Source organism: Pseudomonas sp. BNK-45, from assembly GCF_047456255.1.
GTDB lineage: Bacteria > Pseudomonadota > Gammaproteobacteria > Pseudomonadales > Pseudomonadaceae > Aquipseudomonas.
This window is the reverse complement of sequence record NZ_CP179909.1, coordinates 6,677,011-6,733,580: the sequence shown is the minus strand read 5'-3', so window position 1 is coordinate 6,733,580 and position 56,570 is coordinate 6,677,011. Positions and strand designations below refer to the sequence as shown.

51 protein-coding genes, 2 tRNA genes, 1 other RNA gene and 1 pseudogene (2 of these 55 only partly in view) are annotated in these 56,570 nt (G+C 60.7%); 39 read left to right on the top strand and 16 right to left on the bottom strand.

Translation table 11 applies throughout. The annotated features are described in order from the left end of the window. Both ACMGG8_RS30620 and ACMGG8_RS30615 read right to left on the bottom strand, forming a co-directional pair. Window positions 1–869: the 5' end (the start) of a glycosyltransferase gene (locus tag ACMGG8_RS30620; protein WP_414158943.1), read on the bottom strand. The gene continues 883 nt to the left of window position 1, outside the view; the window shows 869 of its 1,752 coding nt (coding positions 1–869); its start codon is at window positions 867–869; its stop codon lies off the left edge, out of view. Then, window positions 866–2,164, bottom strand: coding sequence for a hypothetical protein (locus tag ACMGG8_RS30615; protein ID WP_414158942.1), 1,299 nt, complete (start codon window positions 2,162–2,164; stop codon window positions 866–868). The genes ACMGG8_RS30620 and ACMGG8_RS30615 overlap by 4 nt, the downstream gene beginning before the upstream one ends. A 104-nt stretch (window positions 2,165–2,268) precedes the next feature. Here ACMGG8_RS30615 and ACMGG8_RS30610 point away from each other — a divergent pair, with 104 nt between their 5' ends. After that, window positions 2,269–3,429, top strand: coding sequence for a nucleotidyltransferase family protein (locus ACMGG8_RS30610; RefSeq protein ID WP_414158941.1), 1,161 nt, complete (start codon window positions 2,269–2,271; stop codon window positions 3,427–3,429). After that, on the top strand, window positions 3,426–4,730 hold the full coding sequence (locus ACMGG8_RS30605; protein WP_414158940.1) for a sugar transferase: 1,305 nt from the start codon (window positions 3,426–3,428) through the stop codon (window positions 4,728–4,730). The genes ACMGG8_RS30610 and ACMGG8_RS30605 overlap by 4 nt, the downstream gene beginning before the upstream one ends. On the opposite strand, the gene ACMGG8_RS30600 is transcribed toward ACMGG8_RS30605, so the two are convergent. Next, a complete protein-coding gene (locus ACMGG8_RS30600; RefSeq protein WP_082729814.1) occupies window positions 4,660–5,592 on the bottom strand; it encodes a class I SAM-dependent methyltransferase in 933 nt (310 codons plus the stop codon). The two genes, ACMGG8_RS30605 and ACMGG8_RS30600, sit on opposite strands and share 71 nt — an antisense overlap. 356 nt (window positions 5,593–5,948) lie before the next feature. On the opposite strand from ACMGG8_RS30600, the gene ACMGG8_RS30595 reads away from it, so the two are divergent. The 9 genes from ACMGG8_RS30595 (at window position 5,949) to ACMGG8_RS30555 (ending at window position 15,705) form a co-directional block, all read left to right on the top strand. Next, the gene (locus ACMGG8_RS30595; protein ID WP_129405366.1) at window positions 5,949–7,034 is read left to right on the top strand and encodes a hypothetical protein; all 1,086 of its coding nucleotides are present in this window, start codon (window positions 5,949–5,951) and stop codon (window positions 7,032–7,034) included. Then, entirely contained in the window at window positions 7,034–7,960 is a 927-nt protein-coding gene (locus ACMGG8_RS30590) for an NAD-dependent epimerase/dehydratase family protein (RefSeq protein WP_414159996.1), read from the top strand. The genes ACMGG8_RS30595 and ACMGG8_RS30590 overlap by 1 nt, the downstream gene beginning before the upstream one ends. 98 nt (window positions 7,961–8,058) lie before the next feature. Beyond that, a complete protein-coding gene (locus tag ACMGG8_RS30585; RefSeq protein WP_414158939.1) occupies window positions 8,059–9,357 on the top strand; it encodes a hypothetical protein in 1,299 nt (432 codons plus the stop codon). A 15-nt stretch (window positions 9,358–9,372) separates the two neighbouring features. Further along, window positions 9,373–11,214 (top strand): asparagine synthase (glutamine-hydrolyzing), encoded by a 1,842-nt coding sequence (gene asnB / locus ACMGG8_RS30580; protein WP_414158938.1) that lies wholly within the window; start codon window positions 9,373–9,375, stop codon window positions 11,212–11,214. After that, complete coding sequence (locus tag ACMGG8_RS30575) at window positions 11,207–12,208, top strand: class I SAM-dependent methyltransferase (protein WP_414158937.1); 1,002 nt, start codon at window positions 11,207–11,209, stop codon at window positions 12,206–12,208. The genes asnB and ACMGG8_RS30575 overlap by 8 nt, the downstream gene beginning before the upstream one ends. Further along, window positions 12,205–13,497, top strand: coding sequence for a hypothetical protein (locus tag ACMGG8_RS30570; RefSeq protein ID WP_414158936.1), 1,293 nt, complete (start codon window positions 12,205–12,207; stop codon window positions 13,495–13,497). The genes ACMGG8_RS30575 and ACMGG8_RS30570 overlap by 4 nt, the downstream gene beginning before the upstream one ends. Continuing rightward, a complete protein-coding gene (locus tag ACMGG8_RS30565) occupies window positions 13,478–14,260 on the top strand; it encodes a WecB/TagA/CpsF family glycosyltransferase (protein WP_082729171.1) in 783 nt (260 codons plus the stop codon). The genes ACMGG8_RS30570 and ACMGG8_RS30565 overlap by 20 nt, the downstream gene beginning before the upstream one ends. A 14-nt stretch (window positions 14,261–14,274) precedes the next feature. Continuing rightward, complete coding sequence (locus tag ACMGG8_RS30560) at window positions 14,275–15,492, top strand: O-antigen ligase family protein (protein WP_414158935.1); 1,218 nt, start codon at window positions 14,275–14,277, stop codon at window positions 15,490–15,492. A 30-nt stretch (window positions 15,493–15,522) separates the two neighbouring features. Further along, window positions 15,523–15,705: a hypothetical protein gene (locus tag ACMGG8_RS30555; RefSeq protein WP_414158934.1), complete on the top strand. Its 183-nt coding sequence runs from the start codon at window positions 15,523–15,525 to the stop codon at window positions 15,703–15,705. A gap of 59 nt (window positions 15,706–15,764) precedes the next feature. On the opposite strand, the gene ACMGG8_RS30550 is transcribed toward ACMGG8_RS30555, so the two are convergent. From ACMGG8_RS30550 to ACMGG8_RS30510, 9 genes and pseudogenes are all read right to left on the bottom strand, one after another. Continuing rightward, window positions 15,765–16,142 carry a DUF6124 family protein gene (locus tag ACMGG8_RS30550; protein ID WP_414158933.1) on the bottom strand — a complete coding sequence of 126 codons (378 nt, stop codon included), beginning with the start codon at window positions 16,140–16,142 and terminating at the stop codon, window positions 15,765–15,767. Window positions 16,143–16,539: 397 nt separating this feature from the next. Beyond that, window positions 16,540–16,692: pseudogene (locus ACMGG8_RS30545) on the bottom strand (M48 family metallopeptidase); the annotation flags it as partial. Between the two features lie 145 nt (window positions 16,693–16,837). Next, window positions 16,838–17,231: a transfer-messenger RNA gene (ssrA, locus tag ACMGG8_RS30540) on the bottom strand. 87 nt (window positions 17,232–17,318) lie between these two features. Then, window positions 17,319–17,606, bottom strand: coding sequence for a hypothetical protein (locus ACMGG8_RS30535; protein WP_016967212.1), 288 nt, complete (start codon window positions 17,604–17,606; stop codon window positions 17,319–17,321). A gap of 211 nt (window positions 17,607–17,817) precedes the next feature. Further along, window positions 17,818–20,628 (bottom strand): FAD-binding and (Fe-S)-binding domain-containing protein, encoded by a 2,811-nt coding sequence (locus tag ACMGG8_RS30530; protein ID WP_414158932.1) that lies wholly within the window; start codon window positions 20,626–20,628, stop codon window positions 17,818–17,820. Beyond that, the gene (locus ACMGG8_RS30525) at window positions 20,625–21,296 is read right to left on the bottom strand and encodes a LutC/YkgG family protein (protein ID WP_414158931.1); all 672 of its coding nucleotides are present in this window, start codon (window positions 21,294–21,296) and stop codon (window positions 20,625–20,627) included. The genes ACMGG8_RS30530 and ACMGG8_RS30525 overlap by 4 nt, the downstream gene beginning before the upstream one ends. Next, on the bottom strand, window positions 21,296–22,750 hold the full coding sequence (locus tag ACMGG8_RS30520; RefSeq protein WP_414158930.1) for a LutB/LldF family L-lactate oxidation iron-sulfur protein: 1,455 nt from the start codon (window positions 22,748–22,750) through the stop codon (window positions 21,296–21,298). Before ACMGG8_RS30520 ends, ACMGG8_RS30525 begins: the two co-directional genes overlap by 1 nt. Further along, a complete protein-coding gene (locus ACMGG8_RS30515) occupies window positions 22,747–23,571 on the bottom strand; it encodes a (Fe-S)-binding protein (protein WP_060837473.1) in 825 nt (274 codons plus the stop codon). The genes ACMGG8_RS30520 and ACMGG8_RS30515 overlap by 4 nt, the downstream gene beginning before the upstream one ends. Before the next feature lie 141 nt (window positions 23,572–23,712). Then, entirely contained in the window at window positions 23,713–25,407 is a 1,695-nt protein-coding gene (locus ACMGG8_RS30510) for a lactate permease LctP family transporter (protein WP_414158929.1), read from the bottom strand. 261 nt (window positions 25,408–25,668) lie between these two features. Here ACMGG8_RS30510 and ACMGG8_RS30505 point away from each other — a divergent pair, with 261 nt between their 5' ends. After that, the gene (locus ACMGG8_RS30505) at window positions 25,669–26,436 is read left to right on the top strand and encodes an FCD domain-containing protein (RefSeq protein ID WP_060837475.1); all 768 of its coding nucleotides are present in this window, start codon (window positions 25,669–25,671) and stop codon (window positions 26,434–26,436) included. A gap of 81 nt (window positions 26,437–26,517) precedes the next feature. Here the strand turns inward: ACMGG8_RS30505 and smpB are convergent, their stop codons facing one another. Beyond that, window positions 26,518–27,000 carry an SsrA-binding protein SmpB gene (gene smpB, locus ACMGG8_RS30500; RefSeq protein WP_022642145.1) on the bottom strand — a complete coding sequence of 161 codons (483 nt, stop codon included), beginning with the start codon at window positions 26,998–27,000 and terminating at the stop codon, window positions 26,518–26,520. Between the two features lie 117 nt (window positions 27,001–27,117). Between smpB and ACMGG8_RS30495 the strand changes: the two genes are divergently transcribed. The 3 genes from ACMGG8_RS30495 to ACMGG8_RS30485 are packed head-to-tail and all read left to right on the top strand — an operon-like array spanning window position 27,118 to window position 29,270. Further along, window positions 27,118–28,521: a sodium-dependent transporter gene (locus ACMGG8_RS30495; RefSeq protein ID WP_414159995.1), complete on the top strand. Its 1,404-nt coding sequence runs from the start codon at window positions 27,118–27,120 to the stop codon at window positions 28,519–28,521. A 7-nt stretch (window positions 28,522–28,528) separates the two neighbouring features. Next, the gene (locus ACMGG8_RS30490) at window positions 28,529–28,963 is read left to right on the top strand and encodes a type II toxin-antitoxin system RatA family toxin (protein WP_016967218.1); all 435 of its coding nucleotides are present in this window, start codon (window positions 28,529–28,531) and stop codon (window positions 28,961–28,963) included. After that, window positions 28,956–29,270: an RnfH family protein gene (locus ACMGG8_RS30485; protein WP_060837476.1), complete on the top strand. Its 315-nt coding sequence runs from the start codon at window positions 28,956–28,958 to the stop codon at window positions 29,268–29,270. Before ACMGG8_RS30490 ends, ACMGG8_RS30485 begins: the two co-directional genes overlap by 8 nt. Before the next feature lie 59 nt (window positions 29,271–29,329). Here the strand turns inward: ACMGG8_RS30485 and ACMGG8_RS30480 are convergent, their stop codons facing one another. Beyond that, the gene (locus tag ACMGG8_RS30480) at window positions 29,330–29,857 is read right to left on the bottom strand and encodes an outer membrane protein assembly factor BamE (RefSeq protein ID WP_060837477.1); all 528 of its coding nucleotides are present in this window, start codon (window positions 29,855–29,857) and stop codon (window positions 29,330–29,332) included. Window positions 29,858–29,955: 98 nt separating this feature from the next. Between ACMGG8_RS30480 and fur the strand changes: the two genes are divergently transcribed. Then, window positions 29,956–30,360 carry a ferric iron uptake transcriptional regulator gene (gene fur / locus ACMGG8_RS30475; RefSeq protein WP_011059185.1) on the top strand — a complete coding sequence of 135 codons (405 nt, stop codon included), beginning with the start codon at window positions 29,956–29,958 and terminating at the stop codon, window positions 30,358–30,360. Between the two features lie 94 nt (window positions 30,361–30,454). Here fur and recN read toward each other — a convergent pair whose 3' ends face one another. Continuing rightward, window positions 30,455–32,128 carry a DNA repair protein RecN gene (gene recN / locus ACMGG8_RS30470; RefSeq protein WP_060837478.1) on the bottom strand — a complete coding sequence of 558 codons (1,674 nt, stop codon included), beginning with the start codon at window positions 32,126–32,128 and terminating at the stop codon, window positions 30,455–30,457. A 250-nt stretch (window positions 32,129–32,378) separates the two neighbouring features. Between recN and grpE the strand changes: the two genes are divergently transcribed. From grpE to ACMGG8_RS30430, 8 genes are all read left to right on the top strand, one after another. Further along, window positions 32,379–32,945 (top strand): nucleotide exchange factor GrpE, encoded by a 567-nt coding sequence (grpE, locus tag ACMGG8_RS30465; RefSeq protein WP_047301678.1) that lies wholly within the window; start codon window positions 32,379–32,381, stop codon window positions 32,943–32,945. Between the two features lie 102 nt (window positions 32,946–33,047). Next, complete coding sequence (gene dnaK, locus ACMGG8_RS30460; protein ID WP_016967223.1) at window positions 33,048–34,964, top strand: molecular chaperone DnaK; 1,917 nt, start codon at window positions 33,048–33,050, stop codon at window positions 34,962–34,964. Between the two features lie 322 nt (window positions 34,965–35,286). After that, window positions 35,287–36,411 (top strand): molecular chaperone DnaJ, encoded by a 1,125-nt coding sequence (gene dnaJ, locus ACMGG8_RS30455; protein ID WP_016967224.1) that lies wholly within the window; start codon window positions 35,287–35,289, stop codon window positions 36,409–36,411. Between the two features lie 10 nt (window positions 36,412–36,421). Further along, window positions 36,422–37,228: a 4-hydroxy-tetrahydrodipicolinate reductase gene (dapB, locus tag ACMGG8_RS30450; RefSeq protein ID WP_414158928.1), complete on the top strand. Its 807-nt coding sequence runs from the start codon at window positions 36,422–36,424 to the stop codon at window positions 37,226–37,228. A gap of 256 nt (window positions 37,229–37,484) precedes the next feature. Continuing rightward, window positions 37,485–38,621 carry a glutamine-hydrolyzing carbamoyl-phosphate synthase small subunit gene (carA, locus tag ACMGG8_RS30445; RefSeq protein WP_235759000.1) on the top strand — a complete coding sequence of 379 codons (1,137 nt, stop codon included), beginning with the start codon at window positions 37,485–37,487 and terminating at the stop codon, window positions 38,619–38,621. Window positions 38,622–38,751: 130 nt separating this feature from the next. Further along, window positions 38,752–41,973 carry a carbamoyl-phosphate synthase large subunit gene (carB, locus tag ACMGG8_RS30440; RefSeq protein WP_060842455.1) on the top strand — a complete coding sequence of 1,074 codons (3,222 nt, stop codon included), beginning with the start codon at window positions 38,752–38,754 and terminating at the stop codon, window positions 41,971–41,973. Continuing rightward, window positions 41,970–42,446, top strand: coding sequence for a transcription elongation factor GreA (greA, locus tag ACMGG8_RS30435; RefSeq protein ID WP_060837484.1), 477 nt, complete (start codon window positions 41,970–41,972; stop codon window positions 42,444–42,446). The genes carB and greA overlap by 4 nt, the downstream gene beginning before the upstream one ends. 28 nt (window positions 42,447–42,474) lie before the next feature. Then, entirely contained in the window at window positions 42,475–42,879 is a 405-nt protein-coding gene (locus ACMGG8_RS30430) for a hypothetical protein (protein WP_060837485.1), read from the top strand. Between the two features lie 12 nt (window positions 42,880–42,891). Here the strand turns inward: ACMGG8_RS30430 and ACMGG8_RS30425 are convergent, their stop codons facing one another. Continuing rightward, window positions 42,892–43,200 (bottom strand): YhbY family RNA-binding protein, encoded by a 309-nt coding sequence (locus ACMGG8_RS30425; protein WP_007920867.1) that lies wholly within the window; start codon window positions 43,198–43,200, stop codon window positions 42,892–42,894. A gap of 105 nt (window positions 43,201–43,305) precedes the next feature. On the opposite strand from ACMGG8_RS30425, the gene rlmE reads away from it, so the two are divergent. From rlmE to pnp, 15 genes are all read left to right on the top strand, one after another. Continuing rightward, window positions 43,306–43,935, top strand: a complete 630-nt coding sequence (rlmE, locus tag ACMGG8_RS30420; protein ID WP_016967229.1) for a 23S rRNA (uridine(2552)-2'-O)-methyltransferase RlmE — start codon at window positions 43,306–43,308, stop codon at window positions 43,933–43,935. Between the two features lie 201 nt (window positions 43,936–44,136). Continuing rightward, complete coding sequence (gene ftsH, locus ACMGG8_RS30415; protein ID WP_060837486.1) at window positions 44,137–46,041, top strand: ATP-dependent zinc metalloprotease FtsH; 1,905 nt, start codon at window positions 44,137–44,139, stop codon at window positions 46,039–46,041. 8 nt (window positions 46,042–46,049) lie between these two features. Next, complete coding sequence (folP, locus tag ACMGG8_RS30410; protein WP_414158927.1) at window positions 46,050–46,901, top strand: dihydropteroate synthase; 852 nt, start codon at window positions 46,050–46,052, stop codon at window positions 46,899–46,901. A gap of 16 nt (window positions 46,902–46,917) precedes the next feature. Then, window positions 46,918–48,255, top strand: coding sequence for a phosphoglucosamine mutase (gene glmM, locus ACMGG8_RS30405; protein WP_016967235.1), 1,338 nt, complete (start codon window positions 46,918–46,920; stop codon window positions 48,253–48,255). Between the two features lie 66 nt (window positions 48,256–48,321). Further along, on the top strand, window positions 48,322–49,077 hold the full coding sequence (gene tpiA, locus ACMGG8_RS30400; protein WP_011059200.1) for a triose-phosphate isomerase: 756 nt from the start codon (window positions 48,322–48,324) through the stop codon (window positions 49,075–49,077). Window positions 49,078–49,081: 4 nt separating this feature from the next. Then, window positions 49,082–49,465: a preprotein translocase subunit SecG gene (gene secG / locus ACMGG8_RS30395; RefSeq protein ID WP_414158926.1), complete on the top strand. Its 384-nt coding sequence runs from the start codon at window positions 49,082–49,084 to the stop codon at window positions 49,463–49,465. A 29-nt stretch (window positions 49,466–49,494) separates the two neighbouring features. Further along, window positions 49,495–49,580 (top strand) — tRNA-Leu (locus ACMGG8_RS30390). Window positions 49,581–49,676: 96 nt separating this feature from the next. Continuing rightward, a tRNA-Met gene (locus tag ACMGG8_RS30385) sits at window positions 49,677–49,753 on the top strand. A gap of 130 nt (window positions 49,754–49,883) precedes the next feature. Continuing rightward, entirely contained in the window at window positions 49,884–50,342 is a 459-nt protein-coding gene (gene rimP / locus ACMGG8_RS30380) for a ribosome maturation factor RimP (RefSeq protein ID WP_041120545.1), read from the top strand. A gap of 47 nt (window positions 50,343–50,389) precedes the next feature. Continuing rightward, window positions 50,390–51,871, top strand: a complete 1,482-nt coding sequence (gene nusA, locus ACMGG8_RS30375; RefSeq protein WP_011059201.1) for a transcription termination factor NusA — start codon at window positions 50,390–50,392, stop codon at window positions 51,869–51,871. A 27-nt stretch (window positions 51,872–51,898) separates the two neighbouring features. Continuing rightward, window positions 51,899–54,415 carry a translation initiation factor IF-2 gene (gene infB / locus ACMGG8_RS30370; protein ID WP_060837489.1) on the top strand — a complete coding sequence of 839 codons (2,517 nt, stop codon included), beginning with the start codon at window positions 51,899–51,901 and terminating at the stop codon, window positions 54,413–54,415. Between the two features lie 159 nt (window positions 54,416–54,574). Next, window positions 54,575–54,976: a 30S ribosome-binding factor RbfA gene (gene rbfA, locus ACMGG8_RS30365; protein WP_016967778.1), complete on the top strand. Its 402-nt coding sequence runs from the start codon at window positions 54,575–54,577 to the stop codon at window positions 54,974–54,976. A 3-nt stretch (window positions 54,977–54,979) separates the two neighbouring features. After that, on the top strand, window positions 54,980–55,897 hold the full coding sequence (gene truB / locus ACMGG8_RS30360; protein ID WP_060837490.1) for a tRNA pseudouridine(55) synthase TruB: 918 nt from the start codon (window positions 54,980–54,982) through the stop codon (window positions 55,895–55,897). A gap of 115 nt (window positions 55,898–56,012) precedes the next feature. Continuing rightward, complete coding sequence (rpsO, locus tag ACMGG8_RS30355) at window positions 56,013–56,282, top strand: 30S ribosomal protein S15 (protein WP_060837491.1); 270 nt, start codon at window positions 56,013–56,015, stop codon at window positions 56,280–56,282. 197 nt (window positions 56,283–56,479) lie between these two features. Continuing rightward, window positions 56,480–56,570, top strand: partial view of a polyribonucleotide nucleotidyltransferase gene (gene pnp, locus ACMGG8_RS30350; protein WP_016967781.1) — the 5' portion only. The gene runs 2,015 nt beyond the window's last position; the window shows 91 of its 2,106 coding nt (coding positions 1–91); it begins with the start codon at window positions 56,480–56,482; its stop codon lies off the right edge, out of view.

The following is a 56,570-nucleotide window of genomic DNA, read 5'->3' as shown; positions in this document are numbered from 1 at the left end:
ATGGCGCGGCACCCCTCGATATCCGAGCAGACGATGGGCACACCGGCCAGCAACGCCTCGAGGATGACCGTCGGCATGCCTTCGCGTTCGGAAGCCAGCACCATTGTCTTGCAGCCGGCCATCATCTGTTGGGTAACGGCATCGTCCTGCCAGCCATGAAAGCGCACCCGCGAGGACAGACCCCACTGTGCCGTCAGGGCTTCCAGGCGTGGGCGGTCACTGCCTTGACCGACGATGTGCAGAATGGCCTGGGCCAGGGGGGGCGTCTTCAGCGCAGCAATCACATCGTCGAGGCGTTTGACCGGATCTAGACGCCCGATGGACAGCAAGGCGGGCGCCCCCTCCAGCGGCACCGAACTGGCGACGGCAGGTTGACGATGATCATCAATACAGTTGGGAATGATCAGGGTCCGCGTGGGCTGCAAGCCGCGCCGGTCAAGGTCGCCCTCCCAGCCCTTGTGCAGCAGCACCACGGCGCTGGCGGCGCGCACCATCAGGCGCTCGACGGTGCAGTCCCACAGGCGCTTGAGCAGTTGTCGCCACCTGGAGCCCGTGTCGTAGTAACAGTGCGGGGTGTACACCAGGGGCCGGCCACGGACGACGGCCAGCAGTGCGGCGAATGCGGCAATTGGGGTCCGGGCGCCATGCACATGCACGAGGTCATGCTCGGCCAGGGCGGACCAGAGGCTTCGATGCCCCCCCTGGCGTACGTCGAGCCCGTCGCCGGCCACATTGACCTGCGGGGCAAGGATGGTGATGCGGGTGCTGTCATCGGCCTGTATGGCCGTGGCCAGCCCCTGGATATGACGGGCCACGCCACTGGACAGGGGTTCGAACTCCTTGCTGACATGCAGTACCCGTATCTTCATGCCACGGACTCCAGCGTTGCCGGCTGCTGGAGCTGTTGCAGCAAGCCGGCGAGCCCGCTGGTTTGCCTGGCAAAGTGGCTGCGCAACCATTGGGCCTGGGCCTGTCCGGTGGCCTGGCGAAAGGCCGGGTCATCGCGCAGACGCTGATAGAGGCCGGCCACTTGCTTGGCTGTCGCGGCCTGTAAAGGCGCCGCCATTGCCTGGCGTACCGCCCGGTTTCCAGGCAAGGCCAACTGCAACGCCACCACCCAATGCCCGGCCAGCGCCGCCTCTAGCATGGCGGTGGAGCAGTAGCCCACCACCAGCTGCGGTATGGCGGCCCGGGGTTGCAGCTCCGGGTGCGGTGGACGGCGAGTGGCGCATGCGGCCGCACCGCTGTAGGGCTGGTCTTCCTGAGGGTGCAGCAGAATGCGGGTATCCGGGGCGATTTGCAGCAGCGCGTAGGCAAAGGTCGCCAGGGTTTCGCCAATGCCCTCGCCCAGTATCCGGGCATGGGTCTGCGAGAGCAGGGCAATGCCCTCAGGGGCACGCGCAGCCTGCTCCGGCTGCTGACCCCGGCCCAATGCGTCCTCTACCAGTTGCGTGCTCGGGGTGCCATTGGCCTCGAACACCTGACGGCTGGCGTTTCCCCATACCAAGTAGCAGTCGGCCCGGGTCGGGAAGAACTCATCCGTGGCAATGCCGTGTTGCACGCAGATGCTGGGCAGCCCCTGGCCAATCGCGGCGCGGCTCATCAGATCGAAATCGTTGTGCAACAGCACGACGCCTCGGCTGCCTGTCAGGGTCCGCCGCAGGCTGGCGGTCCAGAGTGCGCGGCGGGCCAGGCAACTGGCGAGCAGCAGCGGCTGCTGTTGCCTCAGCGTGGCGATGAACACGTGCAAGGCCGAGCGCCACGCCTGCAGGCCTGGTCGCGCGGGGCGGATGCAGGTCAGACCTGGGGAGATGTCATCGATGGCCAGGCGCGGGTGCAACAGCACCAGCGGCGCATAGCCCGCCGCTGCCAGGGCGGGCAGTGCCCGCTCCAGGGTGCTCCAGCCACTCACGCCAGGCAGGGTGGTCAACAGGATGGCTTGCTTGTGCCCTTGCACGTTGAGGCCAGGGTTCTTGTGCCTGAGCAATAGCCAGGAATCACGCAACAGGGCCCCCAGGGCGCGGACTCCGGCCGCGACCTGGCTTCTTCCTGCGTGCAGATAGAACAGCTCATGGCGAACATCTGCCGCATCCGGGCCGAACTGCTGGCGTATGTATTCGACGTGCTCCGAGAAAGATTCTCGTAGCCAGGCGGATGACTTCATGGGGTAAGATCCGATTTCTCTTATGCCAGCCACGCTACAGCTAGGCAGTTGAGTTGCCAACCACCATCAGCCGCTTGTCTAGTGCATAGGATGCACGCCCCGTTATGGCCATATCCCATTCTCAATGTACCGCCAGCGCTTCCGGGCAGAACGCCGATGACCTCCATGGAGATCATGTCCAACTGCTGCAGGCAACCTTGTGGTTGATGGGTTTTGAGCAGCCGTTCAGCGCTCCCGCCGTGCCCGCCCTTTGCCAGTTCATCCGCCACCATGGGGTGGCGGGCTTGATGCAGCCCAACAGGGTAAAAAGCCAGGCCCCCGTTTGCTTGGCAGCGCTGAATGCCGAACGCCAGCGCATTGCCATTCGGGCCCTGGCACTGGGGGCCGGGCTCAAGCGCCTGGTCACGGGATTTGCCGCGCGAGGTCTGCAGCCGCTGGCGCTCAAAGGGCCGGCGCTGGCCGTGCAGGCCTACGGCAATCTCGGCGCACGGGGTGGTGTGGACCTGGATGTACTGCTGCCGACGGAACAGTGGCCCGAGGCCCTGGCCATATTGCAGGACATGGGCTATCACGTGGCTCCTGGCCAACAGTGGCCCCTGCCCGATGCCACCCATGAACTGGTGCTCGCTCACGGGCAGTTGCCGCGGATCGAGCTGCACCGCCGCCTTCTGCGTCACCAGCATTTGCTCCACGCCCCGCAGCGAATGACCCAGGTGCTCGACCTGCAAGGTACCGAGGTGACCTGCCTGGCGCCGGCCTATGCGCTGCCGTATTTGATTGCCCACGCCAACCAGCACTGCTTCCGCCGCTTGATCTGGCTGATGGATATACACGCGCTGTTGCAGTGCCCCGACCTGGACCTTGAGCTGCTCGCCAGCCAGGTAAAGCGCAGCGGCACCTGCGCGATGCTGGATACCTGCCTCAGCCTGCTGACCCTGCTGTTCGGCCTGAAGGTTCCGGCGCCTCTGCAGCAGGTGCGCCGACCTTGCCGGGCAAGTCGGGAGATGGTCGAGCTGGCACTGGATGCGCTGCGCAGGTCTCTTAGCGATGACCAGGTGGCGATGGGCCAAGGTCTGTTCAAACGCGTGAGCCTGGACATTGCCTTGCAGGACACGCTGGCGGCCCGTTGGCAGGCGCTGGTGGGCTGGCTGAGCCCCACGGCAAAGGACCTCCAGTGGCTGGCACTGCCGCGCGGGCTGAGCTTTCTCTATCCGTTCGTGCGTCTTTTGCGGCTGGCGCTGCGCCAGCGGGGGCACGAAGTTTGACTCTTGCCATTCCGCTCTCTCGTTTATTGGTTCGTGGCCTGGGCGTTGCCGCCAGTGCCTTGTCGGCAGGTTGGGTCGTCGAGTCCGGGGTTCCCTGGCCTGGCACCTGGGGCCTGGCATTGGCGGCCGCGCTGCAGTTCATGGGGCTGGACTGGGCACTGATACGTCCCCGCCATCGCCTGGCCGAACGCCTGGCTACCGGGATCGGGCAACTGCTTCTGGGATTGGGCGTGCTGGCCTGTCTGGCGGGGCTGTTCGGCTATTCGTTATCGGTGTCGTGGTCGCTGGGCTGGCTGCTGTTGGCCAGTGTCACGCTTGCCCTGCTCGAGGTGGGCAATGATCGGGTCGCAGCCTGGCGTCCCGGCGTGCCCAGGGTCGTGCTGGCGGGCGCTTGCCCACATGTCAGTCAGTTCACGGAACAGCATGGGCAGTCCGCCGTTCGCTTGTCGCATGAAGAGGCCCTGGGCCTGCTGACGCAGCAGCCAAGCCGGCAGCTGTCAGAACAGGTGGTGATTTTCGATACCTGCCTGCACGCAACGCCGCCCCAGCATCTGGAAGGCGGGTGCCCCACGCTGCCCATACAGGATGTGCATGCTTTTTCGCCAGGAGCTGCGGCGGCCAAGCGCTTGTTCGATCTACTCGTCGCGGCCGTACTGCTCTGCGGCTGTGCGCCGCTGCTGGTGGTCATCGGACTGATCGTTCGCCTGCAGGACGGCGGGCCGGCGCTGTTTCGTCAGCAGCGCCTGGGTTTGCAGGGCTCGATCATTACCGTGCTGAAGTTTCGCAGCATGCGGGTGGCCGCTGGTAGTGACCTGCTGGCGCCCCAGGCGCGCCTCGATGACCCGCGTGTCACGCCGCTCGGCAAGTGGATGCGTTACTGGGGCATTGATGAGCTACCACAGCTGATCAACGTGTTGCGCGGTGATATGTCCCTGGTCGGCCCACGGCCCCATGCGGTCGCTCATGACCTGCATTATGGCGCCAAGGTTTGTGGTTACACCGCGCGGCAAGCCGCCAGGCCCGGTATCACCGGGCTTGCCCAGATCCGTGGTCGGCGTGGGGAAACCCGGGCCGTATCCGATATGGCCTCACGGGTGCGCGATGACCTCGAATACATTGCGCGCCAGTCGCTGTGGCTGGACCTGTTTATTCTGCTGGCCACACCGATGGCGCTGTTGCGCAGCGGCCATGGGCGCTGTGAGCCTGAGCGTGTAGCGGTCTCGGCCCCCTCTAGAGACGAGCAAGCCGCCACGCCATCCGCGGATAGCCGTTACGCAGACTCAGAGGCCGAATCTGTTTGAGGATGTGAGCTCGGATGTCGTTCGCCTGCGGTGGTAGTGGCGCGACGGTAGGTGTCGCCGGTGCGTTGAGCCGCGCATACACGCGCAGATTGCCTTCGTAGATTCCGTGGGCTTCCCGGCGCCAGTGCTGGGCATGAAACCCATTGGCGCTCAACAATGCCTCAAGGGTTTGCGCCGAGAAATAGCTGCGGTGCGAAACATGCACCTGCAACAGGCCAAGCTCGGGCCAGTCAGCCTCGATATCCGGGACCTCGATCACCAGCCAGCCCTGCGGATCCATCAGCTTGGCTATCCGAGCCAGTGCTTTGCCCGGCTCCTGAAGATGCTCCAAGACATGGAACAATGTCACCAGCCGAGGTGCGAAAGGCAGTTGCGTGTGTTCGTCGAGCTCTTCAGGGCGAACGTGTTCGCCCAAGCCCAGCACCTGTACCGCATGATCGCGCTGAGGGCCGCCTGGCTCCAGGCCCATATAGTGTTCATAGTTTTGGGCGCGACAGGCATCCAGGAAAAACCCCAGGCCGGCACCGATATCCAGCACCGATTGGCATTGACCTACAACGGCGCTGATCTCGCTAAAGCGATAGCCTGCGAGCAGCCGATAGTTCCACATCGCTTTGCTGGCTGGTGGTTGTCGCATGAGGCGGGGGTATAGCTGGCTGTAGAAGCGTGCCTGGGTGTCGCCCTTCAGGCCACGCGCCAGATAAACCAGGCTGCAATGGCGGCAGGTCGACAGATTGACTCGCAGAAAATAACGGTCATATCGCCAGATAAGCTGTGGATCGTTTTGCCCGCAGCCAGGGCAGGGAAGCTCGACCAGATGTCGATTGATCTGGCGAAGCTGATTGAGCAGAGAAAATGCCATCTATGCCTGTTCCCGCATTGAATCGAAGGAGTCCGTAAAAGAGGCAGCACTCTAGCAGTCCGCAAGACGATGGTAACGACCTGTCTCTATTCATTGGCCGTTCCAAACACGGTCAGCGCATTGCAGCAGCCTGGTCGCTGTGTCAAATTCTCGCACTTTGCCCCGTGACTAGCAGACCACCTTCACGTTTGTGCAGGCAGGCCCATCAGGTTGGAATGATGCATACAACGCCTACAGCAAGACCTATTGGGCCTTACGATGAAATTTCGCTGGCGGAGCTGGCGCTGCGAGCCCTGCAGTTCTATCAGCGGTTTGGCCGCTTGCTGCTGCTCTTGGCGCTGCTGGCGGCGTGTACTGTGGCTGCCTGGGTAGCCAGTCGCCCGCTGTATAGCGTGTCCGCGCTGCTCGAAGTGCCGAAGGTAACGCTTGAAGAATGGCGGCAGGCGCAGTCGTTTCTCTGGGACAAACGCTGGGTCGATCACGCCTTCGGCGACGACCGGCAAGAAGTCGGCCCTGGACACCTGCAGTTGCGCAACCGCGCGCTCAATCCCCAGTACTGGATCCAGAGCGTGCGCTATCGCTCCTCCCTCAATCGGGACGACGCCCGGGATATTCCTGTCGCGCAAATCCAGAGCAGCACGGGGCTTGGCTTGGAGTTCGCCCTGCGGGTGTCCGACGAGGAACAGGCCAACCTGACCATCAATACCCTTGCCCGGCAAGTACGCGAAGCCTTTCTGGCCAATAGCCTGATCGACTTGGTGAGGACCAGCCAGGCGGCCCTCGATCATCGTCCGCAACTCAAGCTGGATGTGCTCAAGGCCGAGTTCGAGATTGAACAGAACCGCCAGCGCATCGCCGATATGCGCCAGTTGCTGGAGCGCTACCCTGATCTGCGCCATCTGGAAACCAGCACCCTGTTTTCGGTCAGCGATGGTGGTGGCAAATACCTGTCGCCCTTGCCGCAGATCGTGGCTCTGGAAAGCACGGTTTCCGAACTGCAGGCCAAGGCGCGAGCGGCTCAGCGTGAACTGGACAAGCTCGACTGGACCGAGCGCCTGCTGGCTGGCATGGACGAAACGATCCGCAACGCAACCTCGGGACAGGTCATTCTCGACAAGCTCAAGAGCAACCGCGAAAAGCTGCTTGCCAACGCGGCACAACTGGACGCCAGCGCTCGGGAAGCAGCCGAGGACATCAACCTCAAACTCACCCAGGCCGAGTCCCGGCAGCAAGCCATCGGTATCAAGACACGCTCGGCGATTTCCACGGCGCCGGTACCGCTGCGCAACCCGTTGATAATGGGCGTCGCGGCCTTCGTGCTGGTGTTCGTGGCGTTGTCCATTGTGCTTGCGCTGTACGTGGCGCTGCATAAAGGGCGCGATGTGCTGCTGTGGCTGCCACGCCCGATCCGCAGCAGGCTGATTGTGGAGCCAAGGCCGTGATGCGCCTGTTGGTGACCGGCGGCGCCGGTATGTTGGGGCGCCGTGTCGTTCGGCAGTGGCGTGCTGCCGGCGGTGAAGTGGCGGTGCTGGATAATCTCTCCAGTGGCCTTGCGATGCCGCCCGAGGCCAGTTGGACGGTCCAGGGTGATCTTCGCGATGCCCAGGGACTGGCCGAGTTGCTGGCATCCTGGCGCCCCGATGCCATCCTGCATCTGGCGGCGGTGCACCACATTCCCACCTGCGAGAATCAGCGCGCCCATTGCCTGGACGTCAACGTGGTGGGTACCGAAAGGCTGCTGGCTGCGGCTGAGGCGGCGCAGGTAGACCGCGTTGTGATTGCCTCGAGCGGCGCGGTCTACGCTTGGCAGGAAGGGCCGCTGTCGGAGCTGTCCAGCCCCTTGGCAGCCTGTGACAACTATGCATTGTCCAAGCACTGCAACGAGCAGCAATTGCAGTTCTGGAGCGGACGCGGCGGGCGAATCGGTCGGGTGGCGCGGATTTTCAACGCGGTGGGCCATGATGACCCTAACGCCCATCTGATCCCCGATGTGCTCAAGCAATTGCGCCAATCGAGCGATGGCTGCATACGCCTGGGCAACCTGACGCCCCGGCGCGACTACCTGCATGCCGATGACATCGCCCGCGGCCTGATCGCCCTGCTGCACGACCCGCGTACAGACGTGCCATTCGACGTGTTCAATCTGTGTTCCGGGGTGGAGCACTCCGTGGAACAACTGGTGCAGCAACTCGGAGACATCGTCGGCGTGCAGGTCAAGGTAGAAGTTGACCCGGCCCGGCAACGGCGGGTCGACCGCCCCAGTCAGTTGGGCGATCCCCGCCGTACCCTGCAGTTACTGGGCTGGCAGCCCCGCCTGGCGTTTGCCGAGGCCCTGAGCCTGGTCGTGTTTCCGGACCAGGTGCGGTAAGCGTGGGTCCGACGCGACCACGCTCGTCCGTTTCTCCAGAGCGACAGGGGCTCGCAGCTAACGGCGGGTCCCTCAGCCAATCGTTTGTGCTGGCGGCCGTGACCTTCGCCATCGGTCAACTGGCCAACCTGACGTTCCAGATCGTTCTCTTGAAGTCGCTGGGGGCGACCACCTACGCAGTGGTCGGCCTGGCGCACCTGCTGTTGCTGACCCTGATCTTCCTGGCCGACCTGGGCTACGCCTCGTTGTTCCTGCGAGAAGACCGCCATGCCAGCCACTGGCTGGTGACCTGGCGTTGCGCGCTCGGGCAGCGGTTGCTCGCGACCCTGGTGCTGATCAGCCTTGCCTTGACTGGCTGGGTGTTCTACAGCGATGACCAGGCCGGGCGGCAGTACCTGTTCAGCGCCGCCCCCGCCAGCCTGTTTGCGCTGTTCAATTTTTCCGCCCCGCTGATCGCGGCCGGCCAGCGTCTGCGCGGGCTGATGGCGGCGCAGATCGCCTGGCCGGCCGGGTTGCTGCTGTGGTGGCCGGTCAGCGTCAGCCTGCCCCTGTCAGCGGCTGCCAGCGCAGGGCTGGCGGTAAGCCTGGGGTATCTCACCCAGGCCGCCGTCAATTTCGCCATGAGCGGTCAGCGGCTGTTGTGGTTGCCGTTATTGGGCAAAGGCCAGTTGAGGGCGGCGCTGCACCTGTGTGCATTAAGCGTGTCCGGCACCTTGCATGACCGGCTCACGCCGTTTCTGCTGGCGCCCCTGGTACCAGGGTTCATGCCGGTCTTTCTGCTGCTGAACCATGTCTTGAGTGGCCTTTCTGGCGTACAGGGCCAGTTATCCCGCCTGTTGCTGGGCCAGGCCAGCAGCGCGGGTGGTCGCCAGCGGATCGTGGCGGTGGCTTCGTTGCTGGCTTGGGCGACCGCCAACATGCTGTTGCTGGGCACACTGGCGCAAAGCCTGGAACTGCCGGTCGAGTCGCGTCAGTGGCTGGCGTTGGCAGGGCTGGTGGTGTTGGCCTGGGGCCTGTCCGCCTCCAGCGGTTTTCTCGTGCTGCTGCTTATTGGCGAGCGTCGCGAAGGGCAGTTTGTGCGGCCGTTCCTTCTGGGGCTAGGTGCCAGTGCGGTGCTGCAGCTCATGGCCGCCTGGAGCGACGCGCCAGCGTCCGTGTTGTGGGCCAGGGTCGTGGGGATGTTGTTGGTGATGAGCGTATTGCTGGTCATGCTCAGGCTGCGACCTGGGCGTTGGGGCATGCTCGCCTTGGCGGGGGCGTTGGCAACCTGCGCGGCGGCGCAAACGAGCTGGGCCACCGGCCTGGCCATCATGCTGGCAGTCCCGGCCATGATCGGTTTGCTGGGCCGGCGTCCTTGCTATATCGAACCACGTTGCACAGGGGGGATGGATGAATAGGCAGGAGTACCGGTCATGTGCGGGCTGATCGCCGTACGCGCCCTGAGCGCGGTAGCCGACCTGCAGCAACGGGCCAGCCGGGCATTGGCCAGCCTGGCCCGTCGTGGCCCCGATGCCGAGGGCCTGCTGATGGTCGAGACGGCGCCACCGACACTGCTCGGGCACCGCCGCCTGGCTATCCTCGATACCAGCCGCGCCGCCGAGCAGCCCATGCGATGCCCTATCACTGGCACGGCGCTGGTGTTCAACGGTGCCATCTACAACTTTGTCGAGCTGCGTAATGAGCTGCGTACGCTTGGCTGTGTCTTCGTGACCGATGGTGATACCGAGGTGCTGCTGCACGGCTGGCGTGTCTGGGGCGAGGGGCTTTTCTCCCGCTGCAACGGCATGTGGGCCGTGGTGATCTGGGATGCGCCCAGTGGCGACCTGGTGTATAGCCGTGACCGGCTGGGGGTAAAACCCCTGTATCTGCATCACGACGGTCAGCAGATGGTGCTGGCCAGTGAAATCGGCGCCATTGCCCAGATGCTTGGCGGTTATCCGGCCCCGAATCCTGAAAAGTTGTTCGACTTCCTGATCACGGGCTTTTCCGAACAGGGTTCGGCCACCTTTTTTCAGGGGGTGCGGGCCGTCCCACCTGGCGTGGTCGGGCGCATGAGCCGGACCGGCCGATTCAGTCAGGCTCCTTATCACCAATGGCCCGCACCCGGCAGTGCCGAGCCGCTGTCCAGCCTGGAACTGCGGGGACTGGTGGAGGACGCGGTGCACCTGCGTCTGCAGGCGGATGTGCCGGTGGCCAGCCTGCTGTCCGGCGGTCTGGACAGCTCCATCATCACCCGGGTGGCGCTCAACGCCAGCCAGCAGCCCCGGCAGCGGCTCGACGCGGCGTTCACCTACGGCTACCGCGATGCCCAACAGCGCGGGTTCGATGAGTCGGCACGGGCCGCGCTGTTCATGGCCGAAAGTGGCCATGACGACCGGCACCACGTGCTGCGCTTTACCCCCATCCCATCGGCGGACGAGCTGATGAACCTGATCTCGGTACAGGGCGAGCCCTTCAGTACGCCCTCGGTGCTGGCCAGTTTCAGGACTTACCGGGCCATCGCCGAACAGGGATTCAAGGTGGTGCTCTCCGGCGAAGGGGCCGATGAGCTGTTCGGCGGCTATTCGGCCCGTTATCACTCGGTGGCGGCCCGAGATGCGCTCTGGTCCGGGCACCTGATGCAGGTGGTCCAGCGCCTGAGGCTGCGTACCTTTCCTGTCAGCTTGCTGTTCAACCGCCTGGTCTGGGACCTGCCTCCAGCGCTGATAGGGCCGCTATTGCGTCGTCATCGTCCGAGTGTCGGGGTGATGAGCGCCGGGTTGTGGGAGTCTCAGCAGCAGCGCCTGGCGCTGATACGCCAGCGGATGTCCAGTCCCCTGGAGCAGCGCATGCGCGAGGACCAACTGGATAATCTGTTGCCCATGGCACTGCGTATGGCCGATCGCAACAGCATGAGTGCTGGCATCGAACTGCGTAGCCCATTCATGGACCATCGCCTGGTCGAGCGGGCGTTCCGTACGCCGGCCCTGGAGCGGATAGGGGCCGGTCTCTCCAAGGCCCTGCTGCGCGATGCGTTCAAGGGGGTGCTGCCGGATCGGCTGGTGACCACGCCGAAAAGTACCGGATTCGGCCATGCCGAACAGTTCCTGGTGGCGCAGTTGCCGTGGCGTGAGCTGCTGGAGGATCTGCCTGCGCAACTGAATGACTTTGTCGACCTGAACGCACTGCGCCGGCACCTGGCCAGGCCGCAAGGTCACAGCACCCTGTGGCTGGCACTGTCAGTCGCGCTCTGGTACCGGAGCATCTATGCCTGAACGGTTCCACGACTGGGGCCTGGCGGCGGATGCCGGTCAGTGCCGTGTGTGTGGCAGCAGCGCCGCACAGCGCTACTTCTGGCCGGAGGTCTATGCCCACTCCGGGCAGGCCCTCATGCGTTGTGGCTATTGCGCCACGGTGTACCTGGCCCCCGGTTTCAGTGCAGCCGGGCTGCAGCGTTTTTATAGCGGCCCGTATCGCCGCCTGTTTCCTGCCGAAATACCTTGGCGCAGCACGGAGCGTTTTTTTGCCTGGCGTGGCGATGCCGACGTGGCGCGCAAACGGTTTGCCCTGATTGACGCGAACCTGCCGCCGCAAGGGCAACTGTTCGAAATGGGCGCAGGTTTCGGTGCCTTTCTCGGGCAGGCCGCGCAGCAACGGCCCGATCTGCAACTGAGCGCCAGCGAGCCGGACACCGCGCAACGCCAGGCCTTGCTCGGGCAGGCATCGGTGCGCTTTGTCGAGAGCCTGGCAACCCTGCCGGAACAGAGCCTGGATGCAGTGGTGGCCTTCCATGTACTCGAACACCTGATCGACCCACGCGGTTTTCTTGAGCAGGCCGCGCAAAGACTGCGGGACGGGGGCCGCCTGTGGCTGGAGGTGCCAGACTTGATGAGCGACTGGCAGACCCGGCTGTTCGTCCATCCGGCACATTTGAGTTACTTCTGTGCCGACAGCCTGCGGCGCCTTGCCGAAGCGGCCGGCCTGCATGTGCTGTACTGCGGCGCCCATCCCGTTTCCGCGCTGGCGGGGACGCTGTGGCTGGAGGCGCTGCGCCCGACGACGCCGATCCGCCAGCCTGTGGCGTCGGCAGCGCAACAGCAGGTGGACGCTGTCGATCAGTGGATCTCACGGGTCGGCTGGGGGTACCGGGACCGGATCAAGGCGCTGCTCAAAGCCATGGCCATGCGTGTGCTGGGGGCGGGCTTGCTAGGCGAGTGGCAGCGCTGGCGCCAGCATCGCCGTCACTGTGCAGAGCAGGCGCGGCGATGAGGTTCAGGATCGTGTTGCTGATCATCCTCTGGGTGCACCTGGGGGATCTGGGCAGCGCCTGGCTGTATGGCGACGGTGCCTGGCCAGGCGTGGGGTTGCTGCGCAACCTGCGTGACGTTTTGGTGGTGGTGCTCGCCGCGTGCTGTCTACTCAGCACCCGTCTGCCAAGCCGCCTGTTGCTGCCGCTGGTGGCCTACAGCGCCCTGGCGCTGTGCTACCTGCTGGTCAACAGGGCAAGCATGACGCCGAGCATCTTGCTGGGCTCCTACGGCACGCTGATGATACCCGTGCTGTTTTTTCTGCTGGGTTTCTACTGCGTGCGCCGCCCTGAACAGTTGCGCAGCTGCGTCGCCTTGCTGGTGCTGCTGGGCATTGCCAGCACAGTGTTTGGCGCCTGGGAGCAGCAGCACACGACGTTTTGGACCGAGACCATTGGTTATCCGCGTTATATGCGCGATATCAAGGGCATGGTGTTGGGCGCCGATTGGGAAAGCGGCTTGCCATGGAACTTCTACGGCGGCGTCGACCTGCAACGGCGGGCGGCGGGCCTGCTGGCGTCCCCCCTGGCGCAGGGCATGTTCCTGGCAGTCGTGGCTGTGGCTGCCATCGCCTGGTCGGAGCGACGTGCTGGCTATCTCAGCCTGCTGCTCAGTGGTTTGCTGTTCGTGGGAATCTGGATGTCGGGAACGCGCGGCGCCATGCTCGCCGGCAGCCTGGCCCTGATCGGTTACCTGGCCACGGGGACCTCGCTGTTCCGTTACCGCGCCATACGCTGGTTGGTGGCCGCTGGCGTCTGCGGGGGGATTGCGATGTTCTCCTATGGCATCGTGCAGATGAGCATCAATTTTCTGGATGGCTCAACCATCGGCCACTGGCAGGCGTTGCAGAAAAACCTGCTGGATCTGCCCAAGGTGCTGTTGCTGGGTGCCGGCCTCGGCGCCCAGGGCGCGCAGGCGGCCCAGCAGCAACAGACGCTGATCGGCGGTGGCGAAGGGGCAATCTTCAGCATTGCGTTCCAGCTCGGCCTGCCTGCCGCCCTGCTGTTTCTCTGGTTCTACCTGAACATGGCCCTGGCCTTGTTGAACCGTTATCGTAGGCACCCTGAGCCGATGCTGCTGGCGATGTTCTGGTTGACGCTGGGCCTGTCCACCACCTTGATCAGCTCCGAGCACCTGCTCACCGTCTCCGGCACGGGCGCCTTCTGGCTGCTTTGCGGAGCCACGCTACGCAGCACCTCGTCCACTCGCTACCAAACTGAGCCCATCATCGATGAACAGCACTCCGGATAGCCGCCGCATTGAGTTTCTGGGTTGTCCTCTGGACCTGCTCAGCCCGCAGGAGATGATCGAACAGGCCCGGCACGCTCTCACGGATGGCTGTCGACTGCGCCTGGAAGGGCTCAATGTCGCCAAGCTGGTCGACGCGCGCGCTACCCCGTTCCTGATGCAGGCGCTGCATGAGGCGGAGCGTGTCCATATCGATGGTGCGGGTATTTCTCTGGGACTCAAGGCGCTGGGAATCAAGACGCCACCGCGCTGCGCGGGTATCGACCTGATGGGCCTGCTGTGTGAAATGGCGGCCGCGACCGGTGCTTCGGTGTACCTGCTCGGAGCCCGCCAGGAGGTGGTTGAGTTGACGGCAGAGCGTTTGCAGGCCCGTTATCCCGGCCTGCGCATTGCCGGCCTGCGCAACGGTTACTTCACGGCCGGCGAAGAGGCGAAAGTAATTCAAGATGTCCGCGCCAGCGGTGCGGATATCCTGTTTGTCGGCATCAGCTCACCCAAAAAGGAATTGCTGCTGCACACCCACTGGCCGAACTTGGGCGTCCGGGTAGGCATGGGGGTCGGCGGCTCGTTCGACGTGCTCTCCGGCCAGTTACCTCGAGCGCCGCGCTGGGTTCAGAGGATTGCCATGGAGTGGTTGTTTCGCTTGTTGCTCGAACCTCGTCGCCTGCTCTGGCGCTACGTGCGTAGTAACAGCCTCTACTTACTGTTGCTGGTCGTTACCCGTATAAGGCTTGCGACGCGAGCCAAGGTCAGAGCCCAGTGCTGAAAGCAGGAGCAGTCATGTCTTATGAACCCTTGCGGACTTTGCTGTCCCGACCCGGCCAGGCTTTGTTGGCCCTGGGCCTGTTCGTGCAACTGAGCGGGTTTCTGTTCAATAACGACGGCAGTCGCCAGGCCACACAGGTTTACCTGTTGCTGTTCGTACCGGCGCTGATTCTGCTTATTGCCGAACGTTTTGCGCTCTCCTGGTGGCGCCAACCCAGCGCGCTGATACTGCTGGCCCTGCTGGGCTGGGTGGTGCTACGGAGCTGCTTTGACGATTCCTGGAAGGCGCCGGGCTACTTGCTGAAGGTGGCTCTGCTGATCTTGCTCTATGTGTTCGTGGTCGGCCAGCTGGTGCGCAAAGGCGTGATCGAAATTCCCCTGGCTCTCGCGGTGCTGCTCGCCTGCTGTTTTGCCTGGCTGACACTGATCGTTCAGTTCGTTGTTCTGGATAAGCCGCTGGCCTACGAGGTACTCAGAAGCACCGGTCGGCTGCAAGAGTTGGGCTGGCATGGTTTCGCGGATTTCTCATACCCCATCCCGGCGGGCCTTTACTACGGGATCTTCGCCGTTCTGCTGCTCAGCGTCCTGGTGGAGCGTGAACTCAAGGCCTGGGCCTGGCTGCCTGTGCTTGTCGGTCTGGCAGGCTTGTTGGTGTATGTGCTGTTGACCTTCTCGCGTGGTGCCTGGTTCTCAACCCTGGCGGGCAGCTTGACCCTGTTGGTGCTCAGCCCGCAACGGCGTGCTCGTGTCCTGCTGCTGATCGGTGCACTGTTGATACTGCTGATGATGACGGTGTTCTGGTCGCGGGTTGAGCACGAATGGTTTTTGGGCACCAGTCAGCGCGGTCCTATCTGGCTGAACTGGCTGGCCCGTCTGCCCGAGTTCTGGGCCCTAGGAAAGGGGGCTGGAGTCAATTTGGTCTACCGCTATCCCTGGGGCGATGTGGTGTATCACGCCCACAGTCTGTATTTGCAACTGTGGTTCGAGTACGGGATCGTCGGCTTTGTCTTGTTCGTGCTGTTGCTCGGCACCACGCTCCTCAAGGCGTGGCGCTTGCGTGCCGATCCTGCTGCGCGTGTGGCTCTGGCGACTTTGGTGTTCGCCCTGGTGGCGATGGTCTCGGATATCTCGAGCGTGTTCACTCGGCCAAATCCTTATTGGGTTGTGCTGTGGTTGCCGATTGGGTTGATCGTGGGGCTGCGGCCACTGGTCGAGCCGTCCACGACCCAGTAGCGATCAAAACCGAGGTTGCCGGTCACGCGCATGGGCGTGACCCTGCTATCGGAACTGCTGAGCCGCTCCACAGCGGGCGACCCACTGAACTTCCTGCGCCTGGAAGGCCAGCGCATCGTGCGCTCGGTGAGCGTGACCACCGATCCGCGAGAGACCTTGAACCGTGCGTCTTACACCTTTTTGAAGGCGCTCAGGGCGGGGCGGTTTGTTTGAGGAGACAGCGCGGCAGGTCGTGCTGCCGCGCTGTGCTTTTGCGAGTCCTGCTACTTCAGCTAGGGCCTGTGGCGACTGCCATCGAGCAGGGCATCCACCACGGCCCGGGCCATCTCCACCGAGTGCACCAGGGACCAGATCAGACCACGCTCGATACCGCTGCCGCGCTCGGTGATTTCATCGGAGACTTCTTCGGCGCTTTTCAGCAGCAGGGAGACGTGGAGCAGGGCTTCTTCGGCGTTGATGCCGCCGCGTACCGAGAACAGAGAGTCGCGACTTACTGGGGTGCTGATGGTTTTTTTCAGTGACTGGATCAGAGCTACATCGGCAGGCTGAAGTGACAGCTTCTGCCGGATCTGCTGATTGGCCAGATCGTGTTCAGGGTTTCTGCCGCGATGGGCAGCAGTGAGAGGCGGATCGGGCACGAGCTTTTTCATGGTGCAACTCCTAATCGATGGTAGGAACCTTCACCGTCGCTGCTAAACGATAGGGTGGCGGCCGTTCGCAGGTTAGCAGTACCGGTCGATTAGGAACCCGGCGCACCCGAAGGTGCCCTGCGCACGGCCGCCATAAAACGGAGCCTAAAAAACGCCACGTAGATGGCGGCGCTGTGCGCCTAATCGATTCCGGGCTGCTAAACCCGGTCACTGAATGTGCAGTGACGGATCGAGGCTAGCCAGGGTGAGGGGGTAGGCGCAAGCGGCTAGGAGTTTCTAGGAAAGTTCGCACAATAGAAAGAGACTTAACGCTGCTTTGGGGGAACGAAGGCGCGGTCCAAGTTGGCTGGCGTTTCGGTTTTTTAGCCTCAAGCATCTCCCTGTCAGAGGAAGAGCTTCACACCCCTTCAACTTCGATCCCATGTTCCGCCAACCAGGTCTTTCGCTGTGCGTAGTCTGGCATGATGCGCTCGAGGCGTAGCCAGAACTCAGGTGTGTGGTGCGGCTCGTGCAGGTGCACAACCACATACTTGGCAATGTGCTTGGGTACGAAGGCTCACTCGAGTATCCGCACAGCTGTTGAGCTGTGCTCAGCAGGCTGTCATTAAGCTGGCATAGGTGAGCAAAACCAGCCAGTCAGGCACAAAAAAGGCACTTGCGATAATCGCCAAGTGCCTTTTTTGTACTGCTTCATTTGGTGGAGCCGGGGGGATTTGAACCCCCGTCCGCCAGTACTCCGCTGTCGGTCCTACATGCTTAGCCGTGTCTATTGAGTTAACCCTCAGCGACCCGACGGGCAGGGTGCTTTGGGCGAGTTGTGTAAGTTTTAGCCGCTTCGTCCACAACGTACTGCACGGCGATTCTGTTCTATATGACAATCATTTTGGGTTTACAGACATCCCCTGATGATTGCTGGACCCGAAGGTACCAGGGGGGAAGGGCTAAGGCTGCTTACGCAGCGAGAGCGTAATCCCCGTAGGTTTCGTCATTGGCAACTATAGGAAGTTGCAACAGTGGATTTACGAGTTCTGTTACCAACTCGGCATGCACCTAAAGTTTCGCAACCGGCGTCGAATCCTAAACGGCCCCGAACCTGTTGTGCATTACCAACAGGTGGACGGATTCTACGCTAAGCGAGCGCAGAAGGCCAACCCGAAGGTTGGCCAATGCATCGGCCTACTGATCGCCCTTGGTGTTGTTCTGCAAGCGCTGGAGCGCTTGGGTGGTCAGGGAGATGCAGTTCTTGGTGCCTTGCTCGGTGCCTTTGGCGTGCTCGGCGGTGGCTTGCTGCACCGTGGCGTCGATGTCGCTGCTCAGGTCCGAGCTCATGGCCTCGGTGCTGACCTTGGCGTCTCTGATCTTTTGCAGGTTGATCTGGCACAGGTCCTCTTGCCCGGCGGCAAACACCGGGGAGGCCAGCATCGCGGCGGTAATGAACAGTCCAGCCAGTGCGGAACGCTTCATGGTGATCTCCTTGATTGCAGGGGCTCGGTGCTGCCGGTCAACAGGACAGGCGGCCGAGTGGGGCGAAGCCCTTTGTGTGCGGGCCTAGAAAGTGGACCTTGGCCGGGTGCCGGGGTTCGGTTTTTTTTTGCGATGAAACGCTGCCGCCGTTATCGCGTTCGAGCAGGCACAAAAAAGGGGCGAAGCCGCCCCTTGTTGTCCTGCCCTGAAGTCAGACCGCCTTGGCCCGGGTGACCCGGTCCACCAGGTAGACCAGCCCGTGATAGTCGATCCCGCCATGCTGGCTGAGGCCGATCTCACAGGTGCGGCTGGTGGAAATGCCTTCGCTGCAATACTGCACCGCGTCCTTGAGGCTGCGCAGGGAGTGGGCATTGAGTTCCGGGGTGGTGAAGCCCTTGTCGCCGGCGAAACCACAGCAGTGGATGCCTTCGGGGATCACCACATTCTTGCTGCAACGCCGGGCCAGTTCGATCAGGGCCTGGCTCTCGCCCAGGTGCTGGGTGCTGCAGGTGACGTGCACGGCGATCGGTGCTTCCTGCGGGGTGAACTCCAGGCGTTCCAGCAGGTGGGTGCGGATGAAGCGCACCGGGTCGTAGAGGTCCAGGCGCACGTCCCCCAGGTCCTGCACCAGGCGCAGGGTGCAGGGGCTGGTGTCGCAGTAGATCGGGTCGAGGCCGCCTCGGCTGGCGTGGAGCAGGGCGCCGATCAGTTCCTGGCGCTTGTCCTCGGCCTGGGTGGCGTAGCCCTTTGAGGCGAAGGGCTGGCCGCAGCAGAGGTTGTCCAGGTTGTCCGGCAGCACCACTTGATAGCCGGCCTTTTCCAGCAGACTGCGGGTTTTTTCGTAGAGCGACGATTGTTCCTTGTCGCCTGCTGCTGGCCCCATCACTCGGGACACGCAGGCCGCCAGGTACACCACTCGCGGGCGCGCGTCGCTGACGCTCGGGCTGAAGCGAATGGCCTTTTCCGGCTGGGGCATGGCGTTGTTCCACTGCGGCACCCGGCCTTTGGACAGGCGCGTCAGGCTCGCCGACAGCTTGCTCAGCCGCGGCGCCCCCAGAAGCATGCGCGCGCCGTTGGCCACGTGCAGGGTGAAGCGCGCGCCCTGCAAGGTGCTGGCGAAATGCGAGCCGAGCCAATCGGCGGTGCCGCTGTGGGTGGCGTGTTCGCTGCGCAGTTTTTTAACCAACTCGCCGGTGTTGATGCCCACCGGGCAGCGCTGGGCGCACAGGCCGGTGGCGGCGCAGGTGTCGATGCCCTGGTACTGATAGGCCGCCTCCAGCTCGGAGGTGTCGATGCCGGCGCGTTTGCGTGCCTGGATGTCGCGCCAGATGACGATGCGCTGGCGTGGGCTCAGGGTCAGGCCCTTGGATGGGCACACCGGCTCGCAGAAGCCGCACTCGATGCACTTATCCACAATCTCGTCGGCCGCCGGCAGCGGCTTGAGATGCTTGAGGTGGATCTGCGGGTCTTCGCTGAGCACCACGTCCGGGTTGAGGATGGCGTTGGGGTCCAGCAGGCGCTTGAGCTGCCACATAAGCTGGTAGGCATCGCTGCCCCATTCCAGCTCTACGAAGGGCGCCATATTGCGCCCGGTACCGTGTTCGGCCTTCAGCGATCCGCCGAATTCCACCGCCACCAGTTGCGCCACATCGTCCATGAACGCCTGGTAGCGGTTCACTTCCTCGCTGCTGTTGAAGCCCTGGGTGAAGACGAAGTGCAGGTTGCCCTCCAGGGCGTGGCCGAACAGGATCGCTTCGTCGTAGTGGTGCTTGTCGAACAGCTCGATCAGGCGGTTGACGCCGATGGCCAGCTGCTCCACGGGGAAGGTCACGTCCTCGATGATCACCGTGGTGCCGGTCTTGCGCACCGCGCCCACCGCCGGGAAGGTGTCCTTGCGGATCGCCCAGAGCTTGGCGTTTTCCTGCGGGTCTTCGGTGAAGTCCACCTGTTTTTCCACCGGGAAGGCGGCCAGGGAATTCATGATCTGCGCCAGTTGCTCGTGCAGTAGTGACGAGGACGCGGCGCGGGACTCGATCAGCAGCGCGCAGGCGTTGGCCGAGAGTTGCTGGACGAACGCCGGCATGCCGGGCTTGTCCTGCACCGAGCGCAGGCTGCGGCGGTCCAGCAGCTCCACCGCCGACACCGGCTGGCTCTTGAGCACGGTCACCGCATTGCAGCAGGTGTCCACATCGGGAAACACGATCAGCGCCGAGGCCTTGTTCGGGTGGTCGATCACCGTGTCGTAGGTCACCGCGCTGATAAAGCCCAGAGTGCCCTCGGAACCCACCAGCAGGTGGCTAAGGATGTCCAGCGGTTCGTCGAAATCCACCAGGGCATTGAGGGACAGGCCGGTGGTGTTTTTCAGCCGGTACTTGTGGCGGATCTTCGCTGCCAGCTCGCTGTTGGCGCGGGTGCTGCGGCCCAGTTCGGCCAGGCGCTCCAGCAACGGACCATGGCTGGCGCGGAAGGCGCTGACGCTGGCCTCATCCTCGGTGTCCAGGCGCGTGCCATCGGCCAGCACCAGGCGGATGCCGGCCAGGGTGTGGTAGGTGTTCTGCGCGGTGCCGCAGCACATGCCGCTGGCATTGTTGGCGACGATGCCGCCGATCTTGCAGGCGTTGATCGAGGCCGGGTCGGGGCCGATCTTGCGCCCGAACGGCGCCAGCCAGGCGTTGGCCTGGGCGCCGATCACCCCGGGCTGCAGACGAATCTGCGTACCCTGATGGCGAATCTCCTTGCCGTTCCAGTTATCCCCCAGAACGATCAGCACCGAGTCGCTGATGGCCTGCCCGGACAGGCTGGTACCGGCGGCGCGGAAGGTCACCGGCACCCGGTCGCGCTGGGCCAGCTGGAGCAGGGTGACCACTTCGTCCTCGGATTCGACGCGGATCACCAGCTTGGGGATCAGTCGGTAGAAGCTGGCATCGGTGCCGAAGGCCAGGGTCGAGAGCGGGTCGTCGAAACGCCGCTCCTGGGGAATCAGTTGCTGGGCGTCACGCAGAAAAGCGGCCGGTAGGCTCATTGGTCCTCCAGGATCAGCACCACCAGGTCTTTCGGGCCGTGGGCGCCGTAAGCCAGGACTTGTTCGATATCAGCGGTCTTCGACGGGCCGGACACCAGCAGCGCGTTGGTCGGCATGCCGGCGGCCCAGTTCATCTGTTGCTGCACCTGATAGAAGTTGTCGCGGATTTCGCTGGCCTTGAGCAGGGCGAAATGCACCGGCGGCACCAGGCTCATCAGCCGCGGTTCTTCCCGGGTCGGCCAGAGGATCAGGCTGCCGGTGGCGGCGATGGCACCCAGGGTGCCGGTGAGGCTGGCCGGGGTGTCGTTGAACAGCTCGGCTTTCCATTCTTCCACCGGGCGGTCGTAGGCCTTGAGCGCCGGCAGGTGCGGGTGCTCGGCCCAGTGCTGGGTGACCCGCTGGCCATGGGGCGTGCTCGGGGCGATCAGCAGACTGGGCAACTGGCGCTCCTGCAGCAGCTTTGCCAGCAGATCCGGCCAGCCGTCGGCGGTGCTCAGGTGGATCTCGGTGTGCACCGCTTCCATCTGTTTGCGCAGATGTGGAATGCGTTGCTCCGCCGTGTAGCTGTAAGGCTCGGTGACCAGCGCCTCGTCGAAGTTATCCACAATCGGCGTGGTGCCGGTCAGGCTGTTGCGCAATTTGGCGAGGATGTTGTGTTTCGCGCTCATCAGCGATCTCCCTGCTTGTCCAGGTGCTCACGGGCCAGGTCATGCAGCGACCGGGCGGCGGGTTTGGGCGCGCTGTGGTTCTGCGTCCAGGGGCCGACGTTGCTCGGGGTGAGGGCGCGCAGCCGGGTGGCGGCCAGGGTGAACAGGCGATACAGGGGCGGCGAGCTGTTGAGGCGGGCCCAGGCGTTCCAGATGAAACGTTCCTTGCGCGAGTACTTGCTGCCCTGGCCGCGCATCACTTGATGTGGGCTGTCCGGGGCCTTGACGTTCTCTTCCCGCAGGCGCCGCAGCAACGCCGGGATCGGGATCTTCACCGGGCACACTTCGCCACAGGCACCGCACAGCGACGAGGCGCTGGGGTGATCCGGCACCTTGGCCAGGCCCACCATGTGCGGGGTGATGATCTTGCCGATCGGCCCCGGGTAGACCTCGCCGTAGGTGTGGCCGCCGACCCGGGTGTAGACCGGGCAGTGGTTCATGCAGGCGCCGCAGCGGATGCAGTTCAGGGTCTGACGCAGTTCGCTGTCGGCAAAGGCCTGGCTGCGGCCGTTGTCCAGCAGCACCAGGTGCACTTCCTGGGGGCCGTCCAGCTCATGCTCCTTGCGCGGGCCGGAGATCATGTTGACGTAGGTGGTGATGGGCTGGCCGAGGGCCGAGCGGGTCAGCAGTGAAAGCAGCGGCACCACATCGCGCAGGTTCTCGACGACTTTCTCGATCCCGGTGACGGCGATGTGCACCGGCGGCACGGTGGTGGACATGCGCCCGTTGCCTTCGTTTTCCACCAGCAGCAGGGTGCCGGTCTCGGCCACGGCGAAGTTGACGCCGGAGACGCCGATATCGGCTTCGAAGAATTTCTGCCGCAGGACCTTGCGACCGATCTGAATGAGTTGGTCAACGTCCTTGGTGTACTCCACGCCGAGTTTGTCGTGGAACAAGGACGCGACCTGACCGGCATTCTTGTGGATCGCCGGCATAATGATGTGTGAAGGCTTCTCGTGGTCGAGCTGGACGATGAACTCGCCCATGTCCGACTCAAGGCATTCAATGCCTTGTTCAGCGAGGACATGGTTCATTTCCATCTCTTCGCTGACCATCGATTTGCCCTTGATCACTTGCCGCGCCTCGTGAGCGCGGATGATCGAGAGGACGATGCCATTGGCTTCGTCCACCGTTTCCGCCCAGTGCACTGTCACACCGTTGCGGGTCAGGTTCTGTTCCAGGCGCTCGAGCAGGTCGGGCAGCTTGGATAACGCCCGGGCGCGAATCGCATTGCCCAGGGCGCGCAGGTGTTCTCTTTCGTGGGCATCGCTGAACGAGGCCGCACGCTTGGCCATGAGTGAATCCATGGCGCTGCGAAAGTTGTTTCGCAGTTGTTTATCACCCAGGGCTTGGTGGGCCCGGGTGCGAAAATCGTCCGCCACGGTGGTGGTCGGAATCAGCTCGGGGGTGCTCATTGCGCACCTCCGGTACGTTGCCAGAGGAAGCTCGCCAGGTGCTGGCCGCGCAAGGCTTCTTGCTGTTTTTCCAGCGCGCCGTTGATGTTCATCAGGCACCCGCAATCGGCACTCAGTACCTGATGCGCGCCGGATTCCTTCAGCGCGCGGGTCTTGTCCGCGACCATGGCGCCGGAGATGTCCGGCATTCGGACGCTGAAAGTCCCGCCAAAGCCACAGCATTCGCTTTCGTGGCTGTGTTCTACCCGTTCCACATTGCTCAGCTGTGACAGCAGCTCACGGCCGTGCAGGTGGGTGTTCATTTCCCGACGGGCCGAGCAGGAGGTGTGCAGGGCCACCTTGACCGGCGCGCCGCTGTCCTTGAGCTGCACCTTGCACACGTGCAGCAGGAACTCGGCCAGCTCATAGGTGCGGGCAGCCAGGGCCTGCACCTGTTTCAGGGTTTCGGGCTCGTCCTTGAACAAGTCCGCGTAATGCTCGCGCAGCATGCCTGCGCAGGAACCCGAGGGCACCACCACCGGATAGTCACCGGCAAACAGCGCCAGTTGCGAGCGGGCCACGGTGCGCGCCTGCTCGGTGTAACCCGAGGTGTAGGCCGGTTGTCCGCAGCAGCTTTGCCCTTGCGGGTAGTCCACGCGAATGCCTTCGCGTTCCAGCAGGTGAATCGCATCCATCCCGGCTTCGGGATAGAACAGGTCGACCACGCAGGTGCCGAACAGGTAGACCCGCGCAGGTTTCGCGCTGGGGTACTGCCGGGGTTCGGCCAGCGGCGGTGCGACGCGGGTCGCATTGGGCACGGCGTTGTAGAAAAGCTCGCTCATCAGGCGTGTCTCCGGGTGGTCCCGGTTATTCGTCCGTTGCGGCGGCTGAAAGATAAACCAGCAAGCTTTCAGCAGCCTTGCAGACCGGGTGGTGAATGCGGACGCCGCGGGTGAAGGCGGCGTCGGTTCTTTAGGTGTTGCTTAGTGCACCAGCATGCCGGTGAACCAGTAGGCCTGGGCCAGGGTGATCAGGCCGACAATAGTGGCAAAGAACAAGCTGTGCTTGAGGGTGAAGCGGAACAGGTCCGACTCCTTGCCTACCAGGCCGGTGGCGGCGCAGGCCACGGCGATCGATTGCGGCGAGATCATCTTGCCGGTCACGCCGCCGCTGGTATTGGCCGCCACCAGCAGGGTGTCATTGACTCCGATCTGGTGCGCGGTGGTGGCCTGCAGCGAGCTGAACAGGGCATTGGACGAGGTATCGGAACCGGTGAGGAACACCCCGAGCCAGCCGAGGAACGGCGAGAAGAACGGGAACGCCGCGCCGGTGGCCGCCAGGACCAGGGCCATGGTCGAGGACATGCCCGAATAGTTGGTGACGAAGGCGAACGCCAGCACCATGCCGATGGACAGGATCGGCCAGCGCAGCTCGTAGAAGGTCTCTTTTAAAGTGGTCAGACCAGTTTTGACGTTGATCTTCAGCACCAGCATGGAGATCAGCGCCGAGAAGAAGATCGCCGTGCCGGTGGCGGAGATCGGGTCGAGCTTGAACACTGCCGGGATAGCGGTCGGCGTGGTTACGATCGGCGTCATCTTGATCACCATCTGATCCAGATGCGGGATGGCGAAGTTGAACACCCAGCTGTACATCGAGCCGCCGGCGGCGAACATCGCCTTGAAGGGCTTGAGGGTCCAGATGGTCACCAGCACGGTGAGGATCAGGAACGGCGACCAGGCCTTGAAGATCTGCCCCAGGCTGTAGGGCGAAGCGACGGTGCTGCGTGGCTGGCCGAAGCCGCCGGCGCTGGCGGTCACGGCCGCGCTGGAGGTGGCACCGGCGATCTGTGCGCCGGCGGTGCGCTTGGGCTGCCAGATCTTCAGGAACAGGGTCAGGGAGATCAGGCTGGCCAGGGCCGAGGTGATGTCCGGCAGTTCCGGGCCGATGAAGTTCGAGGTGAAGTACTGGGTCACGGCAAAGCTCAGGCCGGCCACCAGCGCGGCAGGCCAGGTTTCCTTGACGCCGCGCAGGCCGTCCATCATGAACACCAGCCAGAACGGTACGAACAGCGACAGCAGTGGCAGTTGGCGGCCGGTCATGGCGCCGATCTTGAAGGCGTCGATGCCGGTCACCTGGCCGGCGACGATGATCGGAATCCCCAGGGCGCCGAAGGCCACGGGCGCGGTGTTGGCGATCAGGCACAGGCCGGCGGCGTACAGCGGGTTGAAGCCCAGGCCTACCAGCAGGGCGGCGGTGATCGCCACCGGTGCGCCAAAACCTGCCGCACCTTCGAGGAAGGCGCCGAAGCAGAAACCGATCAGCAGCACCTGCAGGCGCTGGTCGTCGGTGATCGACAATACCGAGCTGCGGATGATTTCAAACTGGCCGCTCTTCACGGTCAGCTTGTAGAGGAACACGGCGGCGACGATGATCCAGGCGATGGGCCACAGACCGTAGGCAAATCCATAGCCAGCGGCAGCGAAGGCCATGTCGGCGGGCATCTTGAAGGCGAAGATCGCCACCAGGATCGACAAGGCCAGGGTGATACTCCCGGCGACGTGTCCTTTGAGACGGAACACGGCCAGAGCCAGGAAGAAGAACACGATCGGGATGACGGCGGCGAGGGCGGACAGGCCGAGGCTGCCAAGCGGGCTATAGAGCTGTTGCCAGGTTTGCATAATGGGGTGGCCCCTAATTGTTGTTGGTCAGGCACTGCTAGCGTCTTGGTTAATTGGTAAGACCAATTTACAATCGCTGTTGGCTAGGGTAAAAGCCTTGTGCTCGGTGTGTCAATTTGCCGCCCTAAAACTTTTGTCGAATGCGCTATGGCGCGGCCATCTGATCGGTGCAAATGGCTGCCTTCTGCCAGGTGTTGGCGCGCCGTGAATAGGCCAGAATAGAGCCCCCCGGCGAAGGGTCGGGAGGGTGGAGAGTGAGTTATGGGGTTTGATCAGATACGCCAGCGCCGTTTGTCCGACGATATTGTCGAGCGCCTGGAAGGGATGATTCTCGAAGGCACCTTGAAGGCCGGTGAGCGGCTGCCGGCCGAACGCGCCCTGGCCGAGCAGTTTGGGGTGTCACGTCCTTCATTGCGCGAGGCGATCCAGAAACTGACGGCCAAGGGCTTGCTGATCAGTCGTCAGGGCGGCGGCAACTATGTGGTGGAATCCCTGGGCTCGACCTTCAGCGATCCGCTGCTGCACCTGTTGGAAAACAACACCGATGCCCAGCGCGATCTGCTGGAGTTCCGCCACACCCTGGAAGCGTCTTGCGCTTATTACGCGGCGTTGCGGGCGACGGCGGTGGATCGTGAGCGGCTGACTCAAGCCTTCGAGGAGCTGCAGGATTGTTATTCCCGCTCCGACGATGTCAGCCGTATCGAGGAGGGCGCGGCGGATGCCAAGTTCCACCTGGCGATTGCCGAGGCCAGCCATAACGCGGTGTTGCTGCACACGATCCGCGGCTTGTTTGATCTGCTCAAGCGCAACGTGGTGACCAACATCGGTGGTATGTACAAGCAGCGTACGGAAACCCGCGACATGCTGATCAGCCAGCACCGCGACCTGTACCAGGCGATTATCGAGGGGCGTGCGGAAGAGGCGCGGGAAGTTTCCAGTCGGCACATTCTCTATGTGCAGGAGGTGCTCGAAGAAGTACGCCAGGAAGTGCAGCGAGTGGCCCGGGCCGAACGGCGCAAGGGCATGTAATGCAAATCGCCGGCAAGCCGGCTCCTACCTGGGTGTTGTAGGAGCCGGCTTGCCGGCGAAAGCGACCTCAAGGCAGGAAGATCAGTCTTCCTTGCCCTTGGTCCGCACCGCACGCTGCAGCTCGCGATCGGAATCGCGCTCGCGTTCGGTGTGACGCTTGTCGTATTCCTTCTTGCCCTTGCCCAGTGCAATTTCACACTTGACCAGGTGCTTGCTCCAGTAGAGCGAAAGGCACACGCAGGCGTAACCCTTCTGCTGCACGGCAGCGAACAGCTTTTCCAGCTCGCGCTGGTTGAGCAGCAGCTTGCGCGTGCGCGTTGGGTCGGCGATGACGTGGGTGCTGGCGGTGGTCAGCGGGGTGAAATGGCTGCCGAACAGCCAGGCCTCGCCATCCTTGAGCAGCACGTAACTGTCCACCAGTTGTGCCTTGCCCGCCCGCAGACTCTTTACTTCCCAGCCGGCCAGGACCAGTCCAGCCTCGAACCGATGTTCGATGAAGTAATCGTGACGCGCCTTTTTGTTTTGCGCGATGGTCCCTGTTGGGTGTTTCTTCTGTTTAGCCATAGGGGCGGCATTATAGGGAGTTGCGCGCGCGTCGGCTACGGTGACGCAGCGTGCTTGAGCAGGTTGATTGAATCCCGGACAATGCGCCCTCTTTTTTTTCGGTTGGGCGCGTTAACGATGTCGACAGACAGGGTCTCTGTCCACGGCGGCTGGGCAAGCCGCTGGGTCTTTATACTCGCTGCAACTGGTTCGGCCGTGGGCCTGGGGAGCATCTGGAAATTCCCCTACATGGTCGGCGTCTATGGTGGTGGTGCCTTTGTCCTGGTGTTTCTGGCGTGTATCGCGCTGATCGGGTTGCCGGTGATGCTGGCAGAGACCCTGATCGGCCGTCGTGCGCGGCAAAGTCCGGCGAATGCCCTGAAGGCGCTGGCCCTGGAGGCCGGGCATTCGGCCAAGTGGTCCTGGGGCGCCTTTGCCGGAATGATCACGGCGCTATTGATCCTTTCCTTTTATAGCGTGGTGGGTGGTTGGTCCCTGGACTACATCATCGATATGGGGCGAGGGGATTTCCAGGGTGTGACCGCAGACCAGGTCGGGGCTTATTTCTCTGCCGTGACGTCCGACCCTTGGCGCCTGACCTTATGGCACACGCTGTTCATGCTGCTATCGGCCTGGGTGATTGCCAAGGGGGTGGTGGCGGGGCTGGAGCGCAGTTTGCGGGTCATGATGCCCCTGCTGTTTGTGATGTTGCTGGTGTTGCTGGGTTACAGCATGACCACCGGGCATTTCATGCAGGGCCTGCATTTCATGTTCGATTTCAGCCTGGACCGCTTGTTGGATGGGCTGCTGCCGGCCATGGGGCATGCATTCTTTTCCCTCAGCGTCGGTGTCGGTTCGATCATGATCTACGGCGCCTATATGCCGAAGCATTCGTCCCTGTCCGGCACTGTGGTAGGGGTGGCGCTGCTGGACACCTTTGTTTCCCTGGTGGCGGGAATGGCCTTGTTTCCCATTGTGTTCGCTGCCGGGCTGAACCCCAGCGAAGGGCCTGGTTTGATGTTTATCAGTCTGCCGTTCGCCTTCGGTAATGTGGCGTTCGGCCAGCTTATGGGCGTAGTGTTCTTTATCCTGGTGGCGATTGCTGCCTGGAGCTCGGCCATTTCCTTGTTGGAGCCGATGGTGGCTTATCTCGTCGAGAGGACTAAAATCCGCCGCGGCTGGGTGACATTCTGGCTGGCGTTCAGCTGCTGGTTCGTGGGATTGGGGACGGTGTTTTCCTTCAATATCTGGCAGCAGGCCAAGTTTTTCGTGAACGAAGGCGGCGTTTTTCATCTCTACCGATGGGGCGCGGTCGGCGGTCTGGACTTCTTTGGTGTGATCGACTTTTTCACCTCGCGGATCATGTTGCCTCTTGGCGGTTTGTGCTTCGTGGTGTTTGCAGGTTGGGTGATGGGCCGTGAGGCTGTTCGTGATGAGTTGTCGTTGCGCAGTCCGTTGTTGTTCACCCTGGCCTTGTTTTTGATGCGCTATGTGGCGCCCGTCGGCATTCTTGTGGTGTTTGCCGCCCAGTTGTGGAAATGAAGCTCACATGACGACCCATATTCAACGTTCGGCCCTTTTGCCCTATCCGGCGCAGTTTCTGTATGACCTGGTCAATGATGTGGCCCGTTACCCGGAGTTTCTTCCCTGGTGCTCTTCGGCCGAGGTGCTGGAAAACAGCGAGGAGCGGATGCGTGCCAGTCTGGCGGTGGCCAAGGGTGGCATGAGTCAGCGTTTTGTGACCTGTAATACCCTGGTACCCGGCCAGTCGATCGAGATGAACCTGGAAGAGGGGCCGTTCAATCAATTGCATGGCCTGTGGGTGTTCAAGCCGTTGGGAGAGAAGGCCTGCAAGATCAGTCTTGATCTGTCTTTTGATTATGCGGGGCCTTTGGTGCGGGCCACGTTAGGGCCGCTGTTCAATCAGGCGGCCAATACCCTGGTGGATGCATTCTGTCAGCGGGCCAAGCAACTGCATGGCTGAGTCCCTGATCTCGATCGAGGTGGTTTACGCCGCAGTCGATCGACAGTTGCTGATCACTGTATGGGTGCCCCAGGGCTCGACTCTGCGCGGTGCGCTGCTGGCTTCTTCCATAGGTGAGCATTTTGCCGAGTTGGATCTGGCGAACTGTCCGGTGGGTATTTTCGGCAAGCAGGTCATGAATCCTGAGCAGCATTTGGTTCAGGCAGGGGATCGAATCGAAATTTATCGTCCGCTGCTGGCGGATCCGAAAGAGGTTCGGCGTTTGCGTGCTGCCAAGGCCGCTCAGGTGCGTAAGCGCGGACAGTGATAGCCAGTGACAGGCAATAAAAAGCCCGGGAATGCCCGGGCTTTTTTATTCGCCACAAATTATTGCGGAGAGGTATCCAGTGGTTCAGGAATAGGCACTGGTACGGTTTTGACGCCATCCACATCTTTCTGGATCTGGTCCAGCAGCGAGCCCGGTTTGACCGGCTTCTCGGCTTTTGGCTTCTCGGCGTTCTCGGCAGGAGCGGTGACGGTGTTTCCGCTCTCTTTGCCAAGCAGGGCTTCGTCGCGGCTCACGCCAGGCATGAAGTCGCCGGCCAAGCTGACCAGTTGGTCGTTGCCATTGAAGATCAGGCTGACGCGTTCCTGTTGGCGTTCACCGCCGCCAGGTTGCAGGCTGTAGAGATAATCCCAGCGATCGGCATGGAACGTGTCGGTCAACAGAGGGTTGCCCATGATAAACCTTACTTGCCGTCGGGTCATTCCCGGGCGCAACTGGTCTATCATGTCCTGCGTCACGACATTGCCCTGCTGGATGTCGATTTTGTAAACCCCGGGGAATGAACAACCGGCGAGTGCGAGCAGTCCCACGAATGTGAAACTGGTTAGCAAGAGCTTGGTGTTTTGCATCGGTGGGCGACTTCCACTATCTTGGCTGGGACAACGTAAACCCCGATCATACCCGCATTAAGAGAAGCTGCGAAGCAGCATCGGCGAGAAAGCTGACCATGGTTGAAAATAGCGAACTACGTAAAGCCGGCCTTAAAGTGACTCTGCCACGGGTCAAAATTCTACAAATGCTCGATTCTACTGAGCAGCGGCACATGAGCGCTGAGGATGTCTACAAGGCGCTGATGGAAGCTGGTGAGGATGTCGGTCTGGCCACGGTTTACCGTGTACTGACTCAATTCGAAGCAGCCGGACTGGTGGTGCGCCATAACTTTGATGGCGGTCACGCTGTATTCGAGCTGGCGGATGGCGGTCACCACGACCATATGGTCAACGTGGAGTCTGGTGAAGTGATCGAATTCTTCGACGAGGAAATCGAAAAGCTTCAGAAGGCGATTGTCGAAAAGCACGGTTTCGAGTTGGTGGATCACAATCTTGTGCTGTATGTGCGCAAGAAGAAGTAAGCCTCTCACGCGACTGGCATAGTCGTGAAACGATCGAAGGCGACCTCAGGGTCGCCTTCGTGCTTTGTGCCTATATAAAAGAAGCGCTAAAACCTCAGGCCTTGGTGGTTACCACCATTTTCTTGGCATGGGCCAGGGACTCCTTGGTCAAATCGATACCGCCCAGCATGCGGGCAATTTCCTCGATTCTTTCGTTCTTGCCCAGTTTGGAAACGGCGGTATGGGTCGCGTTGTTGCCACGGACCTTGTGCACGAACAGATGTTGATGCCCCTGGGCGGCAACTTGTGGCAGGTGAGTAACCGTCAGCACCTGGCCGCGCTCGCCGAGACGCCGCAGCAATTGGCCGACGATCTCGGCAGTCGGGCCGCCGATCCCTACGTCGACTTCGTCGAACACCAGGGTAGGCACTCGTGAGGTTTGTGCCGTGATGACCTGGATCGCCAGGCTGATGCGTGACAACTCGCCACCCGAGGCGACCTTGGCCAGCGCCTTGAGCGGTTGTCCTGGGTTGGCGCTGACCAGGAGTTCGACCTGCTCCAGGCCGTTGGGCAGCAGCTCATCGCTGGTGTTAGCTCGCAGCTCGATCGTGAAGCGTCCGCCGGGCATGCCCAGGCGCTGAATTTCAAGTTCTACCGCGCTGGCCAGTCCGGTGGCCGCCTGCTCCCGCAAGCGACTCAGTTCCTGGGCTTTCTCCTGATAGTGGCGGGCGAAGGACTGCAGCTCTTCGCCGAGGCGCTCGATGCTCTCGTCGTTGGCGTCCAGGGCTTCGATTTCATCCAGCAGGGTTTGCTGCATGGCCGCCAGTTCGAAGGGCTGGATGCGATGCTTGCGTGCCAGGGTATAGATGGAGTCCAGGCGTTCTTCCAGCTGTTGCAGGCGTGCCGGGTCGGCATCGAAGTGATCGAGGAAGCGATTCAATTCGCCCACGGCTTCTTCCACCTGGATCTGGGCGCTGGCCAGCAGGTTGGTGGCCTCGCCTAATGCTCCTGTCGAGTTGCCGATGCTGGACAGGCGGTTGAGGCTGACGGTCAAGGCGTTGAGGACATTGCCGGAGTCACTTTCGCTGCACTGTTCGACCACCTGGCGGCAGATGCCCAGCAGGGTTTCGGCGTTGGTCAGGTTCTTGTGTTCCTGCTCCAACTCTTCGAGTTCGTTTTCTCCCAGGCCGAGATTCTCCAGCTCTTCAAGCTGATAGCTCAGCAGTTGATGGCGGGCGCGCTGCTCATCGCCGGAATTGGACAGGCGCTCCAGCTCCTGGCGGGTCTGGCGCCAGCGTTGGGCTGCCAGTTGTACCTGGCGGGCAAGATCGGTAGCGCCGGCATATTCATCCAGCAGGCGGCGATGGGTATCGGTTTTGAGCAGCGACTGGTGTTCGTGCTGACTGTGAATGTCGATCAAGAGCTCGCCCAGGGCCTTGAGGTCGCCAAGCGGGCAGGGCGTGCCATTGATATAGCCGCGTGAGCGCCCTTCGGCGGTGATGACCCGGCGCAGGATGCAGGGGCCGTCGTTGTCCAGGTCGCGCTCGGCCAGCCAGGTGCGGGCCTCGGGAATGTCCGCCAGGTCGAAGGTGGCGAGGATGTCGGCCTTGTCGGCTCCTGGTCGTACCACACCGCTGTCGGCCCGGTCGCCCAGGGTCAGGCCGAGTGCGTCGAGCATGATCGACTTGCCGGCGCCGGTTTCGCCTGTGATGACGCTCATCCCGCGATCCAGTTCCAGATCCAGGTGTTCGACGATGGCGTAATTGTGTACGGACAGGTGCACCAGCATGAAGGCCGCTCCCAAACTAAATGTCTGGTTATTTATACAGTGTTTTGTTTTGGGCTGACAATGCTTTCCCTTAGCTCGATTCGCTTGGTTGATGCGTCTTTTTAGCGCGTTCGGTAATCACTGTTGTCTGGATTTACTGAAGGCTGATGACTTTTGCTGTGGTGGCGGGCTTGAACCCTGAAAATGCGACCCCATATAGCAGGGCAGAAGAGTGGGCCTGGCTCACTGACGATATTGAAAGGAGAATTTCATGGCTGACGAACAGACTCTGGATACGCAAAATCTAGACGCCAATCAGGCTCCCGAGGCTTCGGGTGAAGACCTGGCGGCTCGTGTACAAGTGCTCGAAGAGCAACTGGCTGGTGCGCAAGATCAGGCTTTGCGTGTTGCAGCTGATCTGCAGAACGTCCGCCGCCGCGCCGAGCAGGACGTGGAGAAAGCTCACAAATTCGCTCTGGAAAAGTTTGCCGGCGACTTGCTGCCGGTGATCGACAGCCTGGAGCGCGGCCTGGAGCTGTCCAACCCGGACGACGAGAGCATCCGTCCGATGCGTGAAGGCATCGAGCTGACCTTGAAGATGTTCCACGACACCCTCAAGCGTTATCAGTTGGAAGCCATCGATCCGCATGGCGAGCCGTTCAACGCTGAACAGCACCAGGCCATGGCCATGCAGGAAAGCGCAGACGTCGAGCCCAACAGTGTTCTGAAGGTGTTCCAGAAGGGCTATCAGCTCAATGGTCGCCTGCTGCGCCCGGCCATGGTCGTGGTCAGCAAGGTTCCTGCACCCGTTTCGCCTTCGATTGACGAAAAGGCTTGAAAACGGCTGTAGAGCCCCCATTTATCAGTCAAGCGTTTAAGTGCTACCGCAGTTTGCCACCACGGCTGCGGCATCCAAATCCAAAGTTTCGGGAGAGTTAACATGGGCAAAATTATCGGAATTGACTTGGGGACCACCAACTCGTGCGTCTCCATTCTTGAAAACGGCAACGTAAAAGTTATCGAAAACGCCGAAGGCGCGCGGACCACCCCGTCGATCATTGCGTACGCCAACGATGGCGAGATCCTGGTAGGTCAGTCGGCCAAGCGCCAGGCAGTCACCAACCCGCACAACACCCTGTACGCCGTAAAGCGTCTGATCGGTCGTCGTTTTGACGAAGAAGTTGTGCAGAAAGACATTCAGATGGTCCCTTACAAGATCGTCAAGGCTGACAACAGCGACGCCTGGGTTGAAGTGAACGGCCAGAAAATGGCTCCGCCACAGATCTCGGCTGAAATTCTCAAGAAAATGAAGAAGACCGCCGAAGATTACCTCGGTGAAGCGGTGACCGAAGCGGTCATCACTGTTCCGGCCTACTTCAACGACAGCCAGCGTCAGGCCACCAAAGATGCTGGCCGCATCGCCGGTCTGGACGTCAAGCGCATCATCAACGAACCAACCGCAGCCGCGCTGGCCTACGGTATGGACAAGGCCAAGGGCGATCACACCGTGATCGTTTACGACCTGGGTGGCGGTACTTTCGACGTTTCCGTGATCGAGATCGCTGAAGTCGATGGCGAGCACCAGTTCGAAGTGTTGGCTACCAATGGTGACACCTTCCTCGGTGGTGAAGACTTCGACATCCGTCTGATCGACTACCTGGTTGACGAGTTCAAGAAAGAAAGCGGCATGAACCTCAAGGGTGACCCGCTGGCCATGCAGCGTCTGAAAGAAGCTGCTGAAAAAGCCAAGATCGAGCTGTCCTCGAGCCAGCAGACCGACGTGAACCTGCCGTACATCACTGCAGACGCCACCGGTCCTAAGCACCTGAACGTGAAGATTTCCCGCGCCAAGCTGGAATCGCTGGTTGAAGACCTGGTTCAGCGCACCATCGAGCCTTGCCGTATCGCTCTGAAGGACGCTGGTATCGACGTTGGCTCGATCAACGATGTGATCCTGGTCGGCGGCCAGACCCGTATGCCTCTGGTGCAGAAGGCTGTAACCGATTTCTTCGGCAAGGAAGCTCGCAAGGACGTCAACCCGGACGAAGCGGTTGCCATGGGTGCTGCCATCCAGGGTGCGGTATTGGCCGGTGACGTGAAGGACGTACTGCTGCTGGACGTTAGCCCGCTGACTCTGGGTATCGAAACCATGGGTGGCGTGATGACCGCGCTGATCGAGAAAAACACCACGATTCCAACCAAGAAATCGCAAGTGTTCTCGACTGCCGATGACAACCAGGGCGCAGTGACCATTCACGTACTGCAGGGCGAGCGTAAGCAAGCCGCGCAGAACAAGTCCCTGGGCAAGTTCGACCTGACCGACATTCCTCCTGCTCCACGTGGCGTGCCGCAGATCGAAGTGACCTTCGACATCGACGCCAACGGCATTCTGCACGTAGGTGCGAAGGACAAGGCTACCGGCAAGACTCAGTCGATCGTGATCAAGGCCAACTCCGGCCTGTCGGATGAAGAAATCCAGCAGATGATCCGTGATGCTGAAGCTAACTCGGAAGAGGATCGCAAGTTCGAAGAGCTGGCCACTGCCCGTAACCAGGGTGATGCGCTGGTGCACTCGACTCGCAAGATGGTGGCTGACGCCGGTGACAAAGTCACCGCAGAAGAAAAGACCGCCATCGAAGCTGCTGTGGTCGCCCTGGAAGCCGCTGTCAAAGGCGACGACAAGGCTGCCATCGAAGCCAAGGTCGAAGAGCTGTCGAAGGTCTCGGCTCCGGTTGCTCAGAAGATGTACGCCGAACAGGCTCAGCCTGCAGAGGGCGCGGCACCACACGCCGAGTCCGCTGAAAAAGCCGATGACGTTGTCGACGCCGAGTTCGAAGAAGTTAAAGACCACAAGTAATAGCTTGTTGGTCGGCCGGTTGACTGCCTTTGGGCGGTGACTGGTAGGATGTCGCCGCGCGGGAGCTTGCTCCCGCGTTGGCGTGTCTGGAGTCAGTGAATTTTTGACGGCGTACAACCTCCGTTTGTGCGCTGGCGGTCGGGCCGGAGAAGCTCCTGCTTTCCGGTTGCGACGACCGCAGTCGTCGACCTGCAATCGGGTCGTCTATCCAAGACCAGGATCGTTGAATTGACGTGAGTTGGGTCCGGGCCTGTATTGGGGCTCAGCGAGTTTGGCAGAGCTCAGGAGGGTTTGCCGGACGTCCTTAAGAGTGCAAAGACTTATGGCAAAGCGTGACTATTACGAAGTGTTGGGTGTGGAGCGCGGCTCCAGCGAAGCGGAGCTGAAAAAGGCTTATCGCCGCCTGGCGATGAAGCATCACCCTGATCGTAATCCCGGCGACAAAGCGTCGGAGGATATGTTCAAGGAGGCCAACGAGGCCTACGAAGTGCTGTCCGATTCCAGTAAGCGTGCAGCGTATGACCAGTACGGTCATGCCGGTGTCGACCCGAGCATGGGTGGCGGCGGTGCCGGTTTCGGTGGTCAGAATTTCTCCGATATCTTCGGTGATGTGTTCAGTGATTTCTTCGGTGGTGGTCGCGGTGGTTCCCGCGGCGGCGCGCAGCGCGGCAGCGATCTGCGTTACACCCTGGAACTGAATCTGGAAGAGGCGGTGCGTGGCACCACGGTAAATATCCGTGTGCCGACGCTGGTCAATTGCAAGCCGTGCGATGGTTCGGGCGCCAAGAAAGGCTCGTCACCTGTGACTTGCCCGACTTGCGGCGGCATTGGTCAGGTGCGCATGCAGCAGGGCTTCTTCTCGGTGCAGCAGACCTGTCCGCGTTGCCATGGCCAGGGCAAGATCATTTCCGATCCGTGCGATTCATGCCGCGGCGAAGGTCGTGTCGAAGAGTACAAGACGCTGTCGGTCAAAGTGCCGGCCGGTGTCGATACCGGGGATCGTATTCGTCTTTCCGGAGAAGGTGAGGCGGGGACCCAGGGTGGTCCGACCGGCGACCTCTATGTGGTGATCAATGTGCGTGAGCACGCGATCTTCCAGCGCGACGGCAAGCATCTGTTCTGTGAAGTGCCTATCAGTTTCGTCGATGCGGCGTTGGGCGGCGAGCTGGAGATTCCGACCCTGGATGGTCGGGTCAAGCTGAAGATTCCCGAGGGGACTCAGACTGGCAAGCAGTTCCGGATTCGCGGCAAGGGTGTTGCTCCTGTGCGTGGTGGCGGTGCTGGCGACCTGATGTGTCGGGTTGCGGTAGAGACGCCGGTGAATCTGAGTCGTCGCCAGCGGGAATTGCTGGAAGAGCTGCGTGGTTCGCTGGATGGCGATAACTCTCACTCGCCGAAAACCACTGGCTGGTTCGAGGGTGTCAAGCGCTTCTTCGGCGACCTGTAAGGAGTAGGGCATGCGACGTATAGCTGTGATGGGTGCCGCAGGGCGCATGGGCAAGACTTTGGTCGAGGCCGTGCAGCTGCGTTCGCCGCTCTCCGGCCTGACGGCCGCGATCGTTCGGCCGGGCAGTTCGCTGGTCGGTGCGGATGCGGGTGAGCTGGCGTCTCTTGGGCGTCTTGGCGTGCCAATGTCCGACAGCCTGGAAAAAGTCGTTGATGAGTTCGATGTGCTGATCGACTTCACCTTGCCGGAAGTGATGCTCAAGAACCTGGCGTTCTGCCGCAAGGCGGGCAAGGCCATGGTGATTGGTACCACCGGTCTTGGGGCCAAGGAAAAGCAGTTGCTGGTCGAGGCGAGCAAGGATATTCCCATCGTCTTCGCCGCCAACTTCAGTGTCGGGGTCAACCTGTCGCTGAAACTGCTGGATATGGCAGCGCGGGTCCTGGGTGATGATGCGGACATCGAAATCATCGAAGCCCATCACCGGCACAAGATCGATGCGCCGTCGGGCACGGCCCTGCGCATGGGTGAGGTGATCGCCAATGCCTTGGGGCGTGATCTGCAGCAGGTTGCGGTTTATGGTCGCGAAGGTCATACCGGTGCGCGTGAGCGGGATACCATTGGCTTTGCCACTGTGCGCGGCGGCGATGTGGTGGGGGATCACACCGTGTTGTTCGCCACCGAAGGCGAGCGTCTGGAGATCACTCACAAGGCGTCCAGTCGCATGACGTTTGCCAAGGGAGCGGTACGTGCTGCCCTCTGGCTGGATGGTCGCGAGGCCGGTCTTTACGACATGCAGGATGTGCTTGATCTGCGTTGAGAAGCATCTGAAGTGGGGTTGAGGTTGTCTTTCAACCTCGCTTCGCACCGCTAGGCGATGTTCTGTCGCATTCCTCTGCCTTTAGGGCTCATTAGCGGTGGACCGAAAAAGCCTTTTTCTGTAAGCTACAGCTTTAGTGTGTCCACTAAAAGCGCGCAGATAATTCGACGAAGAAGCGGGGTGACGTGTCTATACGTCATTCCGCTTTTTTGCAACCTGCGATCGCCCTTTCAGGCTCTATTTACGGGAGGTCTTCTTGACTAAGCCAGCCATACTCGCCCTTGCTGATGGCAGCATTTTTCGTGGCGAAGCCATTGGAGCCGACGGTCAAACCGTTGGTGAGGTGGTGTTCAACACCGCAATGACCGGCTATCAGGAAATCCTTACCGATCCTTCCTACGCCCAGCAAATCGTTACCCTGACTTATCCCCACATTGGCAACACCGGCACCACGCCGGAAGATGCCGAGTCCGACCGCGTCTGGTCGGCCGGCCTGGTCATTCGTGATCTGCCGCTGGTGGCCAGCAACTGGCGTAACACCCTGTCCCTGTCCGATTACCTGAAAGCCAACAATGTGGTGGCGATCGCCGGTATCGACACCCGTCGCCTGACGCGCATCCTGCGTGAGAAAGGTGCGCAGAACGGCTGCATCATGGCCGGTGAGAACATCTCCGAAGAAGCGGCGATTGCCGCAGCCCGCGCCTTCCCGGGCCTCAAAGGCATGGACCTGGCGAAAGTCGTCAGCACCAAGCAAAGCTACGAGTGGCGTTCGACTGTCTGGGATCTGAAGACCGACAGCCACGCCACCCTCGAAGCCGCTGACCTGCCGTACCACGTGGTTGCCTACGATTACGGGGTCAAGCTGAACATTCTGCGCATGCTGGTCGAGCGTGGCTGCCGCGTGACCGTGGTGCCTGCCCAGACGCCGGCGAGCGACGTCCTGGCTCTCAATCCAGATGGCGTGTTCCTGTCCAACGGCCCTGGCGATCCCGAGCCTTGCGACTACGCCATCAAGGCGATCAAGGAGATCCTCGATACCGAGATTCCGGTATTCGGCATCTGCCTGGGGCACCAGCTGCTGGCCCTGGCCTCCGGCGCCAAGACGCTGAAGATGGGTCATGGTCACCACGGCGCCAACCACCCGGTTCAGGACCTGGATACCGGCGTGGTCATGATCACCAGCCAGAACCACGGCTTTGCCGTGGATGAAGCCACGCTGCCGGGTAACGTCCGGGCGATCCACAAGTCGCTGTTCGACGGCACCCTGCAGGGTATCGAGCGTACCGACAAGAGCGCGTTCAGCTTCCAGGGCCACCCTGAAGCCAGCCCGGGCCCGAACGATGTGGCGCCGCTGTTCGACCGCTTCATCAACGAGATGGCCAAGCGACGCTAAGCGCTCGCCTTGAAAGTGTAGCGAGCAGCGCTTGAGGGTGGCCCCGGCGAGTCCGGCGGAATCCCCTCAGGCGCCTCAGAGAATGTTCAAGACGGCTTGCCGACTGACCTGCGGATTTGAGTGACAACCCATGCCAAAACGTACAGACATTAAAAGCATCCTGATTCTTGGCGCTGGCCCGATCGTGATCGGCCAGGCCTGCGAATTCGACTACTCCGGCGCCCAGGCTTGCAAGGCCCTGCGCGAAGAGGGTTACCGGGTCATCCTGGTGAACTCCAACCCAGCCACCATCATGACCGACCCGGCCATGGCCGACGCCACTTACATCGAGCCGATCAAGTGGCAGACCGTTGCCAAGATCATCGAGAAAGAACGCCCGGACGCGCTGCTGCCAACCATGGGCGGCCAGACGGCTCTGAACTGCGCCCTGGACCTGGAGCGCGAAGGCGTCCTGGAGAAGTTCGGCGTAGAGATGATCGGTGCCAACGCCGACACCATCGACAAGGCCGAAGACCGTTCGCGCTTCGACGCCGCGATGAAGTCCATCGGCCTGGCGTGCCCACGTTCCGGTATCGCTCACAGCATGGAAGAGGCCAATGCGGTTCTCGACAAGCTGGGCTTCCCTTGCATCATCCGTCCGTCCTTCACCATGGGCGGCACCGGCGGCGGTATTGCTTACAACCGTGAAGAGTTCGAAGAAATCTGCGCCCGCGGTCTGGACCTGTCGCCGACCAAGGAGCTGCTGATCGACGAATCGCTGATCGGCTGGAAAGAGTACGAGATGGAAGTGGTCCGCGATAAGAAGGACAACTGCATCATCGTCTGCTCCATCGAAAACTTCGACCCGATGGGCGTGCACACCGGTGACTCGATCACCGTGGCTCCGGCGCAGACCCTGACCGACAAGGAATACCAGATCCTGCGTAACGCCTCCCTGGCGGTATTGCGCGAGATTGGCGTGGAAACCGGCGGCTCCAACGTGCAGTTCGGCATCTGCCCGAACACTGGCCGCATGGTCGTGATCGAGATGAACCCGCGGGTGTCCCGCTCTTCGGCGCTGGCTTCGAAAGCTACCGGCTTCCCGATCGCCAAGGTCGCGGCCAAGCTGGCAGTGGGCTACACCCTGGATGAGCTGTCCAACGACATCACCGGCGGCAAGACTCCGGCGTCCTTCGAGCCGTCTATCGACTACGTCGTGACCAAGTTGCCACGCTTCGCCTTCGAGAAGTTCTCCAAGGCCGACGCACGTCTGACCACCCAGATGAAATCTGTTGGTGAAGTCATGGCCATCGGCCGGACTTTCCAGGAATCCCTGCAGAAAGCCCTGCGCGGTCTGGAAGTGGGCGTTTGCGGCCTGGATCCGAAGCTCGACCTGAGCAATCCGGAAAGCATGAACGTGCTCAAGCGCGAGCTGACCGTGCCAGGCGCCGAGCGTATCTGGTACGTGGCTGATGCCTTCCGTGCCGGCATGACCGTCGAGCAGATCTTCGGCATGAACATGATCGACCCTTGGTTCCTGGTGCAGATCGAAGATCTGATCAAGGAAGAAGAGAGGGTCAAGACCCTGGGTCTGTCGGCCATTGATCGCGACCTGATGTTCCGCCTGAAGCGCAAAGGCTTCTCCGATCAGCGTCTGGCCAAGCTGCTGGGTGTGACCGAGAAAAACCTGCGTACTCACCGTCACAAACTGGAAGTGTTCCCGGTCTACAAGCGCGTCGACACCTGCGCTGCCGAGTTCGCCACTGACACCGCGTATCTGTACTCGACTTATGAAGAAGAGTGCGAGGCCGCGCCGTCGACTCGCGACAAGATCATGATCCTGGGCGGCGGTCCAAACCGTATCGGCCAAGGTATCGAGTTCGACTACTGCTGCGTACACGCTGCGCTGGCGCTGCGCGACGATGGTTACGAAACCATCATGGTCAACTGCAACCCGGAAACCGTTTCCACTGACTACGACACCTCTGATCGCCTGTACTTCGAGCCAGTGACCCTGGAAGACGTGCTGGAAATCGTCCGCGTCGAGAAGCCTAAAGGCGTGATCGTGCAGTACGGCGGCCAGACTCCGCTGAAACTGGCTCGTGCCCTGGAAGCGGCCGGCGTGCCGATCATCGGTACCAGCCCTGACGCTATCGACCGTGCCGAAGACCGTGAGCGTTTCCAGCAGATGGTCGAGCGCCTGAACCTGCGTCAGCCACCAAACGCCACCGTGCGCAGCGAAGACGAAGCGATTCGTGCCGCGACCAAGATTGGCTATCCGCTGGTGGTGCGTCCGTCCTACGTTCTGGGCGGTCGGGCGATGGAAATCGTTTATGAGGAAGAAGAGCTCAAGCGCTACCTGCGCGAAGCGGTCCAGGTGTCCAACGACAGCCCGGTGCTGCTGGACCACTTCCTCAACTGCGCCATCGAAATGGATGTGGACGCCGTTTGTGACGGCACCGATGTGGTGATCGGCGCAATCATGCAGCACATCGAGCAAGCCGGTGTTCACTCTGGTGACTCCGCGTGCTCGCTGCCGCCGTACTCGCTGCCGGCGCACATCCAGGACGAGATGCGTGAGCAGGTCAAGAAAATGGCCCTGGAACTGGGTGTGGTCGGTCTGATGAACGTGCAGCTGGCCCTGCAGGGTGAGCAGATCTACGTGATCGAGGTGAACCCGCGTGCCTCCCGTACCGTGCCTTTCGTGTCCAAGTGCATCGGTGTCTCGCTGGCAATGATCGCTGCCCGTGTGATGGCGGGTAAGACTCTGAAAGAGCTGGGTTTCACCAAGGAGATCATTCCGAACTTCTACAGCGTCAAGGAAGCGGTGTTCCCCTTTGCCAAGTTCCCGGGTGTTGACCCGATCCTCGGCCCAGAGATGAAGTCCACCGGTGAAGTGATGGGTGTGGGCGATACTTTCGGTGAAGCCTTTGCCAAGGCCCAGATGGGCGCCAGCGAAGTATTGCCAACTGGCGGCACTGCATTTATCAGCGTGCGTAATGATGACAAGCCGCTGGTTGCAGGCGTAGCCCGTGATCTGATCAACTTGGGCTTCGAAGTGGTTGCGACGGCAGGCACCGCCAAGGTGATCGAGGCGGCCGGCCTGAAAGTGCGTCGCGTGAACAAGGTGACTGAAGGTCGTCCGCATGTGGTCGATATGATCAAGAACGACGAAGTCACCCTGATCATCAACACCACTGAAGGTCGTCAGTCTATCGCTGACTCGTATTCCATTCGTCGTAACGCCTTGCAGCACAAGATCTACTGCACTACCACCATTGCTGCTGGCGAAGCTATCTGCGAAGCGTTGAAGTTCGGTCCGGAAAAGACCGTGCGTCGCTTGCAGGATCTACACGCAGGATTGAAGGCATGAATAAATACCCAATGACCGTCCAGGGCGCTCGCGCCCTGGAAGAAGAGCATGCTCACCTGACCAAGGTCGTGCGTCCGAAGCTCAGCCAGGACATCGGTACGGCCCGTGAGTTGGGTGATCTGAAAGAAAACGCCGAATACCATGCTGCTCGTGAGCAGCAGGGTATGGTCGAGGCGCGGATCCGTGATATCGAAGGCCGCTTGCAGAACTCGGTGGTCATTGATGTCACGACCATCCCTCATAGCGGCAAGGTGATTTTTGGTACCACGGTGGAGATCGCTAACGTCGAAACCGACGAAAGTGTCACCTACCAGATCGTTGGTGAGGACGAGGCTGATATCAAGCTCGGTAAAATCTCCGTCGGTTCGCCGATCGCTCGCGCCTTGATTGCCAAGGAAGAGGGTGATGTGGTGGCGGTCAAAACGCCTGGCGGCGTTATCGAGTATGAGATTGTCGAAGTCCGTCACATCTGAAAGAAGGCGCCCGCTGCAAGCGGGCGCCATGCTTTGGCAGCTGACCCAGATGTTGTGGGTTGGCGGCTTATGGTTGTTGCATCTCGGCTTGCTTCCCGCCCTGGGGCAGATTGGTCTTGCCCCTTTGCTGATCGAAGAAATTTCCACCTTGCTCAGTGCGTTGTTGGTGGGTTTTTCGGCGGCATGCCTGATTCTGCAGGCGGCGGTACTGATTCAGTCCGAAGGGCTGAAAAGTCTATGGCGGGATATTCGGGGGCAACTGCTGTTGATGGCGATGTATGCGTGCGGGATGTATTTCACTGTACGCATTCTGCTGCCGGAGGCTCAGCGCTGGCAGTTGTTCAGCTATCTGGTTCTGGGGTTTTCCGGTCTGGTATTGGTGTTGCAGCCAGTGCCGGGATGGGGTGGAAGGGTGCGCCAGGCACACCCTTGACCCTTGTCGACGTCAGTGGAAACGATGGACGTTCGACAATTGCTTGTTTACCTTGGCGTTCTTGCGGTAGATCAACGCCATCTTGCCGATGACTTGCACCAGATCCGCTTTGCCGGCTTTGCACAGTTCGGCAATGGCTTCCAGGCGCGACTCGCGCTCAAGGATGTTGAGCTTGATCTTGATCAGCTCGTGATCGCTCAAGGCGCGTTCAAGTTCGGCTAGCACACCTTCGGTCAAACCGTTGTCAGCCACAGTCAATACTGGTTTCAGATGGTGGCCAATGGATTTGTACTGTTTCTTCTGCTCTTGAGTGAGCGGCATAATCTGACCCCTGCGTCTGATCTTGTAAAAAGCGGCGGCCAGTTTACCCGAGCGAGTCCGGGACCGCCCAGTTAATCACGACCCGTTTTATTTTTGAGGTGGCCCGTGGCCCGTTCCAAGACAAGCCATAACTGGCTGAAAGAGCACTTCAACGACCCATTCGTCAAAATGGCGCAAAAAGATGGGTATCGTTCTCGTGCCAGCTACAAGCTACTGGAGATCCAGGAAAAGGACCGCCTTATCCGTCCTGGCATGAGTGTTATCGACCTGGGTGCTGCGCCGGGTGGCTGGTCGCAAGTGACCAGTCGTCTGATTGGTGGTCAGGGGCGACTGATTGCTTCCGATATCCTGGAGATGGACAGCATTCCCGATGTGACCTTTATTCAAGGGGACTTCACCGAGGATGCGGTGCTGGCACAGATTCTCGAGGCTGTTGGAAATTCGGAAGTCGACCTTGTGATTTCCGATATGGCCCCCAATATGAGTGGGTTAGCGGCTGTGGATATGCCGCGGGCGATGTTCTTGTGCGAATTGGCGCTGGACCTTGCCAGTCGTGTACTACGTCCAGGTGGTGATTTTCTGATCAAAATCTTCCAGGGTGAAGGTTTTGACGAGTACCACAAGAGCGTTCGGCAGATGTTCGAGAAAGTACAGATGCGTAAGCCGACGTCTTCTCGTGACCGTTCCCGAGAGCAGTATCTGCTTGGGCGCGGCTTCCGGGGGCGCAGTGAGTGAGTAAGGTTTTTGACCGGGGTGATAGGATTTTCGTATTTCGCCCCGTCAGATTAAACGCATATTGTGTAGTCTAAGTTTCACATAGGGTTACAGACAGCGCCTGCCAGAGCTGTAGGTAATGTAGTAAGTTAGGCCGGTGAATATCATGCGAAGCGCGCGCCAGTAGCGGAGCTTGCTTCAGAGGGTAGTTAATTGAACGACATGGCAAAGAATCTGATCCTGTGGTTGATCATCGCTGCCGTCCTGGTGACGGTGATGAACAACTTCTCCAGCCCTAACGAGCCGCAGACCCTCAACTATTCCGACTTCATCCAGCAAGTTAAGGATGGCAAGGTCGAGCGCGTAGCTGTTGATGGCTACGTGATTACCGGCAAGCGCAACGATGGCGACAGCTTCAAGACCATCCGCCCTGCGATTCAGGACAACGGCCTGATTGGCGACTTGGTGGACAACCATGTTGTGGTCGAAGGCAAACAACCTGAGCAGCAAAGTATCTGGACCCAACTGTTGGTCGCCAGCTTCCCGATCCTGGTGATCATTGCAGTCTTCATGTTCTTCATGCGGCAAATGCAGGGTGGGGCAGGCGGCAAAGGTGGGCCGATGAGCTTTGGCAAGAGCAAGGCGCGTCTGCTCTCTGAAGATCAAGTTAAAACCACTCTGGCTGACGTCGCAGGTTGTGACGAGGCCAAAGAGGAAGTTGGCGAGCTAGTTGAGTTCCTGCGTGATCCAGGCAAGTTTCAGCGTTTGGGTGGTCGTATTCCTCGCGGCGTGCTGATGGTCGGTCCTCCGGGTACCGGTAAGACCCTGCTGGCCAAGGCCATTGCGGGTGAAGCCAAGGTGCCGTTCTTCACCATTTCAGGTTCTGACTTCGTCGAGATGTTCGTCGGTGTCGGTGCCAGCCGTGTTCGCGATATGTTCGAACAGGCCAAAAAACATGCGCCATGCATCATTTTCATCGATGAGATCGACGCTGTCGGTCGTCACCGTGGTGCCGGCATGGGCGGCGGTCATGATGAGCGTGAGCAAACCCTCAACCAATTGCTGGTTGAGATGGATGGCTTTGAAATGAACGACGGCATCATTGTGATTGCCGCTACCAACCGTCCAGACGTACTCGACCCGGCGCTGCTGCGTCCCGGTCGTTTCGACCGTCAAGTGGTGGTGGGGCTGCCGGATATTCGCGGCCGTGAGCAGATTCTCAAGGTTCACATGCGCAAAGTGCCAATGGGCGAAGATGTCGCTCCGGCAGTGATCGCGCGCGGTACTCCGGGCTTCTCCGGTGCGGACCTGGCGAACCTGGTGAACGAGGCCTCGCTGTTCGCGGCTCGTACTGGTAAGCGTATTGTCGAAATGAAAGAGTTTGAGCTGGCCAAGGACAAGATCATGATGGGCGCTGAGCGCAAATCCATGGTCATGTCCGAGAAAGAAAAGCAGAACACCGCTTATCACGAAGCTGGCCACGCCATTGTCGGTCGAGTCGTGCCTGAGCATGATCCGGTCTACAAAGTCTCGATCATTCCTCGCGGTCGGGCGTTGGGCGTCACCATGTTCCTGCCGGAAGAAGACCGCTACAGCCTGTCCAAGCGGGCCCTGATCAGCCAGATCTGCTCGCTCTATGGTGGCCGTATCGCAGAAGAGATGACTCTTGGTTTTGACGGTGTGACCACCGGTGCATCCAACGACATCATGCGCGCCAGTCAGATTGCCCGGAACATGGTCACCAAGTGGGGGTTGTCCGAAAAGCTCGGTCCGTTGATGTACGCGGAAGAAGAGGGCGAAGTATTCCTGGGTCGTAGTGCAGGCAGCCAGCACGCCAGCTTGTCCGCTGAAACGGCGAAGCTGATCGACTCTGAAGTGCGCAGCATCATTGATCAGTGCTACGGCACTGCCAAGCAGATCCTGACCGACAACCGCGACAAGCTGGACGCCATGGCAGACGCCTTGATGAAGTACGAAACCATCGATGCTGATCAGATTGACGACATCATGGCCGGGCGTACTCCGCGTGAACCTCGTGATTGGGAGGGCGGTTCGGGCACTACTCCTCCAGTGGTGCAAAACGAACGTCCGGAAACACCCATCGGCGGCCCTGCTGCCGACCACTAAGGTTTTAAATGACTTCTGTTCCTTCCTCCACCCGGTTGCCTTGCGGCAACCGGGTTCTTGATTTGGCCCGTGTGCATGTCATGGGCATTCTCAATGTAACCCCCGATTCCTTCTCCGATGGCGGTCGCTTCAGTCAGCTGGATGTCGCCTTGCGGCATGCCGAGGCCATGGTCCTGGCTGGTGCTACGCTGATCGATATCGGTGGCGAGTCGACGCGGCCAGGTGCCCGTGCGGTATCGCCTCTGGAAGAGTTGGAGCGTGTGGCCCCGGTCGTGGAGCGAATTAATCGCGAGCTGGATGTGGTTATTTCCGTTGATACCTCAACGCCGGCTGTCATGCGCGAAACTGCTCGCCTGGGAGCGGGGTTGATCAATGATGTGCGCGCATTGCGCCGTGATGGTGCCCTGGATGCGGCGGCCGCTACAGGTTTGCCTGTATGCCTGATGCATATGCTCGGTGAGCCTGGCGACATGCAGGACAACCCGCACTACGAGGATGTCACTCGGGAGGTGAGTGAGTTTCTGCTTGAGCGGATGGCCGCGTGTGCGTCGGCGGGGATCGAGGCTGAGCGCATTGTCCTTGACCCGGGCTTTGGTTTTGCCAAGACCCTGCAGCACAATTTGAGTCTGTTCAAGCATATGGAGACCTTGCATGTCCTTGGGCGCCCCCTGCTGGTTGGGGTGTCGCGCAAAAGCATGATTGGTCAGTCCCTGAATCGACCTGTAGCCGAGCGATTGCACGGCAGTCTGGCACTTGCGGCGCTGGCGGTGACCAAGGGCGCGAAGATTATCCGCGTCCATGATGTTGCCGAAACGGTGGATGTGGTGCGAATGATTGCGGCAGTGGAATCCGCCGAATAAGAATGATGGAGTACTTATGACGAAGAAATACTTTGGCACCGACGGCATTCGTGGTCGTGTGGGCGAATACCCGATTACTCCAGACTTCATGCTCAAGCTCGGCTGGGCGGCAGGCATGGCTTTCCGCAGCATGGGGGCTTGCCGTGTGCTGGTGGGCAAGGACACCCGTATTTCTGGCTATATGTTCGAGTCGGCTCTGGAGGCCGGATTGTCCGCCGCCGGCGCGGATGTGATGTTGTTGGGGCCGATGCCAACGCCGGCGATCGCTTACCTGACGCGCACCTTTCACGCCGAAGCGGGCATTGTCATCAGTGCTTCGCACAATCCTCACGATGACAACGGCATCAAATTCTTCTCGGGCGAAGGTACCAAACTCCCCGACGAAGTAGAGCTGATGATCGAAGAGTTGCTGGACGCTCCGATGACCGTGGTCGAGTCGAGCAAACTCGGCAAGGTATCGCGAATCAATGACGCCTCGGGGCGGTATATCGAGTTCTGCAAGAGCAGCGTGCCTTCCAGCACCAGCTTCGCCGGCCTGAAGATCGTCCTGGACTGTGCTCACGGCGCGACCTACAAGGTAGCGCCCAGTGTGTTCCGTGAGCTGGGTGCGCAAGTGACGGTGCTTAGCGCGCAACCTAACGGCCTGAACATCAACGAGAACTGCGGTTCGACTCATATGGCGCAACTGCAGGCGGCAGTTCTGGCAGAGCATGCGGACCTGGGGATTGCCTTCGACGGTGACGGTGACCGGGTGCTGATGGTCGACCAGACCGGCGCCATCGTTGATGGTGATGAACTGTTGTTCATCATCGCTCGTGATCTGCATGAGCGAGACAAGTTGCAGGGCGGCGTGGTCGGTACTCTCATGAGTAATCTCGGTCTTGAGCTGGCGTTGGCGGATCTGGGTATTCCTTTTGTGCGAGCCAATGTTGGCGACCGTTATGTGATTGCTGAGCTGCTTGAGCGCAACTGGTTGGTGGGTGGAGAGAATTCCGGCCATATCGTGTGCTTCCGCCACGCGACCACCGGTGATGCGATCATTGCCGCGCTGCAGGTGCTGATGGCGCTCAAGGCGCGCGGTGAAAGTCTGGCGCAATCACGCCAGGGGCTGCGCAAATGCCCTCAAGTGCTGGTCAACGTCCGTTTTGGTGGCGGCGACAGTCCGGTTGAGCATCCTGCTGTGAAAGAGGCTTGTGAGCGCGTTACGACCGCTATGGCGGGGCGTGGCCGGGTTTTGCTGCGCAAGTCCGGCACTGAGCCGCTGGTGCGTGTCATGGTCGAAGGTGACGATGAAGCGCAGGTTCGAGCCTACGCCGATGAGCTGGCAAAACTGGTTGCTGAAGTTTCTGCCTGATTTCGGCTTGCCAGTGTTGTTTTGGTTGGGTAACATCTGCGCCCACTTTGACCGACGAGGTACAGCATGCGTCGCCCTATGGTAGCTGGTAACTGGAAGATGCACGGTACCCGCGCCAGCGTCGCTGAGCTGATCAACGGCCTTCGTCATCTGGCCTTGCCAAGCGGTGTTGATGTCGCGGTATTCCCGCCTTGCTTGTATATCAATCAAGTTATTGATGGCTTGAAAGGCAAGTCGATTCAGGTCGGCGCGCAGAACTCTGCGGTGGAATCCATGCAAGGTGCGTTGACGGGCGAAATCGCCCCGAGTCAATTAGTGGATGCAGGTTGCTCCCTGGTGCTGGTTGGGCACTCCGAGCGCCGCCTGATCATGGGTGAGCGTGACGCGACTCTCAATCGCAAGTTTGCAGCAGCGCAGGCCTGTGGTTTGAAGCCGGTTCTGTGTGTAGGGGAAACCCTTGAGCAGCGCGAAGCTGGTAAGACTCTAGAGGTTGTCGGGCGTCAGCTGGGCAGCATCATCGAAGAGTTGGGTGTTGGCGCTTTCGCCAATGCGGTTATCGCTTACGAGCCGGTCTGGGCCATTGGTACCGGGCTGACTGCAACACCGCAACAGGCGCAGGATGTGCACGCAGCCATTCGCGCACAGTTGGCGGCAGAGAATTCTGAAGTGGCACGAGGAGTGCGGCTTCTATACGGCGGCAGCGTGAAGGCGGCCAATGCGGTCGAACTGTTCGGCATGCCGGATATCGATGGGGGGCTCATTGGTGGAGCTTCCCTGAATGCAGATGAGTTCGGTGCGATCTGTCGCGCCGCGGGAAACTGAAAAAATGCTGGAAACAGTCGTAGTCGTTTTTCATCTGCTGGGTGCCCTGGGCGTAGTTGCTCTGGTTTTGCTGCAGCAGGGTAAAGGTGCCGATGCTGGCGCGTCTTTCGGTGCAGGTGCTTCAAATACTGTGTTCGGAAGCCAAGGTTCCTCTACCTTTCTTAGTAAGTTTACTGCTATACTTGCCGCCTGTTTCTTCATAACTAGCTTGGGGTTAGGTTACTTTGCTAAAGAGAAAGCTCACCAGCTGACTCAAGTAGGTTTGCCAGATCCAGCAGTACTTGAAGTACCAAAGCAAAAACCGGCTTCTGATGATGTCCCGGTGCTCCAAGAGCAAAAGTCGGCCAACAGTGCGACTGACGTACCTCCAGCTCCAGAGCAGAAGTAAGAAGAGTTTCACGCAGTAATGTAGTCTATGCCGAGGTGGTGGAATTGGTAGACACGCAACCTTGAGGTGGTTGTGCCCATAGGGTGTAGGGGTTCGAGTCCCCTTCTCGGTACCAATTGTCAGGAGAGCCCGCTGTTGCGGGCTTTCTTGTAGGTGGAAGGTTACATTGACCCAAAAAGGGATCGGTCGTATACTTCCGCCCCAGCTTTGTCGCGGGGTGGAGCAGTCTGGTAGCTCGTCGGGCTCATAACCCGAAGGTCGTCGGTTCAAATCCGGCCCCCGCAACCAGTTTCAGCGGAGCCCCTTTTCAGGGGCTTTTTGTTAGCTGGACACTTTACAGCGCCGCTATTCAACGGCGTTTCCGGGATGGGCGCTTCGCCCATTTTTTATTTGCACAAGCATGCACGAGGGGGTTCAGGTGTCGAGCAAGCTAGAACAGTTGCAGGCCTTGTTGGCCCCGGTGGTCGTGGCCCTTGGCTATGAATGCTGGGGTATTGAGTTTTCGGCTCAGGGTCGCCACTCATTGTTGCGCGTTTATATCGATAAAGAAGGCGGCGTGTTGGTGGACGATTGCGCCATCGTCAGCCGTCAGATCAGTGGTGTTCTCGACGTGGAAGACCCGATCTCCGTTGAATACACCCTTGAAGTTTCCTCTCCTGGCATGGAACGCCCACTGTTCACCCTTGAACAGTTTGCCAAGTATGTCGGTGAGCAAGTGAAGATCAAGCTGCGCTCGCCCTTCGAAGGTCGGCGTAATTTTCAGGGCCTTCTCCGCGGGGTGGAGGAGCAGGACGTCGTGGTGCAGGTGGATGATCACGAGTTTCTGTTGCCGATCGATATGATCGACAAGGCCAACATTATTCCCAGTTTTGACTGAGACGCGGATCCCGCGGATCCAATGGCTTGCGAAAGGCGAGGCGTACGATGAGCAAAGAAGTACTGCTGGTTGTTGAGTCGGTATCCAATGAAAAGGGTGTACCGGCAAGCGTGATTTTTGAAGCGCTGGAGCTGGCCCTGGCCACTGCTACCAAAAAGCGTTTTGAAGACGAAGTGGACCTGCGTGTGGAAATCAATCGCCACACCGGTTCCTACGAGACTTTCCGTCGCTGGACGGTGGTCGAAGAAGCCGATCTGGATGATCCAGCGGTCGAGACCTGGTTGAGCAAGGCTCGTGAAACCCATCCCGACGCTAAAGTCGGTGATGTGATCGAAGAGAAAATCGAATCCATCGAGTTCGGCCGCATCGCTGCCCAGACCGCTAAGCAGGTCATTGTGCAGAAGGTTCGCGAAGCCGAGCGCGCACAGGTGGTTGATGCCTATCGCGAGCGCCTGGGTGAAATCATCTCCGGCACCGTGAAAAAAGTGACACGTGACAACGTGATCGTCGACCTGGGCAACAACGCCGAAGCGTTGCTGGCCCGTGAAGACATCATCTCCCGTGAGACTTTCCGGGTTGGCGTGCGTCTGCGCGCGCTGCTCAAGGAAATCCGCACCGAGAACCGCGGCCCGCAGCTGATCCTGTCGCGTACCGCGCCGGAAATGCTGATCGAGCTGTTCCGTATCGAAGTGCCGGAAATTGCCGAAGGCCTGATCGAAGTCATGGCCGCCTCCCGTGATCCGGGTTCGCGGGCCAAGATCGCAGTCCGCTCCAAAGACAAACGCATCGACCCGCAGGGCGCGTGCATTGGTATGCGCGGTTCGCGCGTCCAGGCCGTTTCCGGCGAGTTGGGCGGCGAGCGTGTGGACATCGTCCTGTGGGACGAGAACCCGGCGCAGTTCGTGATCAATGCCATGTCGCCGGCTGAGGTCGCGGCAATTATCGTTGACGAAGATGCCCATGCCATGGACATCGCCGTTGGCGCAGACAACCTGGCTCAGGCCATTGGTCGCGGTGGTCAGAACGTGCGTCTGGCCAGCCAATTGACTGGCTGGACCCTGAACGTGATGACCGAATCGGACATCCAGGCCAAGCAGCAAGCAGAAACCGGCGACATCCTGCGCAATTTCATCGATGAGCTGGAAGTCGATGAAGAACTGGCACAGGTTCTGGTTGATGAAGGCTTCACCAGCCTGGAAGAGATTGCCTACGTACCGCTGGAAGAAATGCTCAACATCGACGGCTTTGACGAAGACATCGTCAACGAGCTTCGCGCTCGGGCCAAGGATCGCTTGTTGACTAAAGCCATCGCTACTGAGGAAAAGCTGGCAGACGCCCATCCGGCCGAAGACCTGCTCTCGCTTGAGGGTATGGACAAGGATTTGGCGATGGAACTGGCGGTGCGCGGCGTAATTACCCGCGAAGACCTGGCCGAGCAGTCTATTGACGACCTGCTCGACATCGACGGCATTGACGATGATCGTGCCGGCAAGTTGATCATGGCCGCCCGAGCCCACTGGTTCGAGTAATTAGGCGCGGCCTGAGGAGAGAAGTGCATGACGCAAGTCACGGTGAAACAACTGGCCGATGAGGTCAAAACACCGGTAGAGCGCCTGCTGCAGCAGATGCGTGAGGCAGGTCTGCCGCACACCGCCGCCGAGGAACATGTGAGCGACAGTGAGAAGCAGTCGTTGCTGACTCATCTGAAAAGCAGCCACAAGGCGAAAGTGGAAGAACCACGCAAGATCACTTTGCAGCGCAAGACCACCAGCACCCTGCGTGTTGCTGGCAGCAAGAGCATCAGCGTTGAAGTGCGCAAGAAGAAAGTCTTCGTGCAGCGCAGCCCGGAAGAAATCGAAGCCGAGCGTCAACGCGAACTGGAAGAACGTCGCGCAGTAGAAAATGCTGCTCGTCAAAAGGCTGAAGAAGAAGCCAAGCGTCGCGCCGAAGAAGAAGCGCGTCGCCAGCCTGCTCCGGTTGCCGAGCCTGTTGCTGCGCAAGCTGCTGCAGCCCCTGCACCTGCGCCTGTGGTCGAAACTGTGCAAGAAGCACCGGTGGCCGCTCCGGCACCAGTGGCCGAGCGCAAGAAAGACGAGCAGCGCCGTCCGGACAAGTCCCGCAACGACGACAACCGTCGCAGCGGCGATGGCGAGCGCAAAAACGCTCCGCATCGTGCTTCGGTCAAGGAAAAGGCACCAGCACCGCGTGTTGCTCCACGTACCACCGACGAAGAAAGCGATGGCTTCCGTCGTGGTGGTCGCGGCAAGGCCAAGCTGAAGAAACGCAACGCTCACGGTTTCCAGAGCCCGACCGGGCCAGTGGTACGTGACGTGCAGATCGGCGAGACCATCACTGTGGGCGAGTTGGCCCAGCAGATGTCGGTCAAGGCTGCCGAAGTCATCAAGTTCATGTTCAAGCTGGGTACTCCAGCCACCATCAACCAGGTTCTGGATCAGGAAACTGCCCAGCTGGTTGCTGAAGAACTGGGCCACAAAGTGACCCTGGTCAGCGACACCGCCCTGGAAGATTCCCTGGCCGAGTCCCTGAAGTTCGAAGGTGAAGCGGTTGCCCGTGCGCCGGTCGTGACCGTAATGGGCCACGTTGACCACGGTAAGACTTCGTTGCTGGACTACATCCGTCGCGCCAAAGTGGCCGCGGGCGAAGCCGGTGGCATTACCCAGCACATCGGTGCCTACCACGTAGAAACCGAGCGCGGCATGGTCACCTTCCTCGACACCCCAGGTCACGCCGCGTTTACCGCCATGCGTGCCCGTGGTGCCAAGGCCACCGACATCGTGATCCTGGTGGTTGCAGCGGACGACGGCGTGATGCCGCAGACCGTTGAAGCTGTTCAGCACGCTCAAGCTGCCGGCGTTCCGCTGGTGGTTGCGGTGAACAAGATCGACAAGCCGGGCGCCGACCTGGACCGTATCCGCAGTGAACTCTCGGTTCACGGCGTGACGTCGGAAGATTGGGGTGGCGATACGCCGTTCGTACCGGTCTCCGCGAAAATGGGTACGGGTGTCGACGACCTGCTCGAAGCCGTTCTGCTGCAAGCCGAAGTACTGGAACTCAAGGCGACTCCTTCGGCTCCTGGCCGTGGTGTCGTGGTTGAATCCCGTCTCGACAAGGGCCGCGGCCCGGTAGCCACCGTGCTGGTTCAGGACGGTACGCTGCGTCAAGGCGACATGGTGCTGGTCGGCTCGAACTACGGCCGCGTGCGCGCCATGCTCGACGAGAACGGCAAGCCAATCAAGGAAGCCGGTCCTTCCATTCCGGTCGAGATCCTCGGCCTGGACGGTACTCCGGATGCTGGCGACGAGATGAGCGTAGTGGCCGACGAGAAGAAAGCCCGTGAAGTGGCTCTGTTCCGTCAAGGCAAGTTCCGCGAGGTCAAGCTGGCCCGTGCTCACGCCGGCAAGCTGGAAAACATCTTCGAAAGCATGGGCCAGGAAGAGAAGAAGACGCTCAACATCGTCCTCAAATCCGACGTCCGTGGTTCGCTGGAAGCTCTGCAAGGCGCTCTGAACGGTCTGGGCAACGACGAAGTGCAAGTGCGCGTAGTGGGCGGCGGCGTCGGTGGTATCACCGAAAGCGATGCCAACCTGGCACTGGCCTCCAACGCTGTACTGTTCGGCTTCAACGTGCGTGCCGATGCCGGTGCACGGAAGATCGTCGAGCAGGAAGGTCTGGATATGCGTTACTACAACGTGATCTACGACATCATCGAAGACGTCAAGAAAGCCCTGACCGGTATGTTGGGCAGCGACGTTCGGGAGAACATCCTGGGTGTTGCCGAAGTTCGCGACGTGTTCCGCTCGCCGAAGTTTGGCGCGATCGCCGGTTGCATGGTCATCGAAGGTGTCGTGCACCGTAACCGTCCAATCCGTGTACTGCGTGAAGACATCGTTATCTTCGAAGGCGAGCTGGAATCCCTGCGCCGCTTCAAGGATGACGCGTCCGAAGTGCGTGCCGGCATGGAATGCGGTATCGGCGTGAAGAGCTACAACGACGTCAAAGTCGGCGACAAGATCGAAGTCTTCGAGAAGGTCCAGGTTGCTCGCAGCCTCTAACTCGCGCACTTCAAGAGCCCTGGTGGCCCGCCGCATGCAAGTGCCCGGCTCCTCCAGCGGCCTCTAAACGCAACGCCCGGTCTGGCTCCTGCCAGGCCGGGCGTTTGCCGCTTTCAGACCACACGGGTTTCACCGTGAGGCAGTAACAGGTAACAAGACATGGCAAAAGAATACAGCCGTACCCAACGCATCGGTGATCAGATGCAGCGCGAACTGGCGCAGCTGATCCGTCGCGAAGTCAAGGATCCACGCGTCGGCCTGGTGACTATCACCGCCGTGGAAGTCAGCCGTGATGTCGGTCACGCGAAGATTTTCATCACCGTGATGGGCCAGGAAAACGCCGAAGAGATCGCCCAGAGCATCAAGGTGCTGAACTCGGCGGCAGGTTTCCTGCGCATGCAACTGGCCAAGGAAATGAAGCTGCGCAGCGTGCCGCAACTGCACTTCCATTACGACGAAAGCGTAGCTCGCGGGGCACACCTGTCGGCCCTGATCGAGCGTGCCGTGGCTGAAGACAGCCAGCATGGCGACGCGCCTGCCCCTGAAGACGCCAAGGAGTAAGCGGTGGCTCAGGTCAAGCGTATCCGTCGTAACGTCAGCGGCATCATCCTCCTGGACAAGCCGCTGGGCTTCACCTCCAACGCGGCGCTGCAGAAAGTCCGCTGGTTGCTCAATGCCGAGAAAGCCGGTCATACCGGCAGCCTCGACCCCCTGGCCACCGGTGTGCTGCCGCTGTGCTTTGGCGAGGCCACCAAGTTCTCGCAATACCTGCTCGATTCCGACAAGGGTTACGAAACCCTGATGCAATTGGGCAAGACCACCACCACGGCGGACGCTGAAGGCGAAGTTTTGCAGACCCGTGAAGTGACCGTTGGTCGTGCCGATATCGAAGCGGTATTGCCGGAATTTCGCGGTGAAATCAAACAGATACCGCCGATGTACTCCGCCCTCAAGCGCGATGGCCAGCCCCTCTACAAACTGGCTCGTGCAGGGGAAGTGGTGGAGCGCGAACCGCGTTCTGTTACTATTGCGCGCTTGGAATTACTCGCCTGTGAAGGCGACACTGCGCGCCTGGCGGTGGACTGCAGCAAAGGCACCTATATCCGCACCCTGGTGGAAGATATTGGTGAAAAGCTCGGCTGCGGTGCTTACGTTGCAGAACTGCGACGGACCCAGGCCGGACCTTTCAGCCTGGCCCAGACGGTCACCCTGGAAGAGCTTGAAGCCGTGCACGCCGAGGGCGGCAACGAAGCGGTGGATCGCTTCCTGATGCCATCGGACAGCGGCCTGCTGGATTGGCCGCTGCTGCAGTTCTCGGAGCACAGCGCGTTCTACTGGCTCAATGGCCAGCCGGTACGTGCCCCGGATGCACCGAAGTTCGGCATGGTGCGGGTACAGGATCACAACGGTCGCTTCATCGGTATCGGTGAAGTGAGCGAAGACGGGCGCATCGCGCCGCGTCGACTGATTCGGTCAGAATGACCGGACGAGGGTGGCTGTTAACAGGCACGGTCACTACTCATTTATAGATACAGGGATTTGTCCCTGGCCTGTTGAAACTGTTCTTGAACAGTTTCCTGATATAAGGATTGCCCACATGGCACTCAGCGTTGAAGAAAAAGCTCAGATCGTAACCGACTACCAGCAAGCTGTTGGTGACACTGGTTCGCCAGAAGTGCAAGTTGCACTGCTGACCGCCAACATCAACAAACTGCAAGGTCACTTCAAAGCCAACGGTAAAGACCACCACTCCCGTCGTGGCCTGATCCGCATGGTAAACCAGCGTCGTAAGCTGCTGGACTACCTGAAAGGCAAAGACCTGAGCCGTTACAGCACCCTGATCGCTCGTCTGGGTCTGCGTCGCTAATCAGCGATTGCGCTATGAGGTTGGTTGTTTGCCATGCGTCAGCGGTTTTTCCGCCGGCGTATGGCAGGCTCCCAGCCTCAAGTTTTATCTGCTGCACTGTTTTACCTGGACAATAAAGGCTGGGCCGATTCCCCGCATTGCCCAAGAATTTCGCAAGAAGCAAGTTTCCCCAAGAGCCACAAAGAAGGTAGGACACCGTGAACCCGGTAATCAAAAAATTCCAGTTCGGTCAGTCGACCGTCACCCTCGAGACTGGCCGTATCGCCCGTCAAGCCTCCGGCGCAGTAT

Bases quoted from the DNA above. Each gene is read 5' to 3' on its own strand.
- ACMGG8_RS30615 (WP_414158942.1), bottom strand. From the start codon at position 2,164: ATGAAGTCATCCGCCTGGCTACGAGAATCTTTCTCGGAGCACGTCGAA.
- ACMGG8_RS30610 (WP_414158941.1), top strand. From the start codon at position 2,269: ATGGCCATATCCCATTCTCAATGTACCGCCAGCGCTTCCGGGCAGAAC.
- ACMGG8_RS30600 (WP_082729814.1), bottom strand. From the start codon at position 5,592: ATGGCATTTTCTCTGCTCAATCAGCTTCGCCAGATCAATCGACATCTG.
- ACMGG8_RS30590 (WP_414159996.1), top strand. From the start codon at position 7,034: ATGCGCCTGTTGGTGACCGGCGGCGCCGGTATGTTGGGGCGCCGTGTC.
- asnB (WP_414158938.1), top strand. From the start codon at position 9,373: ATGTGCGGGCTGATCGCCGTACGCGCCCTGAGCGCGGTAGCCGACCTG.
- ACMGG8_RS30575 (WP_414158937.1), top strand. From the start codon at position 11,207: ATGCCTGAACGGTTCCACGACTGGGGCCTGGCGGCGGATGCCGGTCAG.
- ACMGG8_RS30570 (WP_414158936.1), top strand. From the start codon at position 12,205: ATGAGGTTCAGGATCGTGTTGCTGATCATCCTCTGGGTGCACCTGGGG.
- ACMGG8_RS30565 (WP_082729171.1), top strand. From the start codon at position 13,478: ATGAACAGCACTCCGGATAGCCGCCGCATTGAGTTTCTGGGTTGTCCT.
- ACMGG8_RS30560 (WP_414158935.1), top strand. From the start codon at position 14,275: ATGTCTTATGAACCCTTGCGGACTTTGCTGTCCCGACCCGGCCAGGCT.
- ACMGG8_RS30555 (WP_414158934.1), top strand. From the start codon at position 15,523: ATGGGCGTGACCCTGCTATCGGAACTGCTGAGCCGCTCCACAGCGGGC.
- ACMGG8_RS30550 (WP_414158933.1), bottom strand. From the start codon at position 16,142: ATGAAAAAGCTCGTGCCCGATCCGCCTCTCACTGCTGCCCATCGCGGC.
- ACMGG8_RS30535 (WP_016967212.1), bottom strand. From the start codon at position 17,606: ATGAAGCGTTCCGCACTGGCTGGACTGTTCATTACCGCCGCGATGCTG.
- ACMGG8_RS30530 (WP_414158932.1), bottom strand. From the start codon at position 20,628: ATGAGCCTACCGGCCGCTTTTCTGCGTGACGCCCAGCAACTGATTCCC.
- ACMGG8_RS30525 (WP_414158931.1), bottom strand. From the start codon at position 21,296: ATGAGCGCGAAACACAACATCCTCGCCAAATTGCGCAACAGCCTGACC.
- ACMGG8_RS30520 (WP_414158930.1), bottom strand. From the start codon at position 22,750: ATGAGCACCCCCGAGCTGATTCCGACCACCACCGTGGCGGACGATTTT.
- ACMGG8_RS30515 (WP_060837473.1), bottom strand. From the start codon at position 23,571: ATGAGCGAGCTTTTCTACAACGCCGTGCCCAATGCGACCCGCGTCGCA.
- ACMGG8_RS30510 (WP_414158929.1), bottom strand. From the start codon at position 25,407: ATGCAAACCTGGCAACAGCTCTATAGCCCGCTTGGCAGCCTCGGCCTG.
- ACMGG8_RS30505 (WP_060837475.1), top strand. From the start codon at position 25,669: ATGGGGTTTGATCAGATACGCCAGCGCCGTTTGTCCGACGATATTGTC.
- smpB (WP_022642145.1), bottom strand. From the start codon at position 27,000: ATGGCTAAACAGAAGAAACACCCAACAGGGACCATCGCGCAAAACAAA.
- ACMGG8_RS30495 (WP_414159995.1), top strand. From the start codon at position 27,118: ATGTCGACAGACAGGGTCTCTGTCCACGGCGGCTGGGCAAGCCGCTGG.
- ACMGG8_RS30490 (WP_016967218.1), top strand. From the start codon at position 28,529: ATGACGACCCATATTCAACGTTCGGCCCTTTTGCCCTATCCGGCGCAG.
- ACMGG8_RS30485 (WP_060837476.1), top strand. From the start codon at position 28,956: ATGGCTGAGTCCCTGATCTCGATCGAGGTGGTTTACGCCGCAGTCGAT.
- ACMGG8_RS30480 (WP_060837477.1), bottom strand. From the start codon at position 29,857: ATGCAAAACACCAAGCTCTTGCTAACCAGTTTCACATTCGTGGGACTG.
- fur (WP_011059185.1), top strand. From the start codon at position 29,956: ATGGTTGAAAATAGCGAACTACGTAAAGCCGGCCTTAAAGTGACTCTG.
- recN (WP_060837478.1), bottom strand. From the start codon at position 32,128: ATGCTGGTGCACCTGTCCGTACACAATTACGCCATCGTCGAACACCTG.
- grpE (WP_047301678.1), top strand. From the start codon at position 32,379: ATGGCTGACGAACAGACTCTGGATACGCAAAATCTAGACGCCAATCAG.
- dnaK (WP_016967223.1), top strand. From the start codon at position 33,048: ATGGGCAAAATTATCGGAATTGACTTGGGGACCACCAACTCGTGCGTC.
- dnaJ (WP_016967224.1), top strand. From the start codon at position 35,287: ATGGCAAAGCGTGACTATTACGAAGTGTTGGGTGTGGAGCGCGGCTCC.
- dapB (WP_414158928.1), top strand. From the start codon at position 36,422: ATGCGACGTATAGCTGTGATGGGTGCCGCAGGGCGCATGGGCAAGACT.
- carB (WP_060842455.1), top strand. From the start codon at position 38,752: ATGCCAAAACGTACAGACATTAAAAGCATCCTGATTCTTGGCGCTGGC.
- greA (WP_060837484.1), top strand. From the start codon at position 41,970: ATGAATAAATACCCAATGACCGTCCAGGGCGCTCGCGCCCTGGAAGAA.
- ACMGG8_RS30430 (WP_060837485.1), top strand. From the start codon at position 42,475: ATGCTTTGGCAGCTGACCCAGATGTTGTGGGTTGGCGGCTTATGGTTG.
- ACMGG8_RS30425 (WP_007920867.1), bottom strand. From the start codon at position 43,200: ATGCCGCTCACTCAAGAGCAGAAGAAACAGTACAAATCCATTGGCCAC.
- ftsH (WP_060837486.1), top strand. From the start codon at position 44,137: ATGGCAAAGAATCTGATCCTGTGGTTGATCATCGCTGCCGTCCTGGTG.
- folP (WP_414158927.1), top strand. From the start codon at position 46,050: ATGACTTCTGTTCCTTCCTCCACCCGGTTGCCTTGCGGCAACCGGGTT.
- glmM (WP_016967235.1), top strand. From the start codon at position 46,918: ATGACGAAGAAATACTTTGGCACCGACGGCATTCGTGGTCGTGTGGGC.
- tpiA (WP_011059200.1), top strand. From the start codon at position 48,322: ATGCGTCGCCCTATGGTAGCTGGTAACTGGAAGATGCACGGTACCCGC.
- secG (WP_414158926.1), top strand. From the start codon at position 49,082: ATGCTGGAAACAGTCGTAGTCGTTTTTCATCTGCTGGGTGCCCTGGGC.
- nusA (WP_011059201.1), top strand. From the start codon at position 50,390: ATGAGCAAAGAAGTACTGCTGGTTGTTGAGTCGGTATCCAATGAAAAG.
- infB (WP_060837489.1), top strand. From the start codon at position 51,899: ATGACGCAAGTCACGGTGAAACAACTGGCCGATGAGGTCAAAACACCG.
- rbfA (WP_016967778.1), top strand. From the start codon at position 54,575: ATGGCAAAAGAATACAGCCGTACCCAACGCATCGGTGATCAGATGCAG.
- rpsO (WP_060837491.1), top strand. From the start codon at position 56,013: ATGGCACTCAGCGTTGAAGAAAAAGCTCAGATCGTAACCGACTACCAG.